A 57,671-nucleotide genomic window follows, 5' to 3' on the forward strand; every position below is an offset into this window, starting at 1 on the left:
GCGCCAAATTAGTATCGATAAGTCCCGCTAACCAATGGGATTTAAGGCCGATTTCATAGTTATAGAGCGTCTCAGTACTAAACTCTTTTTTATCGTTCAATTCGACGGGTAAAGTCATGTTGAAACCGCCCGCCTTGTAACCGCGTGCGACTCGGACATAAGCATTGTGCGAGTCGTTCAGCACTTTACTCACAGCAATATGACCGCCCCACATGGTTTCGCTCGGGTCGAAATTATCGTTATTCGTATCAGAGTAATGGCTGTTGCGGCGCTCTAAACGTAGCCCCACAGATAAAGCATAATTTGAGCCCAAATCCGTATCGAGCTGACCAAACAGTGCATAGTTTGTCGCCTCATACTCTGAGTCTAAGACTTCATCCGGCGAAGCATTGTATTCAGAATACAATTGGTTATCTTCTTTCAGATTCATGGCATACACACCAAGCAACCAATCAGTACTCTCTGCAAAAATACGGCCCTGCTCGGTAGAACTTAGGCGAAACTCTTGCGACGCGGTTTTACGCTGACCCGTTTTATCCCAAAAATAATCGTATTGACACGGCGCCAGATTGCCATTGTCATCATTGCATTGCTTAGAGGCCCAATATTCTGAGTTAGCCCAATCGCCATCGTAACTGTAATGGTGATCGGTATTCGCAAAAGAGGTTAACGAAGTTAATTCGAAGTTTTCTGCACCAGAATAGGTCGCTTTAAAACCCGCGCCTGTGGTGCGTTGGCTATCGACACCCGGTTGATCCGATGTTGTCTGGGTTGGTGAATTGGTTAAACTCCACACATCATAGCCATTATCAAAATCGGCATGCAGCACAGTTAAATCAAACTGCAAATCATCTGTCGCATACCAGCGCAGCTTAGCGCGGCCGCTGAATTCATCGCGACCATTGGTATCATCACGGCCTAAATACAGGTTATCGTAGTAACCATTTTGCTGATGTTGCTGCATTGACACACGATAAAGCAGCTTGCCAGAATCCGTTAATGGGCCTGAACTGAAACCGCTAAAAGTGCGTAAATCATCATCGCCTAACGACACTTCACCGCCATGCTCAAACACATCGGTGGGATCATTACTCTTCAGATAAATCAATCCCGCTAAGGCATTCGCGCCGTAACGCGTCCCCTGCGGTCCACGAAGCACTTCGACCTGCTGTAAATCGTACATGCTCGACACCATACCAATACCGGATAAATCGATATCATCTATGATGTAACCCACGGAAGAATTAGGTGCGCCTTGGTATTGCTCTTGCTCACCTACGCCGCGAATTTGAAAATATTTCGGCCGAGAGCTTCCACCTGACCAGTTAAAATTGGCGATAGAATTAAGCAAATCTTCAAAGTGTTGCGCACTTTCATCTTGAATTTTTTGACTGTCGATAACGGTAATACTGGAGGGCATTTTTTCTAAGCTTGAACTGCGAAAATCCGCCGTCACCACCATGACTTCCATCTCAGTGCTGGGATCGGGTTTATCGATAGCGTCGGTTTGTGCAAAAACAGGGGTGCTCAGCGCTGCGGCGATGGCTAATGCCAGCGGCGCTCGGGCTAAAAATAAGCTTGGCGATACGGTTGAAAATGGGGATTGATGGTTTGACGTTTTACGGTTTGACATAGGACCTCAAATATAATGTTTGAGATCCGGCAACGAATAAGCGATTCAGAAGTGTGCTGTTGATTGGCCCATTCCTACGCCGGTATTAGCCGGATCAGGTTCTAAGGGTTCGTCAGATGACATCTCAGTTTGCAGCCGTTAACGTTAAAATCAGAGTAACATTAATGCACAACAAACACCCCTTGGCGGCGCCTAGTATACATGACGGAAATAAAAAGTGGGCACTCTTATCTCTGCGATTCAATTAAATGTCGCGAAAACCACTGCCCTTCAGTCCGTATGATGAAAATATCTTTAGTAGCCGCCTAAATCCTTTCGTCCATTTGACCGCCTATCATGATAATGCTATAGAAGGTCGCAATTTCGAACACAGTAAGAGGATCATAGTCGATGCAGCTAAAACCTTTATCGAAAGGGCGTTATAGCCAGCGATGGGAGCAAGATTATCCACTTATTGAAGCGGTTGTACTTAGCTGCATCAGCGAAATAAAAATGCTCAAAAAAGGCGCTCACCTCATGACGCAGGGGGAAGCGATGGCATCACTTGTATTGGTGAAGCAAGGTCGCGTATCACTCGGCCATACCGCGAGAAATGGTCGGTGTTTTCAATTAGGTACTATTGATTGTGATTCACAACTGTTTGGCGAAATGGAGTTCTTCACCCAGTACCACTGTCAACTAGACATTATTGCCAGTGAACCCTTAGAAATCATGTTGATTAGCGCTGAAAAACTACAACATTGCCTCGGTCAGCATCCTCAACTCGCGCTATTTTTCGCTAGTGCAATTGCGATTGACTACCAAGACACAGTGGATATTTTTACTCGACGACTGCTCTATCCCATCAGTTATAACGTGGCATTTGATATTTACCATGAATACTTAAATGACTTGCCCGTAGATGGCTTTAGTAAACGCTATTTAGAGGCTGAACGATTTGGTACTACCGACCGAGTCTACCGTCGGGCGCTACAAAATCTTGAGGAACGAGGCTTAATTGAGCGGAAAAAAGATGGCATTCGGATTTGTGATCTCAACGCACTCAAGAAATTTGTTGAAGCAGGTATATAACCGCTTTCAACATAACCCACACTCGACTTAATTTAACAACCGAGTGTGGGATGGATGCACAGGTAAATTAACTTACCGATGGAGAGTGTTGTTCCATAGCCGATTTCATCCGACTTGAAACGATCAATAGCATAAATATCGCTGCGTAAAGCAGAGGTATCACATACATCACTGTTTGTAATCCGATAATACGTTCAAAGAAAGAACTGATGGCTGGGCTAAACATCGCCCCAGCACTTCCGCTAATAAGAATATATGACACATTTTTGCTGCTGGCTTTTTTTACAAAAGACACGCCATAAGCAATAAATGCATTATAAAGCGCGGCACACACAAAACCGTAACCATAGGTTAAATAAGCTATCCAATTAAGATTATTGGTACTGACAATGGCAGCGGTGATCACCATAGCTAAAGCAATAATACCGACTAAGAAATGGTGAATTTTTACACGAGTCACAATCACAGTCGAAATTAACGCCCCAATTAGCGCAGCGGACCAATACTGGGTAATAATATTACCGGCATCTTCAAACGGAATATCAAATTTTTGTTTTACAAATAAAGGTGCCCAAGTTAAAAAAGTATATAAAGCCAACATTCCTAAAAATAAACCAATACCTCCACTAATAATACCGAGATTCCATTCAGACTGTTGTTTCTCTTGTGTTGTAGAAGATTGCTCGCAAATAGAGAAATGAGTGAACAAGGTAATAATGACTGTACCGAACGCCACTAAACCTACGGCTAAATAGCTATAACTCCATGATAATGAATTTGTTAATGCATAAGTCGTTATCAATGGAAAAATAACGCCTGCAATATTAAACGTTGCATCTTGCACCACTAACATTGTGCTTTGTAATTTCTCTTGCCACACAGACACCACAATCGTACCAGCAATACATAGACCGATACCGCCACAAAAACCAATTAAGGTCATTGCTACCATCACAACTTGTAGGGAACTGGTTAGATGTAAAGCCAGAGCAGAAAGAGCAACCAGACTGTAACTTATCAAGGTCATTCTTTTGATACCCATTTTTTCAATAAAGAAAAATGCAGCAATCGTTCCCGCGAGTGCACCGCCATTAAGCAATGAAAAAATTGATGCAACTTCGTTAACATTAGCGGCAAATTTCTCAGCTATGGGTTCAATCAACATCCCAAATTGGGTCGCAAAGCCCGCCATAATAAAATTGGCGAGAAAACTGATGGCTGTTAAAGTAATTTTATTATTCATTATGTCATTCCATAAGTGAAATGCTAAGGGTTCAAAGGATGGCTTTAAACCTAATTGAGGGCGGTTTCTAACGCGAGCTCGATCATATTATTAAAAGAGAGTTGGCGTTCTTCGGCCGTAGTTTCTTCACCGGTTAAACAATGATCCGATACCGTTAAAATGGCTAATGATTCGATACCTTGTTGGTGTGACAATCCATAAAGCCCCGCCACTTCCATATCAATACCTAATACCCCAAAACGTTCAAGTGCGGGGATCATATCTTCATCGGGATCGTAATAAAGATCACCACTAAAGATATTGCCAACTTTTACACTAATGCCTTTCTCATTCGCTGTTGTATAGGCTTTATGCAATAAAGAAAAGGTCGCAGAAGTTGCCATTTGGTAGCCACTACTACGCTTAGCGTTAGTAGGTGAATCCGTGCCTGCGGCTTGGGCTAAAATGACATCTCGCATTTGTACATGTTTTTGTGTTGCACCTAAACTGCCAATACGAATAATGCGTTTCACGCCAAAATAATTAATCAGCTCATGGCCATAGAGCACCATAGATGAAATACCCATACCATGACCCATAACGGAAATGCGCTGTCCTTGGTAAAAGCCCGTGTAACCAAGCATATTGCGAACATTCGTGACTTCTACGGCATCGGTAAGATAGGTTTCAGCGATATATTTAGCACGGAGTGGATCACCCGGCATAATAACAGTTTCAGCAAAATCAGTAGGTTGAGCATTAATATGAGCAGTCATCTTTCTATCCTCATGTGGTAATATGCTGATAGTAGTGCTCAATCACTAAATGTATTTAGGACTAAAGTCCGGATTTCACCTTGCCGTAAACCTTTTTGCTTAAAAATGGGTGATTTATCGCAACTTTCAATGTCAAAAAGACGAAAGCTAATAACATTTGAGTGACCTTAAGGTCATTGAAAGTTGATGTAAAACGAATAAAAAGGCTTACTCCTTAAAAGAAGTAAGCCATTTTAGAACGGGTTTAATATCAAAAAATCAATTAAACACGGAATAAACTAAACAGAAGTAAACTCAAGCTTAGTTTGAAAAGGTTTCACGCACGTATACATCAAATTTAACCACTTGGGCATTAGGTGCAACAGCGCCGACTTGCAATTGCTGTTTACCATGTAATTTCACAGATTTCCAGCTGGTCGCTTCATCTTCGATAGTAAAGCCGCTGGCATCGTACCAAGTGAATTTATATTGCACACGCATATCGGAAGAGGATTTGCTAACAATCAACGCTGAGCCCTGCACGAAATCACCGACTCGGCGTGCATCCACACTCTGTACCGCAATATCTCTGGCAAAGCTGGAGTTATCGACGCGGGTTTCACCCAGTGAGCTCACTGAAATCCCTGCGGTATGTGAGGCACAAGCACCTAAGGTAAGCGCTGCGGCCAGTAATAACCCTGTATAAACTTGTTTCATATATTTCTCCTAGTCACGCCACAAAATACGCAGCTAGCGCATCATTTCCCATTAAACGACAAACTAATCGAACAGTGCTGAACTCATGCTTAATAACATAGGTTAAATAAAGCATTCTCAATCTAAAATAGTGAATCAGTCATGCTTCATCAATCTAAACTTAATCAGATTAATCAATCAAAAAATGTGCCCGTGCCGTAGCAATAAGCTGCTTACGATTGGTTTGCCAACAATCAATATTCACGTTGGCGACTCGTCGACCCTGACGGGTAATACGACACTCAGCAAAACTATCCTTGTGCAGACCTGCACGTAAATAGTCGATTGAAAAATCAACGACTTTAGGCACCTTTGCCGTTTGCATAAATACCATTAACTGCACTATCGCTGACATTTCCATAAAGCCCGCAATCACGCCGCCATGAATAGCGGGCAATACAGGATTACCGATATTGTCGTCTTTAGCGGGCAATTTAAAAATCAGTTCATCACCAAAACGCTCCACCTTCATGCCAATAAATTTGGCATAGGGAACGTGTTCAAGTAAATGGCCAAAATCATTAAGTTCAGTGGCGCGTTTAACTATACCTTGCACATCAATAGGCGCTTTAACCTGTGCGTTTTGAGTTGTACTGGCTGCATCTAGTATCGAATTATTTGCGCTCATCACTCTCTCCTATCGCAGGCACGGCTTCACCCATTAACGCTTGCCTAAAGGCATCACCAACCATTTCAGGGCTTATCCGCATAAAAGAGCCGACGGCATGGGCGATGGGATCGTCGATACTGTCTTGGTAAGCAATTGCACGGGTAAAGGCAATATTAGAAGACAACTTGTAACATTCAGCAAATCCAAACACTGGCTTATGGGGCTGAGCGGGCTTCATGTAATCCACCCGCAAATCGAGCGTGGGTGATATTTCTAATAATTTGAATTTATGGAAAATAGCGCTCACGACTGCACTGCCACACGCGGTATCCATTAAAGTAGTGATCACCCCGCCATGGATAACACCGGTATCGGGATACCCAATTAATTCAGTGCTGTAGGGCAACTCAATCAACACATGGTGCTCACTCGCCTCCAATACGGTTAAACCGAGGCGACGACACTGAGCTAATTGATCCACAAACCGCTGCGCCATTTGGGTCAACGGGAAAAAATCCGAATTGACCTTCATTTGCCTTGGCTCAACATGGGCCCCAGAGGCTCCCCGCCCACAAGGTGGAAATGAATGTGATAGACTTCTTGTCCACCGTGTTGATTGCAGTTCATGATCAGTCGGTAGCCATCTTTAGCGATACCCGCTTCAGCCGCCAATTTAGCCGCAACCGTCATCATACGGCCAAGTACCGGCTCATCAGAGGCTTTCATGTCGTTCGCCGTTGGGATCAAATGATTCGGCACAATCAAAATATGCGTTGGCGCCTTAGGGGAAATGTCTCTAAAGGCAGTCACAAGTTCATCTTGATACAGAATATCCGCGGGAATTTCGCGACGAATAATTTTGCTGAAAATCGTTTCTTCGGCCATGGGGCGTCCTCCTTGGGTTAGTTGGCATAGTATACTAGCAATTCAATACTTTGTGTCTGCAGATATTTTGCTTTTCATTTGCCAGTTGCAGGCATTTTTGGCAGCATGGCCACCATTAAAACACTCAGGTTTTGCAGGATAAATATGATCCATTACCAGATAATCCCCATCGATCCGAAAGCCCATTTATTCGCTATCACTATGACATTATCACAACCCAAGCCAGTGCAGGTATTTAGCCTACCCGCTTGGCTGCCCGGCAGTTATATGGTGCGCGACTTTGCCAAAAATATCATTGAACTCAAGGCACAAGATGCACAAGGCCAAACGCTTAAGCTCACCCAACTAGATAAACAAACTTGGTCGGTTGACAATAATAGCAGCGAAATTATTCTGACTTATCAAGTGTATGCTTGGGATCTGTCGGTGCGCACCGCGCATTTGGACATGACCCACGGCTTCTTTAACGGCAGTAGCGTGTTTTTATCTGCCCATGATTTTGAAGACACTTTACACACCGTCTCTATAGATCCACCAACAGAGTCAACATTAAGTGACTGGCGCCTTGCTACCAGCATGACTCGCACCAGTGGTGACGATTTTGCCTTCGGCCAATTTTCAGCTAAAAGCTATGACGAGCTCATAGATCATCCGGTGGAAATGGGTTTATTCACCTTAGGAAGTTTTGATGCCTGTGGCGTGAGGCATGATATCGTACTCAATGGTCGCCACCGTGCTTGCATGCCAAGGCTCTGCCAAGATTTAAAGACCATTTGTGAGTATCAGATTAACTTCTTTGGTACGCCTGCACCGTTTAAGCGTTATTTGTTTATGACCACAATATTAGACAATGGCTTTGGCGGTTTAGAGCACAGAGCTTCTACTGCATTAATGTGTTCACGCAAAGACTTACCGCTGTCGCTAGATATGCCAATCAATAATGACTATCGCACTTATTTATCCCTGTGCAGCCACGAGTATTTCCACAGCTGGAACGTTAAGCGCATTAAGCCTGAATGCTTTTTACCCTATAAACTTGATGCAGAAACCTATACGCCACAATTATGGGCCTATGAAGGCATCACCTCCTATTACGATGACTTTCTTACCTATCGTGCAGGTCTGGTAGATGAACAAAGCTATTTAGATATGCTGAGTGAAACCTTCACCCGTGTCTATCGCAGCCAGGGACGCTTTAAACAAAGTGTTAAGGACTCAAGCTTTAATGCTTGGACTAAGTTCTACAAGCAGGATGAAAACGCACAAAATGCCATCATCAGTTATTACACTAAAGGGGCTCTGTTTGCGCTGTATTTAGATTTAACCCTGCGCAGCGAAACCCAGGGCAAATACAATCTCGACCATGTTATGCAGATTTTATGGCAGGAATATGCTCTGCAAGATAAAGGCACCACAGATACTTGCCATCAAGCCATCGTTGAACGACTCCTTGGTCGTGATTGCCAAGATCTGTTTGCCTACTTAGATAGTACGGACGATATTCCGTTAGCGGCTTTACTCGCCGAATTTGGGGTCAACTTGAGTCTTCGATCCAGTCAAGGTGCGCAAGATGTGGGCGGCGGGCAAGCGAAAGGTTATGAGATTGCATTCGGCGCGAAAACCCAAGCAGCACCTGTTGGATTAAAAATCGTGACTGTCACCCAAGGCAGCCCTGCACACCTTGCAGGGTTAAGTGCAGGTGATGTGTTAATTGCCGCGGATAACCTACAAGTCACAGGACAATTTGAGGCGCAGCTACAGCAGTATCCGCTGGGTGAATCGTTGGATTTACATTGGTTTAGACGGGATGAATTGATGACGGGTGAATTGATGATAACTGCCGCGCCTAAGGATACTGTCGCCCTATCCATTCGTGACAAAAGCAAAATAGCGGCTTGGCTTGGACGTTAATAGGCTTTCGGCTTAAGACTACTTTTGAGAAATAATAAAAGGGGCTTTAGCCCCTTTTATCTGAGATAAGACTTAACTTAAACGTATATACGTTTGTATATCAATACTGATATCGACTTAAACCACCACATCGTGCAAATAGGTTTGTGCCCACGCAATCGCTTGACCACGGCTAGACACTCCAATTTTACGGAATACTCGGTACAAATGGGTTTTTATCGTGCTTTCACTGACAAACAACTGATTAGCGATATCTAAATTAGTACTTCCCGTCAACAATGCTTGTAATACTTCACGCTCACGGATAGTTAACGGTTCAGTGTCTTCGAACAATCCAAAATCATCATTTACCCCATTAATGAGCTGAATTGGAATGACCCTATGACCTCGTAAAATATTCGAGAGTCCGAGGCTTATCTCAGTTAAACCTGCATCGAGATAAAACACCCCTGCAGTTGTGGCAGCTTGCATTAAGAAACGTGCATCCACTTGTTTAGGGAACTGTAAATAGACAACTCGCACACTCGGTTGCTCACGGGCAAGTAAACGTTGAAATTGATGGGCTTTTTGAAGATCAACAGTCGCTAAATCGATCACGACCATGGAGGCATTATTTTCTTTGATTTTCTCACACATCTCATCAGGGCTGACTTGGGTCAACTTAACGAGAAACTCCTGCGGCCAACGTCCTGCGAGCAATTCCATCAATACTTGCGATCGTGACACTACAATCCAATGTAATATTTTGAACATCCTGCTCACTCCCTGTCTGGTTAACGATTATTCACTTTAAGGATCTAAGATCCTCCAAATACGACTTCAACATCCGTTCAATAGACTTCCAAGTCTACCGTGGTCACGATATTAGCATTAGATAAAACAGATTAAAAAGACTTACGTAAAAAATATTTACCGTACGCAAATCAAAAACTTCTAACACTTTCGTTGACTACACTATCAATCAGAAGTCTTAATTGAAACTGAAAAAAGTTACTGAAATTTTAGGAAAAAAGCGTAAGATCATACCAACACAAAAAATAAGGAAATTCCATGTCCAGCAGTAACCCCACCGCTTTTGAAATAAAATCCTATCCTGTGTGGGACAAACCGACGCGATTATTTCATTGGATTAATGTCATTCTTGTGCTCGCACTCATCTTAGTCGGTGGCATCATGATGTATCGCACTGAGCTAGGCATATCTGAGTTAACAGGTAAAATTGGCTTGAAAACTTTACACGTGTGCATAGGATATGCGTTCGCAATAAACCTCATCGTCCGCCTTGTGTGGGGTTTTATCGGTAACAAATATGCGCGTTTCAGCCACATGTTTCCCAATGCTAATAGCAAAAGCGAATTAATAGCTTATAAGACTGAATTAGCCGCGGGGAAAAATCCGCAGTATTTAGGTCATAACCCTAAAGGTAAATTTGCCGTGCTGGCCATCATGTTGCTATTAGTGACCATAATGATCACTGGACTTTTGCGTGCAGGTACAGATATTTATTATCCGCCGCTAGGTAGTGCTGTACAAAGCTATCTTGCCGATACCAATGTCGAACCTACAAGCTTAAAACCCTATGATGCAACGGGTGTGAACGCAGAAAAAGCGGATGCACTTAAACCAATGAAAGGATTGGCAGGTCAAGTGCACGTCTATGCGGTTTATGTGTTGTTACTGCTGATGTTATTACATGTATTCGCGGTGATTTATACTGAAGTAAAACGTCAACCAGGGATTATTTCAGCCATGTTCTCCGGCAAGAAGATCATCCAAGGTCAGCCAAAAGACGAGTAATCGGTTAGTAAACGGATAAAAATAACGCCAGCATTGGCTGGCGTTATTTATTTAGACATGAAGGTATATACCAACTTTTCTAAACGTATTTTTGAGATTATTTTTTCAGAACAGTTGCAGGGGTACGGCCATCATCATGGCAGCTTTCACAGGTAGGTTTTTGACCGACATTCATATCATGTACCGCATGACAATCTGCACAGACTAAATTACCGTCATGTGGCTTATGCACAGCGTCCATTTCAGCATAGGTACCATGACAACTTTGGCACTGTGCAAATTCAAAGGCACCATCCGCAGAAGGTGTACCATCTTTATGACAGCTTTCGCATCCACCCGACTCAGCATGGAAATCAGACAATTTTTGTTCTGCAGCAAATGCGGTTGGCGACAGCGCTAACGCTGCAAGACTTGCCCCGAAAAGTGCACTTAATAGTTTTTTGCTCACAATAGTATCCTCCAATGGCGATTGTCAGTGGAAATTCTTGTCAGGGTGACTTCCATCTCTCAACCAAAATAAATAGCACGACTCGATATAACTTAGCTAAGGATGAACGAATAAGCAAACCCAAACTAAGCGACACAACTTTATCAACATACTCAAGGGTAAAATGTGCGCTGCATCATGTAACCACATGCTTATATAAGAGTTTTACATCTACCTAACCTAGAGGCTACATAATGTAAATCCCTAAACTGGCAAGCGACAGAATAAATCCCCCCTTAATCTAAAACTAAAAGCTCGATTCATGGTGATACTTAAGACAAAGTGATAATAAAAAGGAATGACAATAAGTGAATGGGTACAGAGTACTAGACGAGGATGCTTTAAATTGTGAAGGCACAACATTCAACCCAAACGCCTCTGGCACTTAATTCAAATGCCAGAAGGAATTAGCGATAACGGTTAACTCGCCCACTATAACCAATAATACAAATGGCGGTTAGACAGGTAAGCATCAACTCGCATCAAGTTTATTGTCAGCCTCAAGCTCTGTTTTAGGCCAAGCGTTAATCACGGCTTTGACCAACGATGCCAATGGAATGGCAAAGAATACTCCCCATACACCCCATAAACCGCCAAAGACTAAAACGGCCGCTATGATGATCACCGGATGCAAATCCACCGCATCGGAGAATAAAATAGGCACGAGTAAATTACCGTCGAGCGCCTGAATAATACCGTAACCCAACATTAAATAGCCAAATTCAGAACTAAAACCCCACTGAAAAAATGCCACTAGGGTGATAGGTAATGTAACTAAGGTTGCACCGACATAAGGGATCAATACCGATAACCCAGTTAACACACCGAGCAACACCGAATATCGCAGTCCCATCAAGGCAAACAAAATATAAGTTGCGACACCAACAACCACGATTTCGATCACTTTGCCACGAATGTAATTAAAAATCTGTTGGTGCATTTCAAACCACACTTTACGCGCTAGCTGGCGATTTGTGGGAAAAAATCGCTTACTGCCGCTAATCAGTTGATCTTTATCTTTTAAAAAGAAAAACACCAGTAAGGGCACTAAAATCGCGTACACCATCAAGACGAGTAAAGAAGCTGAATAACCGATTAATTGCTTAGCAATATCCAACACATGTTGAGTATCGAGCAGTTTTTTAAGCTCACCAACCATCAGATCTAACTGCTCTGGATTGATAAATCGTGGATATTGATTGATCAGTGTTTGTATTGTCAGCAAGCCTTTATCTATCATGCTAGGCAAGTCGGCAATTAAGCTAACACCTTGACGCCACACACTCGGAATTAAGCCAAATGTCAGTAAAACCACGATTCCCAAAAACAACACAATAACCAAGGACGCACCAGCGGTGCGATTAATCCCCAATTTAAGCATTTGCGCCACAGGCCATTCCAATAGAAATGCCAACACAAGAGCGACCAACAGCGGAGCAAGTAGACCTGCCGCAAAATAAATCACTAGCGCAAGCCCGACAAGAATAGCCATTAAGGTCACAGCTTGTGGATCACTAAAGCGCTCTTGATACCAACGAGAAAAAACAGTAAACATGGATCATTCCAATAGTGATGGTTGGCAAGGCTTCCCAAACGCTCAGGAAAGTTTATTTATCATGATGTTATTCGAGACTTTACTCAGTTAGACTTTCGCTTCTACATGTCAGCTAAATCAAAAAAATACTGACAAGAGTAAATAACCTAGCCTGAGCGGCACTCTGGCTCAGAATTAGGCGCTTGATGTTAGTCTAAGAGGATTTAAACATAAAAATCCTCAATTTATCCCTGAGATAGATCAACTTTGGTGACCATCAAGGCTAACAGACTTGCATCATTACGCAACTCTTGCACGACATGCCCTTGTTTTTTTAAATATTGGGGAACATCTCGCCGCGAACCAGAGTCTGAGAGTAAGATATGCAACTGCTCACCCTCTCGCATTGGCTTCAATGCAAGCTTCACTTTCACTAAGGGTACTGGACAACGAAAGAGCGTTAAATCAATAAAAATCATAATGAACTTGCTATAGACGAACTTGGGCCATTATCCTAAGTTGCACCTCAAACTACAAGCTAAGTGCAGTATCTGCCTTTAGTTGAGATAATTAGAAATAAAAGGATCCGCTTGCGTAACTTGACTTTTTTGACTCGATTAAAACCTTTTGTTGCAGGCGCACTCTCCTTGATGCTGCTAACCTTCGCCGCCAAAAGCTTTGCCAACAATGACTTACCGGATTTAGGTACGGCCGCAGTTAACACCTTCAGCCTTGAAAAAGAAATGGTTTACGGTGATGCTTATATGCGCATCATTCGCTCATCGGCACCTATGCTAAATGACCCCGTGTTGAGTCAATATCTTACCGAGCTTGGCAATAAACTGGTCGCCCATGCCACAGGCGTAAAAACGCCGTTTTATTTTTTCCTATTACAAAATGATGAAATCAACGCCTTCGCCTTCTTTGGCGGCCATGTTGCCGTACACACAGGCTTATTTCTCAATGCCGACAATGAAAGCGAACTGGCTTCAGTATTAGGCCACGAAGTGACTCACGTTACTCAACGTCACCTTGCCCGATCCCTTGAAGCACAGCAAAAAAGTAATCCTGCAACAATTGCCGGTTTACTCGGCGCCATTTTGTTAACGATTGCAGTACCACAAGCAGGTATGGCGGCGCTTGCGACAACCCAAGCCATGGCGACACAATCGAAAATCAACTACACCCGTTTGCATGAAAAGGAAGCCGATCGCATCGGAATGCAAATTCTAGTGGATGCAGGCTTTAATCCTAATGCTGCAGCGGATTTCTTTGGTAAATTAGCCAGTCGTTATCGCTTTACCACCACACCACCACAAATGTTATTAACTCACCCATTGCCTGAATCGCGGATCACTGAAGCCCGTAACCGTGCCGAGCAATACCCTAAACGTTATATCCCTGATAATCTTAATTTTCAGCTAGCAAAAGCTCGTATTCAAGTCCGTTTTTCCAGCTATAGCGACGAAGCAGTATTAAGCATGTTTGATCGGCAGCTCAACAAACAGACCTATACCTTCAAAGAGGCAGCACTTTATGGCAAAGCGCTGGCTTTATATAGATTGAAGAAGTTTAATGAATCAGAAAAAATCGTCGATGAGCTGTTAAAAATCGATGATAACAACCTGTTTTATATAGACACTAAATCTGATTTACTGATCGAACGTAAGGACTATGCAAAAGCGATTACTATGCTCGAAGCCCAGCGTAAAATGAAACCAACGTCTCAAGTGATCAATGCCAACTTAGCCAATATATATATCGAAGCCGATCAAGCCCCCAAAGCAATCCCTTTGCTGGAAGATATGATTTTCCTCGATAAACAAAATGAACTGCCTTATCAATTGTTGACTATGGTGTATAAAAAAACCGGCAATCAAGCATTGGAATATTTTTCCACCGCAGAGCTGATGGCCTTAGGTGCTAATTATAAGGGCGCAATCGATCAACTTAACTTTGCCTACCGTGCATCCGAAAATAATCCATTACAGCTTGCACGTATTGAAGCACGTATTCGCCAGTTTAAAATGGCTGATAAAGAGATGGATGCGCTTAAGTAATAAGTTGTTTTACAAATAGATTAAAGACAATTACCCATTTATGCGCCCCGAACACACTGACGGGGCGCGGTTTTTTCTGTTATTATCCGCGCCATTGTTATTTCAGCCCGTATTGAGCCTCTAGTACTATGACCCAAGCGACGATTTACCATAACCCACGTTGTTCAAAAAGCCATGAAACCTTAGCTTTACTCGAGCAACAAGGCTGCGACATTACCTTAGTGGAATACTTAAAAAATCCCCCTACGGCTAAAGATATCGGCGACATTCTGGTTAAATTAGGCATCAGTGCTCGCGAATTAATGCGCACCAAGGAAGCAGAATATCAAGCCTTGGGACTTGCAGACTCATCACTAACAGAATTGCAGTTGATTGAGGCTATGGTCAACACACCTAAACTCATCGAACGGCCAATTGTGCTCGCCAATCAAAGCGCAGCCATCGGCCGTCCTCCTGAGAATGTACTTACTATTCTTTAACCCATAATTTTTAAACCAAAATGGCTTTTATTTTCAACCCTTAGGTAGACTTATGACGTCCAACACCTTATTTATCCTTAGCCGTTTAGGCTACTTTGCGCTAGTGCTGCTGTTAGGCGGTTGGTTTGTTGGCCAAGGGATTAGCGGTGAATACACCCTGCTATTTAGCCTCTTATGGATAGTGCCGTTATTACTACCCGCAAAGGGAGTTTTCCAAGGTAATCCATACACTTACGCTTGGGCAAGTTTTATTCTGTGCTTATATATGTTACATGGGCTCACCCTGCTTTATGTCACCAATGATGCCTTCGCTTTTGCCTTAATCGAAGTATTATTGATTGGCGTACTGCTAATCGCTTTCCCATTTTATGCCCGCATACGTGGTCGTGAACTGGGATTAGGCCTGAAGAAAAAATCTAAAGAATAGTCCGTTCAATGTATTTTCAGTGCCGTCTCACCTTGCTAGGTATGGCGGCATTTTTTATATTAGAAGGCCAAACCTTGGCTCAAATATCCCTTATGATCTCAGTCTGAATACCCATTTTAACCTTAGTTCTAACCTCCGTTCCGACGTCAATTCCCATCACGACAAAATTAACACTTATTATACTTACACTGACTTTTTGCAACTAAGTGCCCGTGTTATAGTCAGTTTCTCACAGTATAAGCGTCCCATGACGCCACAAAAGTCTAAATAGCACAGCAGAGTTAACAAGGGAGAGTGGTGTAATGGGAATGTCGATACCACTGAAATTTTTCGGATTTATGGCCTGCTCGAGCCTACTTGCGGCATGCGGAGGCGATGGTGATAGTCAACCAGATGATAGTGTAGTCACGCCCCCCTCCACTTCACTAGCACGCTGCACAGATAGCATTTCGCCACTCATTACCACCACGTCATCCTCAATTCGCTTTCAAACCGAGCAAAATTATGTGGCGGGTCAATCTAGTATTATCATTGCCAATATCCTAAATCGTGACAGCCAAGACTTAACCTTCCGTTGGCAGCAAATCGATGGCCCTAACATAGCACTCGTCAGTCAAAACAGCCCTGTATTAGCCTTTGATACTCCCACCGCAGGCGGCTACCGTTTTAGCTTGCATGTGACGGGCAGTAATCTAGATGCCACCGGAGAAATTGGCATTAATGTCGATCCCGCATCGACGGGTGTGCTAAACGTCCGTCAAGATCACCAAGTGGTTGAAGGCAATAATGTGAGCTTAAGACTCGGACAACAATCGGAATTAAGCGCAGCAAATATCTCTTGGTGTGTAGCATCTGGCCCAGATTTAATGGTCGATGTGAGCGATCCGTTTAGACCCTTGTTTACCGCGCCAACGGTCACCCAAGATACAATCACTCGGCTCAAAGTGAATGCCAACGTCAATGGCAATCAGCTTAGCGATGATGTCTTTGTGCTAACAACCTCGGTGCCAGCGATAAGCTCACCATACTTCGATACCCCAGTTGCGCGCACCCATGCCTATCGTCCGACTTCACCTTACGCCAATGTGCTAGCAAACTGTGTTTACTCCAATCAGCTTAATGATAGCTGCACTATCAATACCTTACCTTTGATAGGTCAAACCTCAAGCGATCTCAATCACGAGACGATTCTAAATCGAGTACTGGTTTCCCACGATTGGATGGGTGATAACTTTGCCGCCTTCTTAGCCCAGATGGACCCTAATAGCGATTTTGCCCGCCTGTTACAATCCGTCACGGCCGTGGTGATTAGCTATGATGTACGCCCTTCTTTTTATTGGGTAGTCACAGGGGCGATTTATCTCGATCCCAATGATTTATGGCTTACGCCAAGCCAGCGCGACACTATTAATGAGGCGCCGGATTACCGCAGTAATTTCGGAAATGATCTTAACTTTGTGATGCCTTGGCGTTATGTAAAAGATAACCAATATGCCTCCCTTGGCGTGCCTATCACCGTCAGAGCAAACCGCACATTAGCGCAAATCAATCCCGATCTGGCCTCCTTGTTGTATCACGAGCTCGCCCATGCCAATGACTTTTTTCCACGCAGCGTGCATGCCACACTCACAGGGCCAAGACTGTTAGATGACTACAGCCGCCGCAATGCCAGCAAGAGTCTAATTTCAGATCAAGTCAGCAAAACCTACCCATTAACGAGCACTGAAATGATGGGACTTGCCAATGTTAGTTTCCTCGGCGCAGCGGCGAGTAATGTGCAAAAGGCCTATCAAGCATCGGATGTCAGTACTTTCTTTTCTGCCGATATCGCCAGCGACTTCTATGCCTATTCCAGTACCCGTGAAGACACGGCCATGTTATTTGAGGAAGCCATGATGAGTTATCGCTATCAAATATTGCGTGATGTCGCCGTCACCAATAAACCTGCGATTTTGACTGCGGATTCGCTGATTATTGACTGGGGACAAAGGGGACGAATTGCGCAAGACAGTCTAGAAAATCGCGCTGCGTTGGTGATTGATGAAATGCTGCCAGAGCTTAATGGGATCAGTCTGGTCGAAAGCCTACCCGAGCCAATTAATATGGTGCAAGGCCAAAGCTGGCGTCAAACATTGGCAATATCGCCTGCGAATACGCAGCTCAAAGGCCAAAGTAATGCAGCTGCAATTAATGCCGAGTCTCGTTTTGAAGCCGAACTTCGCTTAAGTGGTGACCGTCACCAACATCCACAACAATAGCGTTTTAAATTTTAGATAAACAAAAGCCCGTATGTATTCAACATGACGGGCTTTACTCTTTTTGGCTTTAATGCCAGTAGGTTTTGTATCTTCAGAACGAACACAAACCATGCTGTATCTAAAGGTGTAGCATCTCTTTGGCAAACGGAATCGTGAGTTTACGCTGATGCACTAATGAGGCTTTATCTAACTTATCCAATACATCAAACAAGGTCCGCAAATCCCGCGCCATACGGTTCAGTAAAAAACGCCCGACATCTTCCGGTAATTGCAGGCCACGCATAGCGGCGCGGCGTTGCAGTGCGGCAAGTTTTTCATCATCTGCCATGGGTTGCAGTTGGTAATTCAACCCCCATTGCATACGTGAAACAAGATCTGGCAAGAGGAACCCAGCATCCGCAGGAGACGAGCTGCCGCTGACCACTAAGGCGCAATTCTTATGTTCTGCGACGCGATTGTAGAGGTCAAAAATCGCCTCTTCCCAAACGGGGTGGCCGGCGATGGCATCGACATCATCGATACAAACCAAATCCAACTGTTCTAGGCCTTCAAGCAATGCGGTCGAAATACTCGCATGTATGCCTAAAGGAATATAAAAGCTGCGACGCTCCACTTCATTAGCATGCGCGCAAGCAGCGTGCATTAAATGGGTTCGACCCGATTTAACTGGGCCCCACAAATAGATGGCGGCTTCACCATGCCCTTCGGCATTCGCTCTCAATTTTTGAATAAGTTCATCATTACCCGCGGCGGGGTAATAACTATTAAAGGTTTCGTCGTCTGGCAAATGCACAGGTAACGAGAGTTGCAGAGGTGAGTTTAAGGGCACTCGGTCTTCTCAATATTAAATAAAAACAATGCCGTGCTTAACTAAGCACGGCCGATAACATCTTAATGTAAACGCCATTCATACACAGGTTTGCCAGTTTGATTAGAGACAGGGCTAAATTCACCTGCACTCACAGGTGCGACCACAGAAATACGCGGCTCTAAGCTTAATAAGCGTTGTAAATCCGTCTCTGAGCCAAATAAATCTAACGAAAAAGTCACTGTATTACCTTGAATATGCGTTAACGTGGCATTTTTAATCGCGCTGAGTTGCTTCAAATATTTTTCAACTTCAACTAATTGCGCCATTTTTTGGATATTAACGAAGGTAACACTCGCACCAAGCTGAGTACCAGTATCAGCAATCGCATACTTAGTAAAATAATATTCACCTAACGCTGCCATCATAGCGGTAATCGCTTGGGCCGAATTTTCAGCAGTACCGTTATAACTGAATAACGGTGGCGTCAAAGAGTCAATGGTAGCCTTAGTATAAAGATTTAAACGATAACGAACCTGATTGCCGGCGGCATCAATTGCCACTAGCGCCAAAAAGTCAGCTTGATAGCGGCCAGATACACTCGCCACGATGTCGGCAAACATCCCTTTAATATCGTTAGGATTAATACCCATCAACTCATCAAGATCTAAGATAGGCAGGAGTACAGGTATACCGCGGGCATAGGAAAAATCGCTAAAAATCTTACGTTCGGCTAACGCAGATGAGTCACCCAATATCATAGTGTCGCCATCACCAGGCATAGCGACCCAAAATAAGGTCAGCGGGCGTTGAGTTCCCCAAACAGGCAATTGTGCCTGACGCAGTAACGCCACTATGCGGCGGTGCTCAAAACTCGCGGTCAACAGCAATTGGCCATTTTGCTCGATATAACCATACTGGCTCAGCAAGGTATCAGGATTACTGAGCTGAGATTGGATCAGACTGTTATCGAGGGATCGCGCCGTCCCAGTGTTCTTGATAATGACTTGCTCAAGTGCACTTTTTAAGGCTTTGTCGCGTTCAGCAACTGCGCGCGAAGACACAGGCACATTGGCCTCATCTAATTTACTCACCTCAACAGCATTGACGCTATTAATCGTGAACAGACAATATAGAAATGCAATTAAGCTCGGCTTCAATAGGAATTTCAGCATCTTTGAGTAGTTGAAGTAGCGTCAGATGAGGCAAATTGTACCATAGTTAGCGCCTTAAGCGAGTCTTGCCAAAATTTAGCCCCATTTCCGTGCCTGCCATAGCACAGAAAACCCAAACAGTGATCAACGTCGGCAAAACAGGCGATTTTCTTCTGCTCAAAATCCAACAAACTGTTATCATTTGGCGGTTTACCCTAAATTAACGAGAATAATAAATGAGACGACTCGCTATCCCCCTACAGGGCGCGCAAATGCTATTTGTGGCCTTCGGTGCCCTAGTACTAATGCCGCTACTTACAGGGCTCGACACCAGTGTGGCATTGTTTACCGCAGGTATCGGTACCCTACTCTTCCAATTGATTACTAAACGCCAAGTGCCTATCTTCCTCGCATCTTCCTTCGCCTTTATTGCCCCCATACTTTATGGCGTGCAGACTTGGGGAATTCCATCCACAATGGGCGGCATTATGGCCGCGGGCGTGGTCTACGTCATGCTCGGCGCCTTGGTTAAAGTGCGCGGCACTGACTTTATTCACAGATTATTGCCCCCAGTCGTAGTGGGACCCGTGATCATTATTATCGGCCTTGGCTTAGCCCCCGTGGCGGTGAATATGGCATTAGGCAAGAGTGGTGATGGTAGCTTGACTTTAGTCGCTACAAATACGGCGTTATTTATTTCGCTCGCATCGCTTGGTACCACTATCGCGGTGGCGATTTTCGCAAAGGGCCTACTCAAAGTGATGCCGATTTTAGCAGGTATTATAGTAGGTTACAGTTTAAGCCTAGCCTTTGGTATTGTTGATTTTGCAGTCGTGACCGCTGCAAGCTGGATTGCTATTCCTAAATTTGTCGCGCCAGAATTAAACTGGTATGCCATCGCATTTATGATCCCAGTGGCAATCGCCCCTGCGGTAGAACATATAGGTGATATTCTGGCGATATCCAACGTCACGGGTAAAGATTTTATGAAAAAACCCGGTCTGCATCGCACGCTAACGGGTGACGGGATTGCCACAATTGCAGCCGCAGCCTTTGGTGGTCCACCGAACACAACTTACTCAGAAGTGACAGGTGCAGTAACTTTAACCCGAAATTTTGATCCTAAGATCATGACTTGGACTGCCATTACCGCCATCACTTTAGCCTTCGTTGGCAAACTCGGTGCGCTGATGCAAACTATCCCCGTCCCAGTGATGGGCGGTATCATGTGTTTGCTATTTGGTTCCATTGCCGCAGTTGGCCTCAACACCCTTATTCGTAATCATGTGGATTTATCAGAGCCACGTAATTTAAGTATTGTCGGTGTTACCTTAGTCTTTGGTATCGGCGGCATGGCATTTGGCATAGGTTCATTCAGTCTGACTGGTATTAGCTTGTGCGGTATTGTCGCAATTACCATGAACTTACTATTACCCGCGACTAAGCCACACAATAAACACCACGAGTCTGATGTGACGCCTCATTAATTACGACTTGAAGACACGATCAATTTCGAAGTAGGTCGTTGAAAAATGACCACTTTATAAAATTGATCGTTTCTTAAGAAACCACCATAAAAAAGCCGCCGTGATATCAATCACGGCGGCTTTTTTATGAAGCAATATTTTTATGAAGTAAGAATTAACTCTTACTCCTCAGTCTTGATCTTAGCGGCAGCAGCTTTAATCAAAGGTTGTAATTCGCCTTTTTGGAACATGTCCACGACGATATCACAGCCACCAATCAACTCACCTTCAATCCACAATTGTGGGAAAGTCGGCCAGTTAGCAAACTTAGGTAATTCTGCGCGAATGTCTGGATGCTGAAGAATATCCACGAATGCAAACTGCTCACCGCAGTTAATCATGATCTGAGCGACCTGTGACGAGAAGCCACAGCTAGGCAACTTTGGAGAACCTTTCATATAAACAATGATAGGGTTTTCCGTGATCTGTTGCTTAATTTTCTCTACTGTTTCCATTTTGATTCCTAAGTAGGATGACATTGACTCAATGCGACTATTGTACGTCAGCTAGACGCAGAACAAAATCCCACAGTTTGTAAGGTTATGTCGACATTTGATTTTTCGATGGCGTCTATCTAGTCAATTAGCTAAACAATGATTCACATCACAAATTTTATCGGTACAATAGTCCTAAGTGAGCACGTTTAAGAAACGATAACCTAAGACCATGGAGAGATACTAATGGCTTTCGAATTACCCGCATTACCATATGCAAAGAACGCACTAGAACCACACATTTCTCAAGAAACCATAGAATACCACTACGGCAAGCACCACAACACTTATGTTGTGAAGCTAAACGGCTTAATCGAAGGAACTGATTTCGCTGGTAAATCTTTAGAAGATATCATCAAAACTTCTACGGGTGGCGTGTTTAACAACGCAGCTCAAGTGTGGAACCACACTTTCTACTGGAACTGCTTAGCCCCTAATGCTGGCGGCGAACCAACAGGCCCAGTTGCTGATGCAATCAATGCCGCTTTCGGTTCATTCGACGCATTCAAAGCGCAATTTACTGATTCAGCAGTAAACAACTTCGGTAGCGCTTGGACATGGTTAGTGAAAAAAGCCGATGGCACTCTTGCTATCGTTAACACTAGCAATGCAGCGACGCCACTGACTGACAGCACAGTAACGCCAATCATGACAGTTGACGTGTGGGAACACGCTTACTACATCGATTACCGTAACGTGCGTCCTGACTATCTTGCCCACTTCTGGCAATTAGTTAACTGGGACTTCGTTAACCAAAACTTCGCAGGTTAATTCATTTAACCTAACCTTGTTTACTGCCGAATAAGCAGTGGGTTAATCCCAGTAAAAAGAGCCCTAGTGGCTCTTTTTTTATGCCCCTCGTTAGCCGCCCATCCCTTATCCCACCGATTTATCCTCCGCTAACTACAAGTGCAATAATTGCGTTTGCAACTATTTGTTATTGTTTTTATTTGATATTTTTTTGACACAGATAGTGAGTTTGTGTCTAAGATTAGAGTAGGAGGCTGGCTAGCCAGTTATCCGTTCCATGACATCACTGGCGTTTCAGGGGGTTTATATGGGCATTTTCGAGCATTACCAAAAGCGCTACGAACAAAAACTCGATGAAGAATATTCTTTGCAGGAGTTTCTGGACATCTGCAAGGGAGATCGCAGCGCTTACATGTCAGCATCAGAGCGACTACTGCTTGCAATTGGTGAAGCAGAAGTCATTGATACCGCAAAAAATCCAACACTTAGCCGTATTTTTTCGAATCGACTTATTTCACGCTATCCCGCATTTAAAGATTTCTTCGGCATGGAAGACGCCATAGAGCAAATTGTGGCTTACCTAAAGCACTCGGCTCAAGGATTAGAAGAATCCAAACAAATTCTATACCTACTGGGCCCAGTGGGCGGCGGTAAGTCATCGCTAGCCGAAAAACTCAAAGCCCTAATGCAAAAAGTGCCCATTTACATTCTGAGCGCGAATGGAGTCCGCAGCCCAGTCAACGATCACCCCTTCTGCCTGTTTGATGTGGAAGAAGATGGACAGCTGTTAAAAGAGGAATTCAACATTCCCAACCGTTATCTGAAAACCATCATGTCGCCTTGGGCGGTAAAACGTCTGCATGAGTTTGGTGGCGATATCTCCAAATTTCGCGTGGTAAAAGTCTTTCCATCCATTCTGGACCAAGTGGCAATAGCGAAAACTGAACCCGGTGATGAAAACAACCAAGATATTTCGTCCCTTGTCGGTAAAGTCGATATTCGGCAACTCGAACATTTCTCCCAAGATGATCCCGATGCTTACGCCTATTCAGGCGCATTGTGCCGTGCAAACCAAGGGGTGATGGAATTCGTCGAGATGTTTAAGGCACCAATTAAAGTGCTGCATCCACTACTGACTGCAACGCAAGAAGGTAACTATAACGGCACAGAAGGCTTATCGGCCCTGCCCTATAGCGGGATTATACTGGCTCACTCAAACGAGTCCGAGTGGTCAACCTTCAAAAACAACAAAAACAACGAAGCCTTCCTAGACCGTGTTTACATCGTCAAAGTGCCCTACTGTTTACGGGTCTCAGAAGAGCTGCAAATCTACCAAAAACTGCTAATCAACTCTGAGTTATCGAAAGCGCCCTGCGCTCCCGGCACCTTAGAAACCTTAGCGCAATTTAGTGTGTTGTCACGCATCAAGCCGCCTGAAAACTCCTCCATCTACTCTAAGATGCGGGTATATGACGGTGAAAGCCTGAAAGATACCGATCCTAAGGCTAAGTCTTACCAAGAATACCGTGATTACGCAGGTGTCGATGAAGGCATGAATGGACTATCCACCCGTTTCGCCTTTAAGATTTTGTCGCGGGTATTTAACTTCGACCATTCAGAGATCGCCGCCAACCCAGTACATTTATTCTATGTCCTCGAACGACAAATTGAACAAGAACAGTTCCCCGGCGATACCGCCGAACGTTATCTTGAATTCCTAAAAGGTTATTTGATCCCTAAATATGTGGAGTTTATCGGTAAAGAGATTCAAACCGCTTACTTAGAGTCTTACTCTGAATACGGCCAAAATATCTTCGACCGCTATGTTACCTACGCCGATTTTTGGATCCAAGATCAAGAATACCGCGACCCAGAAACAGGTCAGCTATTCGACCGCGCCGCCCTCAATGCTGAACTTGAAAAGATTGAGAAGCCCGCGGGGATCAGCAATCCTAAAGATTTCCGTAATGAAATCGTTAACTTTGTGCTGCGCGCCCGCGCGAACCATGAGGGTAACAATCCGCTATGGACCAGCTACGAGAAACTTCGCACAGTAATCGAGAAGAAAATGTTCTCCAACACAGAAGATTTACTGCCTGTTATTTCCTTTAACGCCAAAACGTCGAACGACGATCAACGCAAACACGATGATTTCGTCAATCGCATGATGGAGAAAGGCTATACCAAAAAACAAGTCCGACTCTTGTCTGAGTGGTATTTACGAGTTCGTAAATCTTCTTAAACTTGCGCTAACTAAGTACAGGGCTTTGGTGTTGCCAAAGCCTTCGCTGGGTTTTGGGAGGTGCGTATGGCGAACTTTATCGATAGACGGTTGAATGCGAAAGGAAAAAGCACAGTCAACCGCCAACGCTTTATCAATAGATATAAGCAACAAATTAAAAAAGCCGTCAGCGATGCAGTGACTCGTCGCAGCGTAACGGATGTAGATAAAGGCGAAAAAATCAGTATCCCAACACGGGATATCAGTGAACCTATGTTTCACCAAGGCAAAGGCGGTGTCAGGGATAGAGTGCATCCCGGTAATGACCAATTTACCCGTGGCGATAAAATTGACCGACCACCTGGTGGTTCAGGCGGCGGTTCGGGCAAAGGTGAGGCCTCAAACTCGGGTGAAGGCGACGATGACTTTGTGTTCGAAATCTCTAAAGACGAGTATCTAGAGTTATTGTTTGAGGACTTAGAACTCCCCAATCTACAAAAAAACCGCCTTAATAAACTGGTGGAATACCAAATCTACCGTGCGGGATTCACCAATGATGGCGTCCCCGCTAACATCAATATTGTCCGTTCATTACGCTCATCACTGGCACGTCGCATTGCGATGTCGGCAAGTAAAAAGAAACTATTAAAAGAGTTAGAACAAGAACTTGCCGAGCTGGAAAATATTCCAGGCACTAAGGCCGAGTTGATTTTGGATTTAAAAGCCCAAATTGAGGAGTTAAAACAAAAAATTGCCAGAGTGCCGTTTATCGATACCTTCGATCTGCGCTTTAATAACTATGCCAAACGGGAAATCCCTTCTAGCCAAGCTGTGATGTTCTGCTTGATGGATGTGTCTGGTTCTATGGATCAGGCAACTAAAGATATGGCAAAACGCTTCTATATCTTGCTGTATCTGTTCCTCACCCGTACCTATAAAAACTTAGAAGTGGTCTATATTCGTCACCATACCCAAGCTAAAGAAGTCGATGAACATGAGTTCTTCTACTCCCAAGAAACGGGTGGCACTATAGTATCGAGTGCATTGAAATTAATGCATGAAATTCAACAAGCCCGCTACCCCGCCGATGAGTGGAATATTTACGCAGCCCAAGCATCCGACGGTGATAACTGGGCCGACGATTCACCTACCTGTAGGCAATTGTTAGAACAAAAAATCTTGCCACTGGTGCGCTACTACAGCTACATCGAAATCACCAATCGCGCCCATCAAACCCTGTGGCGTGAATATGAATCCCTGCAACAGCATTACGACAACATCGCCGTGCAGCATATACGTCAAGCCGAAGATATTTACCCTGTCTTTAGGGAGCTATTCAAGAAACAAGCGGTTTAAGGGGGCACTATGGGGATAACTAAATCAACATCTTGGACACCACTGAGCGATGGTCCCGACTGGAGCTTCGAGCTACTGCAAGACTACCTCAAGGAAATTGAGCGGGTGGCAGCGCTCTATAAACTCAGCACTTACCCAAATCAAATTGAAGTCATCACTGCTGAACAGATGATGGATGCTTATGCTGGTATAGGCATGCCCATAGGTTACACCCATTGGTCTTTCGGCAAACGTTTTATCGAAACCGAGCAAGGTTACAAACGTGGCCAAATGGGGCTCGCCTATGAAATTGTGATTAACTCTAACCCCTGTATCGCTTACTTAATGGAAGAAAATACCATCACAATGCAGGCGCTGGTGATAGCTCACGCCTGTTTCGGACATAACAGCTTTTTTAAAAACAATTACTTATTTAAGACATGGACAGATGCGAGCTCAATTATTGACTACCTTGTCTTTGCTAAAAACTACATCAGTGACTGCGAGCAAAAATACGGTGTAGAACAAGTCGAAAGCGTCATAGACTCCTGTCATGCGCTAATGAACTATGGTGTCGATCGTTATAAACGTCCCTCTGAAATCTCATTCAGGGAAGAACAAGCAAGACAAAAGGATCGCGAGGCTTACCTTCAAAGCCAAGTAAATGATTTATGGCGCACGATTCCGACCCATCAACATGAGCAGTCTCAATCTAAAAAGCGTCGTTTCCCCGCCGAACCGCAGGAAAATATTTTATATTTCATCGAGAAAAACGCTCCTTTGCTTGAACCATGGCAAAGGGAAATAATCCGTATTGTGCGTAAAATGGCGCAATATTTTTATCCGCAAAAACAAACTCAAGTCATGAATGAAGGTTGGGCAACCTTCTGGCATTACACTATCTTAAATCACTTGTACGATGATGGCGTGGTCACTGACCGCTTCATGATCGAGTTTTTGCAAAGCCATACAGGCGTTGTGGCCCAACCCGATTACAACAGTCGCTATTACAGTGGCATCAACCCATACGCCTTAGGTTTTGCAATGTTCACCGATATTCGGCGTATTTGTGAAAATCCAACCGATGAAGATAAAGCTTGGTTTCCCGACATTGCTGGCAGCGATTGGATAGAAACGTTGCATTTTGCGATGCAGAACTTTAAAGATGAAAGTTTTATTAGCCAATATCTCTCACCTAAAGTTATCCGCCAATTTAAATTGTTTGGTATCCATGATGATGAGAAACGCAATTATCTTTCGGTATCCGCGATCCACGATGAACGGGGCTATCAAGATATTCGCCAGTTACTATCACAACAATATAACCTGTCTAATATTGAGCCAAATATCCAAGTACATAATGTGGAAATCAACGGTGATCGATCCTTAACCTTACATTATGTGCCAAATAACGATATTCCCTTAGCCAACAGCCATAAAGAAGTATTAAAGCATTTACATCGATTATGGGGTTTCACTGTCACCTTAGAGCAAAAAAATGCAGATGCGAGTATTAGCGTCTTAGCATCCTGCCCTGAAGCCAATAAACCAGAATAATAAGCACAATAAAAAGGCCGTTTCCAATTGAAACGGCCTTTTTGTTTATTTAGCGCTATCTTAACGCGATATCACTCACAGAGTTTAATGATCTTGAGCAATAGAAGCCGGCATATCTTCGCGTAATTGTAACCACATCTTACCGCTATTCATGCCATAGGTACGCATTAGCGCAGAGACATCGAGGTAATTTTTCGCCTGAGCCAAAAGTTCTAATTCTTTGTAAAAGTTCAATGCTAATAAACGCGCATCTGAGCTGGTAAAGTAATAACGACCAACTCGACTATACAAACCTTTAAATCCGTTTAATATCAAAACGTAAAGTGGATTTCCTGACGAAAACGCTAAGGTGTGATGCAGTAAGTAGTCAAATTCAGCATAGGATTCAGCCGTATCTTCAAGCTGGTGTATCTTTGCAAGTACCTCCACAGCGGTATCCGGGTTATAACGCAAAGCACCGCGAAAATAGATAGCACTGACGTTCGTTCTAGCTGACAAGAGTTGGTCAACCAATACCGGAAAACCCTCGGGATTCAAATCAGCAATAGTCTCAAGAATGTTTAAGCCTGAGGTTTCCCAAAAGTTGTTAACCCGTGTTGGTTTGCCATGCTGAATTTTCAACCAACCGTCACGCGCCAAGCGCTGTAGCACCTCACGCAAAGTGGTGCGAGTCACACCAATCAATTCTGAAAGCTCACGTTCAGCCGGTAAAATGGACCCTGGAGGAAATTTGTTTTCCCAAATTGATCTCACAATATACTTCTCTGCAAAACTTGCAGGTCCTTTGGCATTGATAATCATCAGCCCACTTATCCAGTTGTTGTGCGTCGTAATGGTCACTGATCATACCAGAGCGGTAAAAAATGGAAACCATTCACTTAAAATCACTGTGTTATCGCCGTGTAAATGTCACAGAATCGTTCAAAAAAACGACCAAGGTCAATACAGGATGGGCCAATTTTGCCGCTTAGCTCCGCTTTTTGAAATGTCGGTATCAGTAACTCATTACATTAGCTTTCTCTTTAGGCTAGACTCATTTAACTAACGCAGGTATTGATAATAATCACGTGCAATTTTTAACATAATTAGAAGAGAGGCTGCCATGCCGGCGACAATGAGTCAGGCGTTTATTGGGAACTTCTTAGGAAATTCTCCTAAGTGGTACAAAACCGCAATACTGTCATTTTTAATTATCAATCCAATACTCTTTTTCTATGTCGACCCCTTTGTGGCTGGTTGGGTATTGGTTCTAGAATTTATTTTTACCTTAGCAATGGCATTAAAATGCTATCCATTACAGCCTGGTGGATTATTGGCAATTGAAGCCGTCGCGATCGGAATGACATCGGCAAGCCAAGTCTTACATGAAATAGAAGCCAACCTCGAAGTATTATTACTCTTGGTGTTTATGGTCGCTGGTATATATTTCATGAAGCAATTGCTGCTATTTGGCTTCACGAAAATCATTACTAAAGTGCGCTCTAAAATTTTAGTGTCATTAATGTTTTGTTTGGCTTCAGCCTTTTTATCAGCCTTCTTAGATGCGTTAACGGTTATTGCCGTCATTATCGCGGTCGCTGTGGGTTTCTATTCTATTTACCACAAGGTCGCTTCTGGAAAAGATTTCGGCGCCGATCACGATCATACCTCTGAAGGTAAAAATGATGATGGTGAAGATCAGTTAAACGAAGAAGAACTCAGTGCATTCCGTGGTTTCCTACGTAATCTGTTAATGCATGCTGGTGTGGGTACTGCGCTGGGCGGCGTGTGTACTATGGTGGGTGAACCACAAAACCTTATTATCGCCGCGCAAGCAAATTGGCAATTTGGTGAATTCGCTGTGCGTATGTCACCCGTTACTGTTCCTGTATTAATCTCGGGTATCTTAACTTGTTACTTAGTTGAAAAATTTGGCATTTTTGGTTATGGCGCTAAGTTGCCAACGGCCGTTCATCGGATCTTATGTGAATATGCCGCCCATGAAGATGCGCGCCGTACCAATAAAGACAACATGAAGTTAATCGTCCAAGCCTTAGTGGGTGTCTGGTTGATCGCAGGACTTGCATTGCACTTGGCCTCAGTGGGCTTAATTGGTCTTTCTGTGATTATTTTAACCACAGCCTTTAACGGCGTTACCGATGAGCATGCCCTCGGTAAAGCTTTCGAAGAAGCACTGCCTTTTACCGCGTTATTAGCTGTCTTCTTTGCGGTTGTTGGCGTGATTATCGACCAGCACTTATTCGCACCAGTGATCCAATGGGCACTGAGTTATCAAGGCAATACTCAGTTGGTGATTTTCTATATCGCCAACGGATTACTGTCTATGGTGAGTGATAACGTGTTCGTCGGCACAGTGTACATTAACGAAGTGAAAGCGGCATTGATTAACGGTCAAATCAGCCGTGATCAATTCGACTTGCTGGCCGTTGCGATTAATACTGGAACTAATTTACCTTCGGTTGCCACGCCCAATGGTCAAGCGGCGTTCTTGTTCCTACTAACCTCAGCCCTAGCACCACTTATCCGCTTATCCTATGGCAGAATGGTATGGATGGCATTGCCTTACACTATCGTGCTCTCTATTGTAGGTGTCATGGCGATTCAAACGGGTTTCTTAGAACAAGCCACCCAATATTTCTATGATTCCCAGATAATCATCCATCACAGTGCTAGTGAAGTTTTAGAGCCGATGACTGGACATTAATCTTCTTTATTGACTGAACTTTATTTAATAAGTAGAGTCCAAAAAACGCCCCATGTCTGAGGGCGTTTTTTGTTGATATGGAGCTCACTTTGACTGTAATGACTCGCTTTGCCCATTCCCGTTCATCTTGGTTTATTCTCGCAGGCACAGCCCTTGGGTTAGAAGCAGCCGCCCTGTATTTTCAATATGTCATGAAACTGGAACCCTGTGTCATGTGTATTTACCAAAGACTCGCTATTTTTGGTTTATTGGCAGCAGGTCTCATTGGCATGACAGCACCCAAATATCGAATCGTCAGGATCTTAGCTGCCGTGCTCTGGGCCATCAGTGCAACTTGGGGATTAAAACTAGCCTTATCGCTCGTAGATATGCAAGCCAACCCATCCCCTTTTTCAACCTGTTCATTCTTACCTGAATTTCCAGCTTGGATGCCATTACACGAATGGTTCCCTGCCGTTATGATGCCTACTGGCATGTGTACTGATGTACCTTGGGTCTTTATGGGTGTAACGATGCCCGAATGGATGGTCGTGGCCTTCAGTGGCTTCTTAGTCGCTTGGTTACTCTTTATTGTGCCTGTCCTAAGTGGTTCAAATAAACCATCTCTTTATAAATAACGAGTTTGAGATAAGGCAGGCATAAAACCTGCCTTTTTATTGACGATTATATTCCACTTATCCTATTCAATCCTCGCAACTTAAACATATGCCAATAGCAAAACAGTGAGAAAGCGCTACACTGGCTCAATGAAAAGTGGTGATTTGGAAACTGGGGATTATGGGAAAAAGTTCGACATCTGAGCCACACACGCCATTAACCCAATGGCAAAACAGTTTGCCATTCAAATTTAGCCTTATTCAGCTCGTCATTGCCGCTATTTTGATTTGTAGTACAGCTTGGGTGATGCTGAGCATTCAACGCCAACAAGTTCTTGATCAGCAAGCCGTGTTAAACCAAAACTATGGCCAGTTGATTATCGCCAAACTGCAAGAAATGATTTCACAGGTTGAAACCGTAGTCGACTCTATTTCCAGTATTGCCAAACTTTACCGCTATGATCATGAGCAACTGGTGAAAACCATTCCCACGTTGCTGAAACTCGATAGTCAACAACGCATCATCTCTGGTGGCGGCGTCTGGCCGGAACCCGGCGCGTTTAATCAGCAAAAATTTCGAGATAGCCTGTTTTGGGCACACAATGTAAACGATGAATTAGTCGCCATTGATTCCTATAACAAAGACACGTTCCCAAGCTACCACACCGAAGAATGGTATCGCCCGACGCGCTATTTTCCTGCTGGTAAAATTTTCTGGTCAAAATCTTATTTCGATCCGACAACCCATGAGTCAATGATCACAGCCTCAGGCGCTATGTGGATGGACCATCAGTTTATTGGTGCAGCCACTGTGGATATCAGTTTAGAAAAGCTCAATGTGCTGTTACGCAATGCTATGATTAATGTCAGAGGCTATGTCATAGCCTTAGATCATCAAAACCAAGTACTCGCCTATCCAGATGCCAATAACGATCTTAAGCATCAAACCAATACCAATCATTCTTTCGTCACCTTCAATCATCTCGCCAGCCAACAGCCAGATTTCAGCCCCGTCGAAGTCGCATTACAGAGTGCAGATAAAGCCTTTATAGAAGCGGCGATTGCCGAGCGCGTTTTTACCCAAGAACAGATGCAGCATCTAACGAGACTAAGTCATCAAAATGAGCGTGACATGTTAGCGGCCATCGTAAATAACAATGCCTTAAATCATTTTACTGCCCCGAAATTACTGACGTCGGTAACTTTGACCCATGATCCAATCCTTAAAACGGCATCTCTCGTTTCGGTATTTCTCATGCCAAATACCTATTGGAAGGTACTTGTCGTCACCCCAATTTCACCGCTGCAGGATACCGCTAAACATTTAATCGAAAAGGTCGGCGTTTATTTAGTCTGTATTCAACTATTAGGCTTAATTCTATTATTCTTACTCCAGCACCGACTATTTATTACCCCCATTATTGAAATCGTCCAAGCCTTAAAACGTAATGATTCCGCCTCTATCGAACTCAAAGCCAATAACAGCCATGACGAAATTGGCTTATTGGCAAAAACATTCCTGTCGCGTACTCGACAGCTTGAAGTGGCAATGGCGAGCTTAGATGCGAGTAATCTGGCACTAGAACAGCAATTGCAGAGCCAAAACCTGTTTCAACTGGAGTTAAAGCGCCATAAAGAACAATTGAGGGCTTTACTTAAATTTTCTCAAAATCTCATCTATATCAAAGATCTTCACGGTAAATATATTCTCGTCAATGACAAATATTGTGAAATCTTAGGTATAGAACGCAGACGCATTATTGGTACCTCTGATTTTGAGATATTTCCCAGCCAATTTGCCCACGAGTATCAACAAAATGATCGACGTGTTCTGCATAATCATGAAGCCATAAACTTCGAAGAAGCTATTCCATCGCCCCTAGGCAATCTTATTTATATCGTGACTAAATTTAAGATCAAAGATGATGACGATACCGTTATTGCAGTCGGTGCTATCGCCTTTGATATCACCTTACAAAAAATTAAAGAGCAAGAACAAGAAAAGTTACTTTTAGGGCAAGTCGAGGCGCTTAATCACCTACAAGAACAAGTTCGCCTCAGTAATCAACATAACCATGAACTCTATCTGCTCCAAGACAAATCAACCCAATTGCTTGAGAAGCATCATCAACTCAATCTCAGTCGTGAACAAAGCCAACAGCTAATGCAAAATTTTCTAGCTGAAATGATGACGCAAATTATGCATGAACAAGATCAGCTACTCGCCAAAGTGTGCCAACTTCAGCCAATAGATAATGCTAACGACCAAAATCAGATCACCGAAATCATGGTGACTCAGGCAGATAAATTGCGACATATTGCCCAGTTATTAACGAATCATCAAAATGACATTCGGCCACTGCATCTCGCACAATTTATGCGCCATCTCTTAGGGTTGCTAAAGGTACAATTAGCTAAAACAAATGTGGAAATAGCGTTAAATTGCGAAGAAAATATCATCATTGATGGCCCTTCTTGGCAATATTTGCAGCTGTTTTATCGTCTAATCACCAACACGTTGAATCATGCATTTAAAGCTCACAATGAACAGCGTGAAATAACCATTAATATCGACAAGTCGAGCGAAGAGTTACACATCAGTATTATCGATAATGGGATAGGTATGACAGTGCCGCAACTCGCACAGTTACGGCAAGAACTAGCGCAAGAACTCTGCCTTGGAACGCTGACCTGTATAAATCTGTGGCTTAAAAATGATCTCAATGGCAGCCTTAGCATCAGTAGCCACTTGAACCAAGGCACACACATTCAATGTCGTTGGCCACTGAGTACAGATTTAGAACCGCAATAAACAAAGGTGCGTTATTGATCTAACCATGCCTTGGCTTGGCTATGTTCATCGGCGGTAAATACCTTTACCGGACATGGCAGCATGCAGGCTAGCGCATTAACCATAGCATTTGTTTGAGTGGCATTAGCAATCATCACGACCCTTGAAAAATCACTTAAATGAAATAAACCTAATACCGCATCATCCCACAAGGCCCCAACGGATATACCTTCAAATTCAGGGGAAAACTCGTACCAAAGGCGAATACTGGCGTGGTCTTGCAGCTTGGCTTCTATGGCGGGAACCAAATAGCCTTCAACATCCCCATGGTTAACACGGCCAGATGCGACCACAGCCAATATATCATCGGCATGACCCGAAGAAATCGTTAGCATTGAACACTCCTTATCAATACATGAAGGGAAAAATAGTTAAAGCTCATACACTAAAGATACACAGACAATGACATAAATGCGGGAAAGATGGGCTTTTTATTTTAAGCTAACACCATTTTATACATACACATTAGCAATGCAAATGACGCCAAAAGGAGCGAATCCACAGCGATAACTCGCATAACCCAGCAACAAAACTTAGTCGCAGAACTCGATGAAAAATGGTGACCATACGAAATAACATGAGGTGAAGCAAAGAGCAGATATTTACCTCACACTCAAGGCTGCTACTGCTCGAGGTTAACAATAAGTGTGAGGAAACACATGGTACTCAAACGATGGTGATTTACGCTGCTAAAAAATAGTATTAGTCATGACTTACCTAAAATCATGCATTAATAAATAATCTAATTGCTATTCTGACTAAGCACTCACTTGAAGTTTAGCGATTTCTTGATCGAACAAATTCTTAATCAAACTAGAAAACTCAGTAATAAATAAAGTCTGTGCGGGAGTCGCTTTATGGTTGGCAACTGAAGCTAAAATCTCTTCTAAATCATACACAATTGCATCCACTTCACGGATAATCACATTACGTTGCGTAAAAGACAACGATGGATTTTGGCCACACACCATAATGATCTGTGCCGACAATTGCTCTTCAAATAACTCCATCACAGTATCGTCTGAAACTACCTCTGAACTTGGTGTTTCAAATAAGCCAAGATGTTCAGTTAAATACTGGACCAAATGCATGTAACCATCTTTATCTGTGACCATTTTTTACCCTTTAAACTCATTAACTTAATATCTATTGTGATGCTATTAATAGCACATCAGAAAATATCAAAGAAGCCAAAGGCTCGGCTTCTTATCAAGATCTCGCATACGCCACTTATTTAACTCTAGCCTATCTTCGATAACAGACGTATTGATCTATACCAATCTTATTGAAGTTACTGAGTTAAGGTTAGTACAAATGACACAGGAACAGCTTGACTAATGCTCGATAAACCCGCAATTTCACGTAATTTATCAATCCCAGCCACAAGATCAAACTCATTGGCATTAACAATTACCGATTGAAAACTGTTCACTAAAAGTTTGTTATCAGAAACTTTAGTGATAATCACCGAAAAAGCCTTAGTTTGCGATTTGCCGTGTAACGCAATTTTTCCATCAATATCAAAAACTTTACTCTCACCGACGCCAAGATTTTTTAGTATCTTAGGGTCTACTTGTGATGACAGTTTCAGCTCTGGATACAAAGACACTTCAAATAACAAATTTTGCATCCGCTCATCGCGGACATCAATACCCGTTGCCACACCGATTAGTGGAATTGTTAATTCAAATTGACCGTTATCTTTTAGCGTACCTTTGAGTTGTTTAAAGTGATGGACTTCACCTATATCACCTTTCTTTACCGAAATAAAACTGACTCGCGAATCTTGTTCCATCACTTGCCATTGCGCGGCACAGCTAAAACTGGCCATAGCAGATAAGGCGACAATTCCCATCCATTTTTTCATCGTATCCGTCCTTAAAGAGTGAGTTTAAAAGCCATGTCGTAAAGAAAATCGACATCCGCAACAGGCTAAAATCCTGCCCAGTTAAACGTGATCAACATCACCTAACTTAAGCTAAAGATACTCTGTTTATCCATTAGCGACCAGTAAACTATGATTCATACGCGCACTAACCATTTATCTAAGCTATTGGCAAAAGCCTGTTTATCCGCTTGAGAAAACGAATCAGGCCCGCCGGTGTGCACGCCAGAACCGCGTAAATCTTCCATAAAGTCACGCATCGTCAGCTTTTGTTTTATGTTATCGACGGTATAAAGCTCGCCACGGGGATTGAGCGCCAAGGCGCCCTTTTCAATGATTAAAGCCGCTAAGGGAATATCCGCGGTGATCACTAAATGCGTCGGTTCAACATGATCGACAATATATTGATCTGCCACATCAAATCCCGCACCGACTCGAATTTGGCTGATATAGGGAGATGGCGGTACGCGGATCATTTGATTAGCCACCAGCACCAGCGGCAGGGCTTTGCGCTCCGCCGCCCGGAACAGGATTTCTTTGATAGGATTAGGGCATGCATCCGCATCAACCCAAATTTTATAATCACTCAATGTCTTTTAACTCTGTTGTTAGGTTCACGAGCTCATTTTTATGCCGAGCTATCGAACTATGCACCGTACTAAGGTGCTAAACGATCGATTTCCCACTCTGCATCATGGCGAGAATAAATAAAACGATCATGCAGCCTGTGTTCTCCACCCTGCCAAAATTCGATACTCGAAGGTCTCACTAAGTAACCGCCCCAAAAACTGGGTAAAGGCACATCGCCCTTGGCGAACTTAGCTTTCATTTCAAAGAATTTGCCTTCAAGTACTTGTCTGGCACTGAGTTTACTCGATTGCTGTGATACCCAAGCCGCAATTTGGCTGTCCTTAGGACGGGTCATAAAATATTTAAGTACTTCAGCGGTGGACAGCGCCTGCGCTTCACCGAGCACCGACACTTGCCGCTCTAGAGGATGCCAAGGGAAATGCAAACTGACTTTATTATTAGCAGCAATTTGCTGTGCTTTACGGCTGCCAAGGTTAGTAAAGAATACGAAACCTGTATCATCGAACCGCTTAAGTAATACTATTCGTTGAAAAGGTTGGCCGTGCTCATCTACAGTCGCCACACACATGGCGGTGGGATCGCTAAGCTCCGCATCCCTCGCCTGCGTCATCCACAATTCAAACAAGTCCATCGGGTTTTGCGGTAAGTCAGCACGTCTTAAGCCGCCTTTGGCATACTCGCGGCGGATGTCACTGAGATCTGTCATGGGGTTTCCTTAAGCAAACGTCAAAAATTCACATGAGTTCAGGGATCAGCACTTCAGCCTGAAGCTGCTGATAGTGGCTAAAACCAATGTCATAACCTTGCTCGGTCGTTAATGAACACCGCCCTAAGCATAAATGGGCAGGAAATCCCTGCGTTGAGTCGTCGATATTAAAGCGGATTGTGTCCCAACTGACAGGAGCAAACAAGGTTAATAGACGCGCTAATAGATCTTGCGGATACTGCGCTAAATCCAGATTCGTTTCAAAGCTCACATAGGAGCTAGCGCACGCATTCTCGCTTTGAGGCGTAATATGCAAGGTAACATAATATTTGCCCCAGAGACCGTTCATCGAAAAGCCTGACGGATCAAATAAATGGGCGTCAATCTCAAATTCAGGGAGTAAATCGTTAAGTTCGAGTGCAGTGCAAATCTCATCTTTACTCTGCGAGCCGCCATTAAGATAGTCGGCAAATTCGCCACGAATGTGGTACATCAACAGTTCACTGGTTTGATCATCCTTTGGTGCTCGATAATCACTGTCAGAGCAAAAAAAATAGTGATGATGGCTGTCGAGATGGCCTACTCGAAAGGCTTTACCGGTGATACGTTGGCGCAGTTTGCCAATATCCTCGGCAAAGCTCGTGGTTTGCAGATGAGCTTGGTATTCGTTTTTACGCTGATAACTCACCAATGCCATGGCAGGCACGCCAAGCGCGCCGATAAAGTAACAAGCGGCGTCCACTAAGGTACTGTTACCACAGGTGAGCATGACAAATCTGTCGTGCCATACAAACAAGCTGGATTCACTCAACAGATAAGCATCACAGTCCGCATTACTTAACTGCGACAGTATCTCGGCGTGGGCACAGTTGACTAAGGCAGACCAAAAACTCACATCGAGTTCTCGTAAATTCGGCGCAGACGCCGTCACGATAATCTCGAGTTTTTTTTCTGAACCTTCAAAAAACATCAACCCTTTGACCTCATGATCGTCACTCATCCTTTACTTGATCCTAGAACAACGCGATTTTACACGACTAAAACGGCAATAAAAGTGAAAAATCTGTCCTTATAAAAACAAAAATCAGCCGAGGTTACCCAAGGCTGATTTATTTTAACACGCTAGAAATTAAGAAAAATCTTCTAAATAGGTATAGCCTTTCAGCCCTAGTTGCAATTCTTCTAAAATTTGTGCGCGTTCACCTTCGGCGATATGCAGATTCACTAACTCTTCATAAGTGCGCATAAAGGCCACCGCATCTAAGTTAACGTAACGCAATACGTCAGCAACCGTGTCACCCGCCAATACAGATTCGATGTTAGTCACACCATTATCTTCGATGCGAACCACTGCTGAGTTTGTATCACCAAACAGGTTATGCATATCACCCAAGATTTCTTGGTATGCACCCACAAGGAAGAAACCAATCAGGTACGGGCTATCCGCACTCCATGCTGGCACTGGCAGCGTGGTTTCAATCCCTTGACCATCAACGTATTGATCGACAATACCGTCAGAGTCGCAGGTGATATCGAGCATGACAGCACGGCGCTCAGGGGCTTTATCTAGGCCTGATAACGGCAATACTGGGAACACTTGGTCAATACCCCAAGCATCCGGTAATGACTGGAATAATGAGAAGTTAACAAAGAACTTATCGGCTAACTTTTCATTGAGTTCATCAATGATAGGTCTGTGATAACGGTTTTTCGCACTCAATAGCCCTTGCACTTCATGACACACGCGCAGGTTAGCTTGCTCAGCCCACGCACGCTCCGCTAAGGTCAATTGACCTAAAGCGAATAGCGAATGCGCTTCTTGTAAGTCACTTTGGCTATCGTGGTAAATCTCAATCAAAGCACGTTGATCGGCGCGGCCGCTGATCTCAGACCATGAATGCCACATGTTATGCAATAACTGTGGTGAATCTTCCGCTGGCGGTTGAATATCTTCAGGCTGATAAGCTTCAGTACCGATAACATCGGTGATAAGCACAGCATGGTGCGCCGTTAAGTAACGACCCGATTCTGAAATAATACGTGGCATAGGTTGCTCGTATTCATTACAGATGTCAGTCAATACGTTAACTATGTTGTTAGCGTATTCAGTCAGGCCATAGTTCATCGAGTTATTACTTTGGCTACGAGTGCCATCGTAATCCACCGCTAAACCACCACCGACGTCGAAGCAGTTAACGCTTGCGCCTAATTCACGTAATTCACAGTAGAAACGACCCGCTTCACTCACACCTTGGCGAATATCACGGATATTAGCGATTTGCGAACCTAAGTGGAAATGCAGCAATTGCAGCGAATCCAGCATATCGTGTTGCTTAAGTTGCTCTACAACCAACAAAATTTGCGCAGCAGATAAACCGAACTTAGATTTCTCACCGCCGCTCGCCTGCCACTTGCCTTTGCCTTGGAACGCTAAACGTGCACGTAGACCTAAACGCGGTGTCACACCCAGACGTTTAGATTCAGCTAACACCATTTTCAGTTCAGACAGTTTTTCTAAAACGATGTAAACCTTGTGGCCTAACTTTTCACCAATCAGTGCTAAACGGATATATTCATTATCTTTATAACCATTACATACAATGACTGAACTGGCTTTTTGCGCCATGGCTAACACAGCCATCAGCTCAGGCTTACTGCCCGCTTCTAAACCCAGTTGTGGTACTTCTTTTGATGCCTGACTCGCCAGGATCTCTTCCACCACAGTTTGCTGTTGGTTTACTTTAATCGGGTAAACCAGCAAATAGTCCGCCTGATACTCGTACTTCTGTATCGCTTGGTCGAATGCTTGGCACAAACTGTTCACTCTGTGGTGCAGGATCTGCGGAAAACGAACTAGTACAGGTAAAGCGACTCCCGCCTTAACCATGTCTTTGGCTAGCTCATTTAAGCCAATCTTGTAATCAGGATTTTTGGGGTCCGGTGACACAGTCACCTCACCTTGATCGCTAATCCCATAAAAACCTTGGCTCCAGTGAGTAACATTGTACCCAGCACGAGCATCATCAATAGACCAATCATTCATTATTATTTAGCCCGTCTATTAAAAAATGGGTTAAACGGTTATGGCTTAATAGCACAACCGCCCGTTCGACAAACCCAGGCAAAGGGACACCTTACCTGACATACACGAAGGTAGATTTTACCTTCTCCTTAATGCCGCAACGTCACGCTAGTGTAAGTGACATTGCTGCGATTTTCATTAATAGCGCAAGAGTCAACTCATCTTAGCGCAATACATCGTATCATATTGAAGGGAAAGCTTATTCCCTTACCTCAGTAAAGCTATCTTTACTTGCCTCGCTTGCATTTATCCTCAGGCTAAAGGGCGCAAATACCGCCAAAAAGCCAAATAACATCCTGAGTCGCATCCTTAAAACATCAAGCTAATAAGTAGCTTAAAGACGTTCAAAAGAGATTAAGACCTTCAGAAACCGATAACACAAGTAGAAAACGAAAACCGATAACACTGAACTAGCGAAAACGCCAAACCAGCTTATCGCTAGGCAAGATTATTTTAACAGGGGACTATTGGCTTCTTCGCGGCCAGAATTGATGCGGATCAACGTGAGATGCTTAAGGCCAGTATCATCGTATGGTACGACAATCGAGCGTTGGCATTGTGACACTTTTAGGCAAAGTGCAAAAAATGGATGCTTGTGCATTAGCTAATAAAAACCCTCTTAACCCCATGTAAATCGATATGTTGTCAATTACACGGTTAATGACTGGTGAACCATAAAACCTTTATTACTCACGTAATATTTGTAATGTCTGCAACGAGCAAAGTCGTTGAACGGCGCAATTAAACCGCGCAATGTCACAGAATGCAAGCAAGAATCTCATTTAATCTTTTGCATTAAAATATAATAAACACTTGCTTAACAACCACCCGCCACCCATTGGTTTTAAATAGAGTAATATTAGTTAGTTAACCCATAAACGTCGTACGAGTCTGTTCAATATTTTTTATATCACCTTTGTCACTTTTATTGACATTTACCCCTGCAAATATCCCTGATTTTTGTGTGTCACTCAAGTGATGCACATTTGCCAACATTAAGCGAAGCCAAACAACCCATATCACGGCGCCAAACCCGCCACAAATCAATGGTTCCTCCGAGACACAATGCGTGGTCAAACCTGCGCTGAGTGACGGCTCACACACGCTAAGATAAAGCTCAAAGACAATAATGCTGCAGTTTCAGCACCGAAGTGTATAATCGCAACCGAATCACATTCCATTATGCACAGAGAGATCCATGGTACAGATAGGTAAAACCTGCAAACTTGAGGTTGTAAAACAAGTCAGCTTTGGCGTGTATTTAAACGCCCACGAATTAGGGCAAGTACTGCTGCCAAACAAAGTCACCCCAAAAGACTGCCAAGTCGGTGATCTGCTTGACGTGTTTCTGTATCTAGATTCTGAAGATATCGTGATTGCTACCACGCGCCGTCCATTGGCACAGGTAGGTGAATTCGCCTACTTAAAAGCCGTCGCAACCGGCCCTTATGGCGCCTTTTTAGACTGGGGCTTAGATAAAGATTTATTACTGCCCTTCGGTGAGCAACATAAGCCTATCGAAGAAGGCCGTTCATATCTGGTTTATGTACACGCCAACCGCGCCGATGAACGCATCATGGCCTCATCAAAAATCGATAAGTTCCTCGATAAGACAGAGCCTGAGTACACAGTCGGTGAGCAGGTCGATTTATACATCGGCGGCACCACAGATTTAGGCTACAAAGCCATTATTAATCATGCCCATTGGGGCGTGATTTACGAAAACGAAGTGTTCCAAAAACTGCGTTTCGGCCAAAGACTCAAAGGTTTCATCAAACAAGTGCGCCGCGACGGCAAAATTGATCTTGTGCTGCAACAAGGCAGCAAACAAGAATTAGATAAGCACGCCCACATCATTCTGATCAAACTCAAACAGGCTGGCGGCTTCTTAGCCCTGACCGATAAAACCGATGCTGAAATCATTTACGATCAGCTTGGCATGAGTAAAAAAGCCTTCAAAAAAGCCATAGGTGGCTTATTTAAGAATGGCCAACTGAGCATAGATAATGATGGTCTGCGTTTAACTGAAACAGCAGAATAATCAACTCTATTCAGGACTTAGCGTTAAAATTGTACAGTTTACCGCCACTAAGGCAGAGTTTGACTGACAACTCCTAGGATATTAAGCATGGCTCTGTTATAAACAAAGCCATGCTTTTTTCTTTGGAGCTTATATGGAACTCACGTTACACGAAGCCAGAGTCATCGGATGCCTGCTTGAGAAAGAAATCACCACCCCCGAGCAATATCCACTCTCGCTAAACTCATTGACCTTAGCCTGCAATCAAAAAACCAGCCGCGAACCCGTACTCGAACTCAGTGAAACCCAAGTGCAAATCGCCGTTGATTCCCTAAATCGGAAACGTTTGATCAGCGAACAGTCGGGATTCGGCAGCCGCGTCGTTAAATACAAACACAGATTCTGCAATACCGAATTCAGCGAACTTCAACTGTCCCCCGCCGCACTCGCCATCGTCTGTTTGTTGCTATTACGTGGCCCACAAACACCGGGAGAACTTCGGACCCGCAGCAATCGCCTACACGAATTTAAAGACGTGATCGACGTGGAAGATTGCATCCGCCAATTAATGGGCCGTGAAAAGCCCTTCTTAAAACAATTACCCAGAGAAGCCGGTCGCCGTGAATCCCGTTATGTGGAATTATTCTCTGCCGCCTCATCGCAACTCGAAACTGCGCAGCCCGAAAGTGCGAGCCATACCGTCGCCCATGTCGCTGTGTCTTTGGATGCTGAGCCGCTTGAATTGACTAAAAGAGTGACCGAGCTTGAGCGACAAGTGGCTGAACTGACGCAAAAACTTGATGAGTTAATTGCCTCTTTGAGCTAATTAGCGATAGATAATGACTGATAAATACCGATGGATAATAAGTGCTATGTGAGCAACATGGCACTTATGGACCAATCCACTGTCTACCCAAGGGTGAGAAACTGAACCGCACCAACATAGTCGCGCCAAGCACCATAGCCCCTGAACCTAGCGCAAAAAAGAATAGAGACAGCACATGACCAATAATCCACCCAGCAGTTTCAACAACATGTTTATTATCGCCATGTTTGAACTGCGCAAATTTTTATTTAATACCCGCGGGATCATCGCCTTGGTCGCCTTTGGTTTAGTTTGGGGTGTACTTCTGCTTTACCCCATTCAAAGTGCATCGGCCATGTTATTGCAGCCCAATGTAAAAGATATCATTGACAGTTTATTTGGTGCCAATACCCTCAATGTGCTCTTTGAGTGGCCCGTGGCCGAAATGGCGGTGTTTTGGTGCTTTGCGCTGTATTTGTTTCCACTGTTCAGTATTCTTATCGCCGCCGATCAGTTCTCATCGGATAAAACCCGCGGCACGCTGCGCTTTTTAACCATACGCACTAGCCGTGACAGCTTATTGTTCGGCCGTTTTCTCGGCCAAATTCTGATCCAAGGTTTACTGATCCTATTAACGATTATCGCCACTGTCGCCCTCGCGCTCAGCCGCGACAGCCAACTGTTTTTATCTGCGTTAACATCTGGCGCCTTGGTGGGTCTTAACCTCATCATAGTGATCTTGCCCTACACGGCTGTGATGACTTTATTGTCCCTGTATGCGCGCACGGCACGCCAAGCTATGGTGTTTGCCACCATTTTATGGACAGTGATTTCCATCACTATCGTGGTGTTAGCGAATCAATCTAGCCTACTAGCACAACTCCAGTGGGTATTACCCGGTGCTCAACTGTCGGACATGCTCAATACCAATGGACTCAATAGCTTAATCTATGCCCCGATTCCACTGTTACAAACCGCTGTGGCCCTCTTGCTCGGCAGAATTTATATGCAAAGGAGCTCGCTATGAGTCTGATCCAATGCCAAGGGCTGTCGAAGCTTTACGGCAGCAAAAAGGCGCTAAATGATGTAAGTTTCAGCCTTGAAGCGGGTGCCCCCATCGCCCTTGTCGGTCCCAATGGCGCGGGTAAAACCACACTTTTTAGCCTGTTATGCGGCTATTTATCACCCAGCTCTGGAACCATAACCCTACTCGGTGAAGCCCCCAATAGCCCTAAGCTCTTAGGCAAGATTGCCGCTTTGCCCCAGGATGCAGTACTCGATCCCAACTTGACGATTGTCAGCCAGTTAATATTTTTCGCTCGCCTGCAGGGCATGAACGTGGAGCAAGCAAAGCAAGAGGCACTGCGCGTGTTGGCCTTGGTCGATCTAATTGATGTTGCAGAGCAAAAACCGCCTAGTCTTAGCCACGGTATGAGTAAACGTGTATCGATTGCGCAGGCGCTGATTGGCTCGCCAGAATTAGTATTATTAGATGAACCGACGGCGGGACTCGACCCTGCCAATGCGAAAAAAGTCCGTGAACTGGTCAAAGCCTTATCACCCACCACAACCTTTATGATCAGCTCCCATAATCTCGATGAGCTCGAAAAGTTGTGCGATCAAGTGTTGTATTTAGATAAAGGCCAACTGAGTCAAGCTGTGTCAATGCATGCGTCGACCGACAGCGATTACCTGACGTTAACCATGCAAAGCTGTGACAGCGATGTACTGCAAGCGGAAGTGGCAAAACTGGCGGGAGTGGTGAACATCAGCTCAAAACAAAGCAATGTGTTTATTATCCAGCTAGATACAAATACAGAAAAAGCGCACAACAGTGATATTGAGATGCGCCTATTCGCCCTCTTCAATCAGCATCAATGGCAATACAAGATGCTGCTGAAAGGTCGCACTCTGGAAGAAACACTCTTTTCATAGGCAAGCGTTAAAAGGGATTTCTCATCACCCAACGGTTGAATAGTGTTCAATCCATAGCCTAAGCGCAATACGCCTTGCGCTTAGGCCTTTTAACTAAGGTTTTAAACTAAGGCTTTCAATAAGCCTTTAAATTAAGTCAGTCACTTCGCCCAGTAAAATCAGCCCACCACTCAATCCGACAAACTTGTACTTACTTTAGCAACACACAATCACCAAAAGCTTCACAAGCCTGTCAATAAAACACCAATCAACTGCGCTGAGCTTGCTATGGCTTTCAATCTCGGGACGAGCTTGTTATAACTCCCCTTCGATTGAACCTAAGCTGACTTCAGAGGTTTCTATGAACAAAGCACAACTTATCCAACGTATTGCCGCCGAGCTCAATGTATCTCAAGCGAGTACTAAACCTGTGGTTGAGCAGATACTGCAACAGATCCACGTCGCCTTGAGCGAAGGCGAGAAAATTTTCCTGCCACAATTTGGCACCTTTGAACTCAGATACCATGTCGCTAAAACGGGCCGTAATCCACAAACGGGCGAAGCCATAGAAATCGACGGTTACAATCAGCCCAGCTTTAAAGCCTCAACGGCATTGAAGCAACAGATCAATCGCTGATAGTGACTCTTAGCTTTAATGTGCAGTCACTCATTTGCGAGCATTAATCAGTAGCCTTGATATAAATAAGCCTCAACGTAATGTGAGGCTTATTTTTTTGTCTAAATACATTAGCGGTAACGCTTAGATGAAAGCATTAAGCCGCTCAGCGGCTAAACATTAGTTAGGCACTGCCTATGCATTAGCCTCAACGCTTTGAAAAAGCGGCGAAGTATCAAGATAATCGGCGGCATTTTCAGCACTGGGATCATCAAGAAAAGGCACACAGCCGAGGAAAGGCGCTGACATCATCTCTTTAAGACTCGCCAAGTTTTCCGCAAACATACTCATATTCGGGTCGACACAATTGGCGACCCAACCTGCAATCTTAAGCCCATCGGCCAATATTGCCTCTTGAGTGAGCAGTGCGTGATTTAAGCAACCGAGCTTCATGCCCACCACGAGTATCACTGGCAGTTCTAATCTCTGTACCACCTCCGATAAATATCGGCCCTCGCCTAAGGGCAAACGCCAGCCACCCGCGCCCTCAATCAAACAAAAATCCGCTTGAGCAAATGCCGCTAAATCCAAACTTTCGATAATAGCCTCAGGCGCTAAGCTCACGCCCACTTGGGCGGCAGCAATATGCGGCGCAATTGCAGGTTCAAAGGTAAAAGGATTAATGACAGGATAAGTAAGTTTCAGCGACGATGAAGTCATCAACTGCAGTGCATCGGCATTACGCAAGCCTTCGGAGGTTTGTGCGCAGCCCGAGGCAATGGGCTTAACACCTAAGGTCGACAGCGTGTTAGACGCTAAAATACTCACAGCCGAGTCAGCACTGGCTATCGCGCCCAAACGGTTCACCGCGGTTAACAGCGCCGATGAGACTAAGGTTTTACCACTGTCGGTATCTGTACCTGTTACAAAAAACATATTAGATCCTTATCTGTCGCTATTGAGTGCACTTTTGTGAAGTGCACTCTCCATAAAGCTAAAACGCAAACCTGTAGACCTTTAAATCCACAAGTCCACAAATCAAAGTCCCTATCGCTAATCAATGCTAAGTATGTGTGCATGAATATTGTTGTAGCTAAAACATAGTGTGAAACTTTTACATCCTGCGCCGAGCACGTATCTGCACTATCTGGTAGGTTAACGGCAAACCTTGGGGTACACGTAAGGATTCGGCTTTGGCCTGCAATGCCTGCCAATCTTGGCGACCACGCAGCCGCGGGGCTAATTCTGCAGCGGCTATTGCGCCAGCAACCTCTCCTGCTGACTGAATCGTTGAATGATCTAAACTGATTGAATTGGCTAAACTGATTGAACTAGCTGAATGGGTTGCACTGGCCGATTGCACCGAGGCGCCCACCCCTTTGATGGAATAGAGTAATGCTTTGAGAGTATCAAAATACACTGTCATAGGAATGAGCTGCACCTCTAAGAACTGCCATGTATCGAGTTTAAATGCAGTTTTTAGCGCCTCCAGTGTCGAAAAGTCATTCACTCTTAAGCCTAATTCGGCTAATTGATTCAAACTCCCCTGCGCCACTAAGCTCAAATGACACTCGCCATCCGGCTTTAGCACCCGTGCCATTTCGGCTACCGCGGCGGGAAAATTCGCACACCACTGCAAAGCCAGATTCGAATAAATCACATCGATGCAACCATCGACAAAGGGTAAACACTCGGCATCGGCACAAACCCCATGATAATCGGGATAAGTTTGTTTTAGCTTGTGTAACATGCCAAGGGCGATATCCACGGCAAACACAGCTGTCGGTGGATTTTGTATCGAACCATGCTCAGAGTGACAACCTGATTGATGTTCAGAGTGATACGCCGCAAAATCGGTCCCAGGGCCTGCGCCAATGTCCAACAGATGACCTTGGGCGATAAACTCACTGAGTAAACTGGCGGCGCTCAAACGCTGTAACTGATTATGGTCTTGATAACTATGGGCCGCTGCAGAGAATCGTTCTGCAATCTGAGCACCGTGAACATTGGATTCTTTGTCAATTGCTCTTTTTCCAACAGCTACTTTTTCAATCGCTTGTTTTTCAAAAGCTTGCATTACAGCAGATTCGCTCACACTCGACTCGTGAGCTGTTGACTCGCAAGATTTGGACTCACTCGACTTGGGCTCACTGGACTGGAGCGCGTTAGAGCTTGGTTCACTCGCGTTGGGCTTGCTGGATTTAATCGGGCTTGGCATTGCAGTTAACACTCAACCATAAAAACTTAAAATTCAATAGAATAACGCGTTCTATAGCGTACATTTATCTGTGATCATCCGCAGCTTGTCGTTCAGTCACAAGCGGCACACCGACGCGACTGAGCACTTGAGCTAATTGCGCAACACACGCCGTAATATCTTCGGCGGCGTGGGCTGCCGTTAAGGTGATGCGTAAACGCGCAGAGCTTACAGGCACGGTCGGCGGGCGAATCGCGCCAACCCAAATTCCTGCAGCCCTTAGCTCCTCGGCTACTTGCAAGGTTTGCAACGCATCCCCAATGATCAGCGGCTGAATCGCGGTATCTGAACCTAAAAGGGGCACATTAGCCTCTCGGCATAACCGTTTGAATAGCTTAATATTCTCAAGCAGTTGTTGCTGTAACTCGGGATGTGCTGTGCTGTACTGAGTCGCGGCTAAGGCTAGCGCCGCATTGGCGGGCGATAAAGCAGTCGAGTAAATATATTCGCGGGCGTTACTGACCAAAAAATCGATCAGCGCCTGACTCCCCAACACGGCCGCGCCTTGGCAACCTAAGGCTTTACCAAAGGTCACCACTTGCACATCGATAAGCTTGGCGGCCTCTGCATTGTGATAACCATCGAGCACCGCAAAACCATGGGCATCATCGACAACCAACCAAGTATGATGTTGGCGACAAAGCGCCGATAACTGGGCAATTGGCGCACAATCTCCGTCCATGCTAAACACGCTTTCAGTGATTAACGCCGATGTTTGATTTCGAGCAAGTAACCGCTCAGCGCTTTCTAAGGAATTGTGTAAAAAACGTTTCAGCTGCGCGCCACTATCTTGCAAACCATCAATAATGGAGGCATGTACGAGTTTGTCGGCAACCACAATATCGTGCTGATCAAACAGGGTTTTCATCAGCGCCGTATTAGCACTAAAGCCCGAGCAAAATAACAATGCCGCTTCATGTCCCGTTAAGGCGCAAAGCTCACGCTCCAGCGCCAAATGTGCGTCACTGTATCCTGTCACTAAGGGCGATGCGCCGCTACCCACACCGTAGGTTTGCGCGCCAAGGTGCAAGGCCTCAGCGAGTTGTGGTACGCGGGATAAACCTAAATAATCATTACTGCTGAAATTGACATAGGCGCGACCTTCGAACACAAAACGTGGGCTCGAAGTGGATGCGTTGGTGTTAAGGGCATGATCGACACTCAGCACTTTACGTTGTCGCAGTAATCCTTGCTCACGCAAAGCATGCTGACGGGCGGCAATTTTAGTCTCAAGCAGAGAACTCATCGATGTAGCCTCAAGCATGACTGACTCAAAAATGACTGTTTCAACAATGGTCTCAACAATGATTACCCTATGAGTGTTCGGTTTAAGACGGTTGCCTTAGAAATAGAGCACATTTAATAAGCCTGTCGGCCGCAGTCAAAACAGACTACGACCAACAGGATTGACATGTTATCCAACAATGTGCGTCAAACAACATGAACTCAGTGTTCTTACAAAGCACCCGCGTCATAGAATTGTGCCGATGACTTATCTTGATAGGCTGCTGCTTTGGCTAATACTGCACTTTCTTCTTCCAATTTTGCCGCTGCGCCCTGCTCTGGACGTAAACCTAAACGTCGGAATAGCCCCATATCATCGCTTTCTTCTGGGTTTGGCGTAGTCAGCAATTTGCAACCGTAGAAAATCGAGTTGGCGCCAGCAAAGAAACACATGGCCTGCAGTTCATCACTCATATTTTCGCGGCCAGCCGATAAACGCACGCGCGAAAGTGGCATTAAAATACGCGCTACAGCAATAGTACGCACAAACTCGAGTGGATCGAGATCGTCAAGTTTCTCAAACGGCGTGCCCGCCACTTTGACTAACATATTGATCGGCACTGAATCAGGGTGCTGCGGTAAATTGGCCAACTGTTGCAGTAAGCCTGCACGATCCGTCGCCTTTTCACCCATGCCGACAATCCCGCCAGAGCAGACTTTCATGCCTGAGGCGCGCACATTTGTCAGTGTATCTAGACGATTTTGATAGGTACGTGTGGTGATCACATCGCCGTAGTATTCAGGCGAAGTATCTAAATTGTGGTTGTAATAATCTAAGCCTGCGCTGGCTAAATCGTTCGCTTGATCTTCAGAAAGCATGCCGAGCGTCATGCAAGTTTCCATGCCTAAGGCTTTGACTTCTTGTACCATTTGCTTAAGGTACGGCATGTCTTTTTCTTTTGGGTTACGCCAAGCGGCCCCCATGCAGAAACGAGAAGCCCCCGCGGCTTTAGCGCTGCGCGCTTCGGTCAGCACAGTTTCCATTGCCAGCAAACGCTCTTTCTCTAGACCTGTGTCATAACGGGCGCTCTGCGGGCAGTATTTACAATCCTCAGGGCAAGCACCGGTTTTAATCGATAACAAGCGGCTAATTTGCACTTCATTGGGATCGTACACTTCACGGTGAATGCTGTGGGCTTTAAATAACAAATCATTCATCGGCAGCGCAAATAAGGCTTCGATTTCTTCCCGCTTCCAATCATGACGAACTTGCAACTGCGACATTGAACACCCTTTTTATTCTGTCTTTTATCTTGGCTAGGATAACCTCAGCCCTTAAACTGTCAACGCCAACCAGTGAATCCAGTTTACTAATGGCTATTTTACCACCAACTTAGTGAGCATTTATGCGCAATTTACTCGATTTTGATTTTGATAGCGCCCATATTTGGCATCCTTACACCTCAATGACCCGTTCTCTTCCTGTTTTTGGTGTACATAGTGCGAAGGGCTGCGAGCTCGAACTCGTCGATGGCCGCAAGCTGGTCGATGGCACTAGCTCATGGTGGGCCTGTGTGCACGGTTATGCGCATCCCGAGATATTAACCGCGATGGAAAAACAGCTGCATCAGCTGAGCCATGTGATGTTTGGCGGCATCACCCATGAACCCGCCATTGAACTGTGTAAAAAACTTATCGCTATGACCTGCGAGCCGCTGACGAAAATCTTTTTATGCGACTCTGGCTCTATCTCAGTCGAAGTGGCGATCAAAATGGCGTTGCAATATTGGCAAGGTCAAAGTTTGCAAGGTAAGAGTTTGCAAAGTAAGAGCTCGCAGGAGCAAGGCGCACATAAAGAGCGGCCGCTAAAACAACGCATTCTTACCGTTAAGAAGGGTTACCACGGCGATACCTTTGCCGCCATGAGCGTGTGCGATCCCGAAGGTGGCATGCACACTATGTTTGGCGATGCGCTGACAAAACAATCCTTTGTGCCTGCACCACAAACCGCCTTTGGCGAAGCCTTACAAGCCGATGATTTAACCGCAATGCGCAGCATTTTAAGTGCAAATCACCATGATATTGCTGCTGTGATTATAGAGCCAATCATGCAAGGCGCTGGCGGGATGCGTTTTTACAGCGCAGATTATTTAGCGGGTATTCGCGCCCTGTGCGATGAGTTTGATGTGCTATTAATCTTAGATGAAATCGCTACTGGCTTTGGCCGCACAGGCAAGCTGTTCGCCTATGAACACGCCAATATCACTCCAGATATCTTATGTTTAGGTAAAGCGCTAACGGGCGGTTACATCAGCCTAGCGGCAACGCTGTGTACCGATAAAGTCGCCCAAGGAATCAGCCAATCTCCCGCTGGCGTGTTTATGCATGGGCCGACCTTTATGGGCAACCCGCTGGCCTGCGCGGCGGCGTGTGCGAGCTTAGACTTAATTAACCGCAATGAATGGCAAACGCAAGTGGCCGCTATCGAGCAGCAAATGCGCTTAGAACTTAAGGATGCGATTGATTTACCGAGTGTTAAGGACGTGCGAGTCCTCGGCGCTGTCGGCGTGTTAGAGATGCATGATCCCGTCAATACCGCTGAGCTACAGCAACAATTTGTTGATTTAGGGGTGTGGGTTCGCCCCTTCGCTAACCTTATCTATATCATGCCGCCCTATGTGATTAGCTCAGCACAATTAAGCCAACTCACCAGTGCGATGAAGCAAGTCGCAGCAGGTATTAGCGCGGTATCAAAAAGTCTTGAGCCGCAGCTTATCAGCCACGGTTGATACTTTAACGCTTGGCCATTTTTTAGCTTAACGCTCTTTCAACTCAATAAGCCTTTAATGTCGAATAAACGAACCCCTGCGCACTGTGCGCTAGGGGTTCGAACTGCCTGGCTTATATCAGTACTCAGCAGCCCCTTCCCTTGTTCGAATCTCGTATCCTCTCGATAGATAAACGCGCTAAGGTTGCAATTGCAATATTGCTCACAATTTCCATTAATACTCTGTAATTTAGTGCATTTATTTAATTCGCCAACTGGAAATTTTACCAAAGCCAGCAATGCTTATATCGCTAACTTTACCCCACACATCTTTCGCCAATATCCGCCAACAAATTGAGCTGAGGAATGGCTTAAATAGCTACACCAAGACATGGAGATCATATGTTCAAACTCGCTGACATAGCCGTCAATCGCAAACTCGCATTACAGCTCATCATCGCCCTCGCAGGCGCCTTAATTTTACTCGTTATTTCTGTTACCGCTTTAAAGCACAATCTGATGGCGGAGCGTGAGGCACGGCTTAATGCCGTATTGTCCCTCGCCAGCAGCCGCATTCAGGCGTTATCCCAATCACTGCCCTTAGAGCAAGCACAGCAAGCCGCCAAGGACATGTTGAACGACATGCGCTTTGATAATGATAACTACTTGTTTGTGATTGATGAATCGAGGCGCGTCATCGTCCACCCCATCAAAAGAGAATTAGTTGGCCAACAAATGGGCAATCAAGGCGAAGAAAACTACTGGTACAAAATGGTCGAACTCGGCCGTGATGGCAAACAAGGCTTAGTCGAATACCGCTGGACGACAGCTAACGGTAAATCGGCGCAAAAAATGTCACTGGTAATGGGATTTAAACCTTGGGGCTGGATCTTGGGCTCAGGCATGTTGCTCCAAGATATCGAAGCCACCATTTGGCATGAGTATTTTGTCATGGGAGGCACGACATTAGTGCTTATCTTGCTCATGGCTTGGCTAGGTTATGCCATTAGTCACTCTATCACTCGGCCACTGGTTGATGTAAATCAAACGATGCTCGCCATCACAAAGGGGGATTTAACCACGCAATTAAAGGTCTATGGTAAAGACGAGCTTGGCACCTTAGCCCGCAACATCAACCAAAGCATTGGCTCGATTCGTAGCACCTTACTGGAAGCGAGTCATAGCGCTGATAATGTTGCCCATGCCTCGGCTCGTATCGCCTCAACCGCAGAGGAAACCAATCAAGCGGTGAATAATCAGCGGGATCAGCTTGCCCAGCTCGCCACCGCCATGAATGAAATGAGCGCCACTATCGCCGATGTGGCGAATAATGCGGAGAGCACAGCCAAAGATACCAAAGAAGCCACATGGGAAGCAGGCCTTGGCGACCAAGATGTTCACGCCAGTGTGGACGGAATTCATGCCCTCGCCAAAGAAGTGGAGCAAGCGACGGATCAAGTGAACATGCTTAAAGAGGAAGTCATGCAGATCAGCGAAGTCACCTCAGTGATCAGCGCAATTTCAGATCAAACTAACTTACTCGCACTGAATGCCGCCATTGAAGCCGCCCGCGCAGGTGAGCAAGGACGAGGGTTTGCAGTGGTCGCCGATGAAGTGAGACAACTCGCCAGTCGCACCAGACAATCAACCGAAGAAATTCAGAACACGATTTCATTATTGCAACAACGGGCCGTGAGCGCCGCTAAGGCAATGGATGCAAGCCGTGCGCTGGCAGAAAACAGTGTGAGTCAATCGGCAAAAGCGGGAAGTGATTTATCGCTTATCGTAGCCCACATCAAACATGTGAGTGACATGGCGACCCATATCGCTACCGCCGCAGAAGAACAAAGTGTGGTCGCTGAAGACATGAACAGAAACGTGTGCGGGATTAATAACTCAGCGCTCGAAGTTTCTGAATCGGCAACCTATCTAGCCCAAGAAAGTGAAAGTTTGGCGGAGTTATCACTGAATTTAAATGGCAAACTCGCCGTTTTCAAACTCTGATCATTCACTTGATTAGGGATGAACTAAAGAACGATGACAAACCTTTAGCCAACCAAACTTTTAGCCCTGTGTTTAGTCCAGATAGTCCGCATAGCAACTGCGCGGGTTATCTGGACTTTCGATTAACGTACCGACTCCACTAAACTCATTTTACCGAGCGCCTATTACTAAACCTATCTTGCCAAGCTAGTTTTGCTAAGTTAATTATGCAAAACACATGCTACTAAACTTATTTCACTAAGCTAGAAATCAAGGCGCGCAGCGCGGCAGGTTTTATCATTTTCGCCATATAGTGATAGCCGCGGCGTTGCACATCTTCCACCAGCTCTTTACGGGTATTGGCGGTGATCAAAATGCCGGGCAAGTCTTTGCCGTACAGGGCACGAATACCGTCCATCGCATCAACGCCATTTTGGCCATCATCTAAGTGGTAATCGGCGAGCACAATATCTGGCGCAACGCCTTTCAGCCCTAGCTTAATGCGTGCATCAGATAAATCTTTTGCGCAAATAACCTCACATTGCCAACGACTTAATAGACTTTCTAACCCCGCAAGAATCGCCTCTTCGTTGTCGATACACAGCACTTTGATACCCGATAACGGCTGCAGCAGCGACGGCAACGCCTTCACTTGCGGCTGACGCACAGTCTCCCCGAGCGGCACGCAAATAGAGAATACCGAGCCGCGGCCTAAATGGGATGAAACCTGAATGCCGTGTTCCAGCACTTTACTGATGCGATCGGCAATCGCTAAACCTAAGCCTAAGCCGCTGACATTGTTGCTCTTAGGATTATTCAGCCGCTTGAATTCTTTAAAAATTTCTTGGGTTTCCTTTTCATCGATACCACAGCCCGTGTCTAATACTTGGATCTCAAGATAATGACCGCGATGGCGACAACCAAACAAGACTCTGCCGCCACGGGCGTAACGGTAGGCATTGGTTAAAAAGTTTTGTAGGACTCGGCGTAACAACGAAGGATCAGAATTAACGGTCGCGCTGCATGGGATCATCTTAAAACGGATTTGGTTGTCCGCTGCCATCGCCTCAAACTCTACGGATAAGCCGTTGATCAGTTCTGAAATCGCAAAGTCACGCCGATTCACCTCCACCATGCCGGAATCGAGTTTAGAAATATCCAGCAGATCGGTAAGCAACTCGCCGGCGATCTTTAGCGAGCTATTCACATGGGATAAGGTGGTTCTGGCCTCGCGATCTAAATTGGGATACTGAGATAAAGATGCGGTAAACAACCGCGCGGCATTTAGTGGCTGCATTAAGTCATGGCCAACGGCGGCCAAGAAGCGACTCTTGGAGGCGTTGGCAATTTCTTCCTGCGCCTTAGCCTCGAGTAACTCACTGTTCAACATGGCTAATTCGTAGGTACGTTCGTTAACGCGGCTTTCTAAGGTTTCATTGGCCTCGAGCAGTGCGCGCTCCTGCTCGCGATACTGAGTAATATCGGTAAAGGTCATCACAAAGCCACCGTCTGGCATGGGATTACCTTGAATTTTAATCACTTTACCGTCCCTGCGATGGCGCTCAGAAGTGTGCGGCGTGCCATTACGCATGTGCTGCACCCGCTGTTCAACCTGCTGTTCGATTTCCCCTTCACCGCAATAACCCCGCGCCGCATTAAAACGGATCACTTCGCTGATGGGCATGCCCTGCTGCAAGAATCCATCGGGATATTGATACAGCTCCACATATTTATAATTCCAAGCTACTAGGTTGAGATCGCTATCTATCACGCTCATGCCTTCATAGGCGTGCTCAATCGCGCCGCGCAGCATGTCTTGGCTGAGCATAATTTTCGATGAAGCTTCATCGACTAGACTGAACACTTCATCCAGCGCCAAATCACGCCCTTGTAGCACAGAATCCATCACCAACGCCGCGCTTGAGGCGCCGAGTACGCCCGCTAATAAACGTTCCGTGTGGAAAATCAGCTCTGGCGGCGCCGCTTTATGCCAACTATCACTTTTTACGGCGTCAATTGAGAAACGGCTAAAACTCTCGTAGGCCCGTGTTGGGCTGACGAATCGACTGGCGAGAATAAGCAAATCCTGCTGTGAAATCGGGCCATTTTTCTTATTGGCGCTGTTTTTCAACTTGCCAGGACTGACAAAGGCACTGGCCTGAATACGCTCGGCCACACCCGCCCTAAACCAAATCGACCCCAAAATATAACAGGCGATATTGGCAAAAAGTGCCGTTAGCGCATCACGCACATTGGGCGTTATCGCATCTAGCAGGCCTTTCTCGCTCGCGACGCCAGACAAGAACACCGATGAACTTTGCACATCTGTCATGCCCTGCAACATGATGTAAAACCACAGCGTAAAGCCCACGCCGAGCCCTAAAAATACCCCAGCACGATTGCCGTGTTTCCAATAGAGTCCGCCCACTAAGGCAGGCGCTAACTGAGCAAAAGCCCCGAAGGACAACATGCCGAGATGGGATAAGGAATCACTGTCCGCTAAGGCCAGATAACTGCCATAACCTAAGCCAAGAATGATCACGATCGCCAAACGGCGGGCATTGAGCAACAACTGCGAGAACTGGCTGAAGTTTTTCTCGCGGATATGGCCCGTGCGCAGCATCACAGGCACCAGCCATTCGTTACTCACCATCACACTAATGGTCACCACCGCCACTATCACCATGCCGGTTGCCGCCGAAAGTGTGCCCAGCAGTGCAATCACCGCCAGCAAAGGTTGATCTAAAGCGAGTGGCAAATTAATCACATAGGTATCGGCCGACACTGAATCGCCGAGGATGATCTTCCCCGCCAAGGCGAGCGGTCCAACAAATAAACCAAAAAGCGCTAAATAGATGGGAAACAGCCAACGTCCTTTCGACAGCACAGACTCATCGGCGCATTCCACCACCATCACATGGAACTGCCTTGGCATACACAAAAACGCCGCCATTCCGACAAGTAACTCAGGCATTAAAGCTTCGATACGGGGATTGGGATAATTAATCAGCGACTGCGCATTCGCCTGCTGCCAAATATCCCCAAAACCATCGAACACCCCAAAACTAATGACGACGCCGACCAATAAAAATGCGGCGAGCTTCACCAGAGACTCAAAGGCAATCGCAAGCATCATGCCGGGATTGTGCTCGGTGGCATCGAGTTTGCGGGTACCAAATAAAATGGCAAATATGGCTAATAAAGACGTGATCAGTAACGGAATTGTCACGCCATCGAGGGGATCGTTTGCGGGTTGAAACAGGTTAAGGCTGAACACCATCGCCTTAAGCTGCAGGGCGATATAGGGCATGATGCCAAACAAGGCTATTAAGGTGACTAAGGCGGCTAAGGTTTGAGATTTGCCGTATCGGGCGGCAATAAAGTCGGCCACTGAGGTGATATTTTGTGCCTTAGACACTAATACCATCTTGCGTAACATGCCAAAACCTAAGGTGAAAATAAGAATGGGGCCGATAAAAATCGGTAAAAAAGACCAGAGATCCTTAGCCGATTGGCCGACTGTGCCTAAAAAACTCCACGAAGAGCAGTAGACCGCTAAGCTCAGGCCATAAATACCGACCTGTAGCTTTTTGGTGATCCGGCTAAACCAACGCTCCGCCCCCCACGCTAATAGGAATAAAAGCGAGACATAACAGACGGCAATAACGGCGACGACTAAGGTTAAATTCATACTTTGCTCTTTTTTATGATTATTGTGCGATAAAACCTGTCTAAAATCTAGCCGGATTTTTAATGCAACAGACTAAATATAAAGGAAAATTTAAAACTAGACCAAGGTCTAATGGAGTTGCCGCCCCCTTGCATACCATACTCAGTCCACGCAATTTTTCAAAAGGGAAGCCCTATGAGCTCGCAGTCTCTCTACAAAGTCTCCGGCAATATCGCTGCCAATGCACTTGTAAACAACGATAAATATAAA

51 protein-coding genes and 1 riboswitch (2 of these 52 only partly in view) are annotated in these 57,671 nt (G+C 45.0%); of the genes, 23 read left to right on the top strand and 28 right to left on the bottom strand.

What is annotated here, in order from left to right:
- A protein-coding gene (locus tag L5M29_RS04805; protein WP_263166516.1) for a TonB-dependent receptor crosses the window boundary here: on the bottom strand, positions 1-1,633 show its 5' portion. It extends 587 nt beyond the left edge of the window; 1,633 of the gene's 2,220 nt are visible here — the first part of the coding sequence; it begins with the start codon at positions 1,631-1,633; its stop codon lies beyond the left edge, outside the window.
- Positions 1,634-1,687: 54 nt separating this feature from the next.
- Positions 1,688-1,826: riboswitch (TPP riboswitch) on the bottom strand.
- A 197-nt stretch (positions 1,827-2,023) separates the two neighbouring features.
- On the opposite strand from L5M29_RS04805, the gene L5M29_RS04810 reads away from it, so the two are divergent.
- On the top strand, positions 2,024-2,704 hold the full coding sequence (locus tag L5M29_RS04810) for a Crp/Fnr family transcriptional regulator (RefSeq protein ID WP_012196926.1): 681 nt from the start codon (positions 2,024-2,026) through the stop codon (positions 2,702-2,704).
- A gap of 67 nt (positions 2,705-2,771) precedes the next feature.
- Here the strand turns inward: L5M29_RS04810 and tsgA are convergent, their stop codons facing one another.
- From tsgA to hinT, 6 genes are all read right to left on the bottom strand, one after another.
- Positions 2,772-3,947: an MFS transporter TsgA gene (gene tsgA, locus L5M29_RS04815; protein WP_219252759.1), complete on the bottom strand. Its 1,176-nt coding sequence runs from the start codon at positions 3,945-3,947 to the stop codon at positions 2,772-2,774.
- 50 nt (positions 3,948-3,997) lie between these two features.
- A complete protein-coding gene (deoD, locus tag L5M29_RS04820; RefSeq protein ID WP_012196924.1) occupies positions 3,998-4,702 on the bottom strand; it encodes a purine-nucleoside phosphorylase in 705 nt (234 codons plus the stop codon).
- Positions 4,703-5,002: 300 nt separating this feature from the next.
- Positions 5,003-5,398, bottom strand: a complete 396-nt coding sequence (locus L5M29_RS04825) for a YcfL family protein (protein WP_263166519.1) — start codon at positions 5,396-5,398, stop codon at positions 5,003-5,005.
- Between the two features lie 169 nt (positions 5,399-5,567).
- Positions 5,568-6,065, bottom strand: coding sequence for a PaaI family thioesterase (locus L5M29_RS04830; RefSeq protein WP_168823948.1), 498 nt, complete (start codon positions 6,063-6,065; stop codon positions 5,568-5,570).
- The gene (locus tag L5M29_RS04835) at positions 6,052-6,579 is read right to left on the bottom strand and encodes a PaaI family thioesterase (RefSeq protein WP_028760303.1); all 528 of its coding nucleotides are present in this window, start codon (positions 6,577-6,579) and stop codon (positions 6,052-6,054) included. Before L5M29_RS04835 ends, L5M29_RS04830 begins: the two co-directional genes overlap by 14 nt.
- A complete protein-coding gene (gene hinT / locus L5M29_RS04840) occupies positions 6,576-6,932 on the bottom strand; it encodes a purine nucleoside phosphoramidase (RefSeq protein WP_006081303.1) in 357 nt (118 codons plus the stop codon). Before hinT ends, L5M29_RS04835 begins: the two co-directional genes overlap by 4 nt.
- 144 nt (positions 6,933-7,076) lie before the next feature.
- On the opposite strand from hinT, the gene L5M29_RS04845 reads away from it, so the two are divergent.
- Positions 7,077-8,843: a M61 family metallopeptidase gene (locus L5M29_RS04845; RefSeq protein ID WP_263166521.1), complete on the top strand. Its 1,767-nt coding sequence runs from the start codon at positions 7,077-7,079 to the stop codon at positions 8,841-8,843.
- Positions 8,844-8,960: 117 nt separating this feature from the next.
- Here L5M29_RS04845 and L5M29_RS04850 read toward each other — a convergent pair whose 3' ends face one another.
- Positions 8,961-9,596 carry a LuxR C-terminal-related transcriptional regulator gene (locus L5M29_RS04850; protein ID WP_219233747.1) on the bottom strand — a complete coding sequence of 212 codons (636 nt, stop codon included), beginning with the start codon at positions 9,594-9,596 and terminating at the stop codon, positions 8,961-8,963.
- Positions 9,597-9,893: 297 nt separating this feature from the next.
- Between L5M29_RS04850 and L5M29_RS04855 the strand changes: the two genes are divergently transcribed.
- The gene (locus tag L5M29_RS04855) at positions 9,894-10,640 is read left to right on the top strand and encodes a cytochrome b/b6 domain-containing protein (protein ID WP_105252822.1); all 747 of its coding nucleotides are present in this window, start codon (positions 9,894-9,896) and stop codon (positions 10,638-10,640) included.
- A 97-nt stretch (positions 10,641-10,737) separates the two neighbouring features.
- Here the strand turns inward: L5M29_RS04855 and cctA are convergent, their stop codons facing one another.
- From cctA to L5M29_RS04870, 3 genes are all read right to left on the bottom strand, one after another.
- Positions 10,738-11,088 (bottom strand): tetraheme c-type cytochrome CctA, encoded by a 351-nt coding sequence (gene cctA / locus L5M29_RS04860; protein WP_263166522.1) that lies wholly within the window; start codon positions 11,086-11,088, stop codon positions 10,738-10,740.
- A 511-nt stretch (positions 11,089-11,599) separates the two neighbouring features.
- Positions 11,600-12,682, bottom strand: coding sequence for an AI-2E family transporter (locus tag L5M29_RS04865; protein ID WP_263144622.1), 1,083 nt, complete (start codon positions 12,680-12,682; stop codon positions 11,600-11,602).
- Between the two features lie 224 nt (positions 12,683-12,906).
- Positions 12,907-13,140 carry a sulfurtransferase TusA family protein gene (locus tag L5M29_RS04870; RefSeq protein WP_028760309.1) on the bottom strand — a complete coding sequence of 78 codons (234 nt, stop codon included), beginning with the start codon at positions 13,138-13,140 and terminating at the stop codon, positions 12,907-12,909.
- Between the two features lie 111 nt (positions 13,141-13,251).
- Between L5M29_RS04870 and L5M29_RS04875 the strand changes: the two genes are divergently transcribed.
- The 4 genes from L5M29_RS04875 (at position 13,252) to L5M29_RS04890 (ending at position 17,885) form a co-directional block, all read left to right on the top strand.
- The gene (locus tag L5M29_RS04875; RefSeq protein WP_263144618.1) at positions 13,252-14,721 is read left to right on the top strand and encodes a M48 family metalloprotease; all 1,470 of its coding nucleotides are present in this window, start codon (positions 13,252-13,254) and stop codon (positions 14,719-14,721) included.
- Positions 14,722-14,849: 128 nt separating this feature from the next.
- Positions 14,850-15,200 (top strand): arsenate reductase (glutaredoxin), encoded by a 351-nt coding sequence (arsC, locus tag L5M29_RS04880; protein ID WP_263166525.1) that lies wholly within the window; start codon positions 14,850-14,852, stop codon positions 15,198-15,200.
- A gap of 52 nt (positions 15,201-15,252) precedes the next feature.
- Positions 15,253-15,627, top strand: a complete 375-nt coding sequence (locus L5M29_RS04885; RefSeq protein WP_028760312.1) for a DUF2069 domain-containing protein — start codon at positions 15,253-15,255, stop codon at positions 15,625-15,627.
- 302 nt (positions 15,628-15,929) lie between these two features.
- Entirely contained in the window at positions 15,930-17,885 is a 1,956-nt protein-coding gene (locus tag L5M29_RS04890) for a hypothetical protein (RefSeq protein WP_263166526.1), read from the top strand.
- A 118-nt stretch (positions 17,886-18,003) separates the two neighbouring features.
- Here L5M29_RS04890 and hda read toward each other — a convergent pair whose 3' ends face one another.
- Together hda and L5M29_RS04900 are read right to left on the bottom strand one after the other, a co-directional pair.
- Positions 18,004-18,714 carry a DnaA inactivator Hda gene (hda, locus tag L5M29_RS04895; protein WP_263166528.1) on the bottom strand — a complete coding sequence of 237 codons (711 nt, stop codon included), beginning with the start codon at positions 18,712-18,714 and terminating at the stop codon, positions 18,004-18,006.
- A 62-nt stretch (positions 18,715-18,776) separates the two neighbouring features.
- Positions 18,777-19,868 carry a DUF2066 domain-containing protein gene (locus L5M29_RS04900; protein ID WP_105252829.1) on the bottom strand — a complete coding sequence of 364 codons (1,092 nt, stop codon included), beginning with the start codon at positions 19,866-19,868 and terminating at the stop codon, positions 18,777-18,779.
- Between the two features lie 215 nt (positions 19,869-20,083).
- Between L5M29_RS04900 and L5M29_RS04905 the strand changes: the two genes are divergently transcribed.
- Positions 20,084-21,334 (top strand): uracil-xanthine permease family protein, encoded by a 1,251-nt coding sequence (locus tag L5M29_RS04905; RefSeq protein WP_028760316.1) that lies wholly within the window; start codon positions 20,084-20,086, stop codon positions 21,332-21,334.
- Positions 21,335-21,495: 161 nt separating this feature from the next.
- Here the strand turns inward: L5M29_RS04905 and grxD are convergent, their stop codons facing one another.
- On the bottom strand, positions 21,496-21,828 hold the full coding sequence (grxD, locus tag L5M29_RS04910) for a Grx4 family monothiol glutaredoxin (RefSeq protein WP_011846572.1): 333 nt from the start codon (positions 21,826-21,828) through the stop codon (positions 21,496-21,498).
- A gap of 225 nt (positions 21,829-22,053) precedes the next feature.
- Here grxD and sodB point away from each other — a divergent pair, with 225 nt between their 5' ends.
- The 4 genes from sodB to L5M29_RS04930 all read left to right on the top strand — a co-directional run bounded on the left by sodB (position 22,054) and on the right by L5M29_RS04930 (position 27,730).
- A complete protein-coding gene (sodB, locus tag L5M29_RS04915; protein ID WP_028760317.1) occupies positions 22,054-22,638 on the top strand; it encodes a superoxide dismutase [Fe] in 585 nt (194 codons plus the stop codon).
- A 286-nt stretch (positions 22,639-22,924) separates the two neighbouring features.
- Positions 22,925-24,859, top strand: a complete 1,935-nt coding sequence (locus tag L5M29_RS04920; protein WP_105253139.1) for a PrkA family serine protein kinase — start codon at positions 22,925-22,927, stop codon at positions 24,857-24,859.
- 66 nt (positions 24,860-24,925) lie between these two features.
- Entirely contained in the window at positions 24,926-26,194 is a 1,269-nt protein-coding gene (locus L5M29_RS04925; RefSeq protein WP_063883574.1) for a YeaH/YhbH family protein, read from the top strand.
- A gap of 9 nt (positions 26,195-26,203) precedes the next feature.
- Positions 26,204-27,730 carry a SpoVR family protein gene (locus L5M29_RS04930; RefSeq protein ID WP_198572694.1) on the top strand — a complete coding sequence of 509 codons (1,527 nt, stop codon included), beginning with the start codon at positions 26,204-26,206 and terminating at the stop codon, positions 27,728-27,730.
- Between the two features lie 84 nt (positions 27,731-27,814).
- Here L5M29_RS04930 and fadR read toward each other — a convergent pair whose 3' ends face one another.
- Entirely contained in the window at positions 27,815-28,531 is a 717-nt protein-coding gene (gene fadR / locus L5M29_RS04935; RefSeq protein WP_028760321.1) for a fatty acid metabolism transcriptional regulator FadR, read from the bottom strand.
- Between the two features lie 301 nt (positions 28,532-28,832).
- Between fadR and nhaB the strand changes: the two genes are divergently transcribed.
- From nhaB to L5M29_RS04950, 3 genes are all read left to right on the top strand, one after another.
- Positions 28,833-30,434 carry a sodium/proton antiporter NhaB gene (gene nhaB, locus L5M29_RS04940; RefSeq protein ID WP_028760322.1) on the top strand — a complete coding sequence of 534 codons (1,602 nt, stop codon included), beginning with the start codon at positions 28,833-28,835 and terminating at the stop codon, positions 30,432-30,434.
- Positions 30,435-30,523: 89 nt separating this feature from the next.
- Positions 30,524-31,051 (top strand): disulfide bond formation protein DsbB, encoded by a 528-nt coding sequence (dsbB, locus tag L5M29_RS04945; RefSeq protein ID WP_028760323.1) that lies wholly within the window; start codon positions 30,524-30,526, stop codon positions 31,049-31,051.
- A gap of 160 nt (positions 31,052-31,211) precedes the next feature.
- Positions 31,212-33,842, top strand: coding sequence for a PAS domain-containing protein (locus L5M29_RS04950; protein WP_263166530.1), 2,631 nt, complete (start codon positions 31,212-31,214; stop codon positions 33,840-33,842).
- A gap of 11 nt (positions 33,843-33,853) precedes the next feature.
- Here the strand turns inward: L5M29_RS04950 and L5M29_RS04955 are convergent, their stop codons facing one another.
- The 8 genes from L5M29_RS04955 to L5M29_RS04990 form a co-directional block, all read right to left on the bottom strand.
- Positions 33,854-34,216, bottom strand: a complete 363-nt coding sequence (locus tag L5M29_RS04955; protein ID WP_028760325.1) for an STAS/SEC14 domain-containing protein — start codon at positions 34,214-34,216, stop codon at positions 33,854-33,856.
- A gap of 423 nt (positions 34,217-34,639) precedes the next feature.
- Positions 34,640-34,996, bottom strand: coding sequence for a DUF3802 family protein (locus tag L5M29_RS04960; RefSeq protein ID WP_113938764.1), 357 nt, complete (start codon positions 34,994-34,996; stop codon positions 34,640-34,642).
- Positions 34,997-35,172: 176 nt separating this feature from the next.
- Entirely contained in the window at positions 35,173-35,748 is a 576-nt protein-coding gene (locus tag L5M29_RS04965) for a YceI family protein (RefSeq protein WP_263166532.1), read from the bottom strand.
- Between the two features lie 155 nt (positions 35,749-35,903).
- Complete coding sequence (locus L5M29_RS04970) at positions 35,904-36,356, bottom strand: YaiI/YqxD family protein (RefSeq protein ID WP_006081277.1); 453 nt, start codon at positions 36,354-36,356, stop codon at positions 35,904-35,906.
- A 68-nt stretch (positions 36,357-36,424) separates the two neighbouring features.
- Positions 36,425-37,063, bottom strand: coding sequence for a pyridoxamine 5'-phosphate oxidase (pdxH, locus tag L5M29_RS04975; RefSeq protein WP_131523902.1), 639 nt, complete (start codon positions 37,061-37,063; stop codon positions 36,425-36,427).
- 28 nt (positions 37,064-37,091) lie between these two features.
- Positions 37,092-38,033: an S-adenosylmethionine decarboxylase proenzyme gene (locus tag L5M29_RS04980; RefSeq protein ID WP_263166577.1), complete on the bottom strand. Its 942-nt coding sequence runs from the start codon at positions 38,031-38,033 to the stop codon at positions 37,092-37,094.
- A gap of 159 nt (positions 38,034-38,192) precedes the next feature.
- On the bottom strand, positions 38,193-40,106 hold the full coding sequence (speA, locus tag L5M29_RS04985; RefSeq protein WP_028760330.1) for a biosynthetic arginine decarboxylase: 1,914 nt from the start codon (positions 40,104-40,106) through the stop codon (positions 38,193-38,195).
- 487 nt (positions 40,107-40,593) lie between these two features.
- Complete coding sequence (locus L5M29_RS04990; protein WP_011846564.1) at positions 40,594-40,746, bottom strand: hypothetical protein; 153 nt, start codon at positions 40,744-40,746, stop codon at positions 40,594-40,596.
- 597 nt (positions 40,747-41,343) lie between these two features.
- On the opposite strand from L5M29_RS04990, the gene L5M29_RS04995 reads away from it, so the two are divergent.
- The 5 genes from L5M29_RS04995 (at position 41,344) to L5M29_RS05015 (ending at position 45,521) form a co-directional block, all read left to right on the top strand.
- Positions 41,344-42,186 (top strand): S1 RNA-binding domain-containing protein, encoded by an 843-nt coding sequence (locus tag L5M29_RS04995; protein WP_006086322.1) that lies wholly within the window; start codon positions 41,344-41,346, stop codon positions 42,184-42,186.
- A 133-nt stretch (positions 42,187-42,319) separates the two neighbouring features.
- On the top strand, positions 42,320-42,991 hold the full coding sequence (locus tag L5M29_RS05000) for a YceH family protein (RefSeq protein ID WP_263166534.1): 672 nt from the start codon (positions 42,320-42,322) through the stop codon (positions 42,989-42,991).
- A gap of 175 nt (positions 42,992-43,166) precedes the next feature.
- Positions 43,167-43,997: an ABC transporter permease subunit gene (locus L5M29_RS05005; RefSeq protein WP_263166536.1), complete on the top strand. Its 831-nt coding sequence runs from the start codon at positions 43,167-43,169 to the stop codon at positions 43,995-43,997.
- Complete coding sequence (locus L5M29_RS05010) at positions 43,994-44,905, top strand: ABC transporter ATP-binding protein (RefSeq protein ID WP_263166538.1); 912 nt, start codon at positions 43,994-43,996, stop codon at positions 44,903-44,905. The genes L5M29_RS05005 and L5M29_RS05010 overlap by 4 nt, the downstream gene beginning before the upstream one ends.
- Before the next feature lie 322 nt (positions 44,906-45,227).
- Complete coding sequence (locus L5M29_RS05015) at positions 45,228-45,521, top strand: HU family DNA-binding protein (protein WP_263166580.1); 294 nt, start codon at positions 45,228-45,230, stop codon at positions 45,519-45,521.
- Between the two features lie 174 nt (positions 45,522-45,695).
- Here L5M29_RS05015 and bioD read toward each other — a convergent pair whose 3' ends face one another.
- The 4 genes from bioD to bioB all read right to left on the bottom strand — a co-directional run bounded on the left by bioD (position 45,696) and on the right by bioB (position 50,265).
- Positions 45,696-46,436, bottom strand: a complete 741-nt coding sequence (bioD, locus tag L5M29_RS05020; RefSeq protein ID WP_006086317.1) for a dethiobiotin synthase — start codon at positions 46,434-46,436, stop codon at positions 45,696-45,698.
- 178 nt (positions 46,437-46,614) lie between these two features.
- Positions 46,615-47,718: a methyltransferase domain-containing protein gene (locus tag L5M29_RS05025; RefSeq protein WP_263166540.1), complete on the bottom strand. Its 1,104-nt coding sequence runs from the start codon at positions 47,716-47,718 to the stop codon at positions 46,615-46,617.
- Positions 47,719-47,782: 64 nt separating this feature from the next.
- Positions 47,783-49,003, bottom strand: coding sequence for an aminotransferase class I/II-fold pyridoxal phosphate-dependent enzyme (locus L5M29_RS05030; RefSeq protein WP_263166541.1), 1,221 nt, complete (start codon positions 49,001-49,003; stop codon positions 47,783-47,785).
- Positions 49,004-49,212: 209 nt separating this feature from the next.
- Positions 49,213-50,265, bottom strand: coding sequence for a biotin synthase BioB (bioB, locus tag L5M29_RS05035; protein WP_006081265.1), 1,053 nt, complete (start codon positions 50,263-50,265; stop codon positions 49,213-49,215).
- A 122-nt stretch (positions 50,266-50,387) separates the two neighbouring features.
- Between bioB and bioA the strand changes: the two genes are divergently transcribed.
- Together bioA and L5M29_RS05045 are read left to right on the top strand one after the other, a co-directional pair.
- Positions 50,388-51,770 (top strand): adenosylmethionine--8-amino-7-oxononanoate transaminase, encoded by a 1,383-nt coding sequence (gene bioA / locus L5M29_RS05040; RefSeq protein ID WP_263166544.1) that lies wholly within the window; start codon positions 50,388-50,390, stop codon positions 51,768-51,770.
- A gap of 380 nt (positions 51,771-52,150) precedes the next feature.
- Positions 52,151-53,752, top strand: a complete 1,602-nt coding sequence (locus tag L5M29_RS05045) for a methyl-accepting chemotaxis protein (protein WP_263166545.1) — start codon at positions 52,151-52,153, stop codon at positions 53,750-53,752.
- 229 nt (positions 53,753-53,981) lie between these two features.
- Here the strand turns inward: L5M29_RS05045 and L5M29_RS05050 are convergent, their stop codons facing one another.
- A complete protein-coding gene (locus L5M29_RS05050) occupies positions 53,982-57,422 on the bottom strand; it encodes a PAS domain-containing hybrid sensor histidine kinase/response regulator (protein ID WP_259215690.1) in 3,441 nt (1,146 codons plus the stop codon).
- Between the two features lie 174 nt (positions 57,423-57,596).
- Between L5M29_RS05050 and acs the strand changes: the two genes are divergently transcribed.
- Positions 57,597-57,671: the start of an acetate--CoA ligase gene (gene acs, locus L5M29_RS05055; protein WP_011846554.1), read on the top strand. Its footprint extends 1,878 nt past the window's final position; 75 of the gene's 1,953 nt are visible here — the first part of the coding sequence; it begins with the start codon at positions 57,597-57,599; its stop codon lies off the right edge, out of view.

The organism is Shewanella sp. SM95 (genome assembly GCF_025653595.1).
In the GTDB taxonomy this organism is placed as follows: domain Bacteria; phylum Pseudomonadota; class Gammaproteobacteria; order Enterobacterales; family Shewanellaceae; genus Shewanella; species Shewanella oncorhynchi.

Bases quoted from the DNA above. Each gene is read 5' to 3' on its own strand.
- L5M29_RS05005 (WP_263166536.1), top strand. From the start codon at position 43,167: ATGACCAATAATCCACCCAGCAGTTTCAACAACATGTTTATTATCGCC.
- L5M29_RS04905 (WP_028760316.1), top strand. From the start codon at position 20,084: ATGAGACGACTCGCTATCCCCCTACAGGGCGCGCAAATGCTATTTGTG.
- speA (WP_028760330.1), bottom strand. From the start codon at position 40,106: ATGAATGATTGGTCTATTGATGATGCTCGTGCTGGGTACAATGTTACT.
- deoD (WP_012196924.1), bottom strand. From the start codon at position 4,702: ATGACTGCTCATATTAATGCTCAACCTACTGATTTTGCTGAAACTGTT.
- L5M29_RS05030 (WP_263166541.1), bottom strand. From the start codon at position 49,003: ATGAGTTCTCTGCTTGAGACTAAAATTGCCGCCCGTCAGCATGCTTTG.
- pdxH (WP_131523902.1), bottom strand. From the start codon at position 37,063: ATGACAGATCTCAGTGACATCCGCCGCGAGTATGCCAAAGGCGGCTTA.
- L5M29_RS04825 (WP_263166519.1), bottom strand. From the start codon at position 5,398: ATGAAACAAGTTTATACAGGGTTATTACTGGCCGCAGCGCTTACCTTA.
- L5M29_RS04885 (WP_028760312.1), top strand. From the start codon at position 15,253: ATGACGTCCAACACCTTATTTATCCTTAGCCGTTTAGGCTACTTTGCG.
- L5M29_RS04995 (WP_006086322.1), top strand. From the start codon at position 41,344: ATGGTACAGATAGGTAAAACCTGCAAACTTGAGGTTGTAAAACAAGTC.
- L5M29_RS04835 (WP_028760303.1), bottom strand. From the start codon at position 6,579: ATGAAGGTCAATTCGGATTTTTTCCCGTTGACCCAAATGGCGCAGCGG.
- L5M29_RS05000 (WP_263166534.1), top strand. From the start codon at position 42,320: ATGGAACTCACGTTACACGAAGCCAGAGTCATCGGATGCCTGCTTGAG.
- grxD (WP_011846572.1), bottom strand. From the start codon at position 21,828: ATGGAAACAGTAGAGAAAATTAAGCAACAGATCACGGAAAACCCTATC.
- L5M29_RS04855 (WP_105252822.1), top strand. From the start codon at position 9,894: ATGTCCAGCAGTAACCCCACCGCTTTTGAAATAAAATCCTATCCTGTG.
- nhaB (WP_028760322.1), top strand. From the start codon at position 28,833: ATGCCGGCGACAATGAGTCAGGCGTTTATTGGGAACTTCTTAGGAAAT.
- L5M29_RS04830 (WP_168823948.1), bottom strand. From the start codon at position 6,065: ATGAGCGCAAATAATTCGATACTAGATGCAGCCAGTACAACTCAAAAC.
- sodB (WP_028760317.1), top strand. From the start codon at position 22,054: ATGGCTTTCGAATTACCCGCATTACCATATGCAAAGAACGCACTAGAA.
- L5M29_RS05045 (WP_263166545.1), top strand. From the start codon at position 52,151: ATGTTCAAACTCGCTGACATAGCCGTCAATCGCAAACTCGCATTACAG.
- L5M29_RS04990 (WP_011846564.1), bottom strand. From the start codon at position 40,746: ATGCACAAGCATCCATTTTTTGCACTTTGCCTAAAAGTGTCACAATGC.
- bioB (WP_006081265.1), bottom strand. From the start codon at position 50,265: ATGTCGCAGTTGCAAGTTCGTCATGATTGGAAGCGGGAAGAAATCGAA.
- L5M29_RS04920 (WP_105253139.1), top strand. From the start codon at position 22,925: ATGGGCATTTTCGAGCATTACCAAAAGCGCTACGAACAAAAACTCGAT.
- L5M29_RS04845 (WP_263166521.1), top strand. From the start codon at position 7,077: ATGATCCATTACCAGATAATCCCCATCGATCCGAAAGCCCATTTATTC.
- bioA (WP_263166544.1), top strand. From the start codon at position 50,388: ATGCGCAATTTACTCGATTTTGATTTTGATAGCGCCCATATTTGGCAT.
- L5M29_RS04930 (WP_198572694.1), top strand. From the start codon at position 26,204: ATGGGGATAACTAAATCAACATCTTGGACACCACTGAGCGATGGTCCC.
- L5M29_RS04950 (WP_263166530.1), top strand. From the start codon at position 31,212: ATGGGAAAAAGTTCGACATCTGAGCCACACACGCCATTAACCCAATGG.
- L5M29_RS04980 (WP_263166577.1), bottom strand. From the start codon at position 38,033: ATGTTTTTTGAAGGTTCAGAAAAAAAACTCGAGATTATCGTGACGGCG.
- arsC (WP_263166525.1), top strand. From the start codon at position 14,850: ATGACCCAAGCGACGATTTACCATAACCCACGTTGTTCAAAAAGCCAT.
- hinT (WP_006081303.1), bottom strand. From the start codon at position 6,932: ATGGCCGAAGAAACGATTTTCAGCAAAATTATTCGTCGCGAAATTCCC.
- L5M29_RS04870 (WP_028760309.1), bottom strand. From the start codon at position 13,140: ATGATTTTTATTGATTTAACGCTCTTTCGTTGTCCAGTACCCTTAGTG.
- L5M29_RS05010 (WP_263166538.1), top strand. From the start codon at position 43,994: ATGAGTCTGATCCAATGCCAAGGGCTGTCGAAGCTTTACGGCAGCAAA.
- L5M29_RS04955 (WP_028760325.1), bottom strand. From the start codon at position 34,216: ATGCTAACGATTTCTTCGGGTCATGCCGATGATATATTGGCTGTGGTC.
- L5M29_RS05050 (WP_259215690.1), bottom strand. From the start codon at position 57,422: ATGAATTTAACCTTAGTCGTCGCCGTTATTGCCGTCTGTTATGTCTCG.
- L5M29_RS04865 (WP_263144622.1), bottom strand. From the start codon at position 12,682: ATGTTTACTGTTTTTTCTCGTTGGTATCAAGAGCGCTTTAGTGATCCA.
- L5M29_RS04900 (WP_105252829.1), bottom strand. From the start codon at position 19,868: ATGCTGAAATTCCTATTGAAGCCGAGCTTAATTGCATTTCTATATTGT.
- L5M29_RS04925 (WP_063883574.1), top strand. From the start codon at position 24,926: ATGGCGAACTTTATCGATAGACGGTTGAATGCGAAAGGAAAAAGCACA.
- bioD (WP_006086317.1), bottom strand. From the start codon at position 46,436: ATGTTTTTTGTAACAGGTACAGATACCGACAGTGGTAAAACCTTAGTC.
- L5M29_RS04810 (WP_012196926.1), top strand. From the start codon at position 2,024: ATGCAGCTAAAACCTTTATCGAAAGGGCGTTATAGCCAGCGATGGGAG.
- L5M29_RS04960 (WP_113938764.1), bottom strand. From the start codon at position 34,996: ATGGTCACAGATAAAGATGGTTACATGCATTTGGTCCAGTATTTAACT.
- fadR (WP_028760321.1), bottom strand. From the start codon at position 28,531: ATGATTATCAATGCCAAAGGACCTGCAAGTTTTGCAGAGAAGTATATT.
- L5M29_RS04850 (WP_219233747.1), bottom strand. From the start codon at position 9,596: ATGTTCAAAATATTACATTGGATTGTAGTGTCACGATCGCAAGTATTG.
- L5M29_RS04965 (WP_263166532.1), bottom strand. From the start codon at position 35,748: ATGAAAAAATGGATGGGAATTGTCGCCTTATCTGCTATGGCCAGTTTT.
- L5M29_RS04890 (WP_263166526.1), top strand. From the start codon at position 15,930: ATGGGAATGTCGATACCACTGAAATTTTTCGGATTTATGGCCTGCTCG.
- tsgA (WP_219252759.1), bottom strand. From the start codon at position 3,947: ATGAATAATAAAATTACTTTAACAGCCATCAGTTTTCTCGCCAATTTT.
- L5M29_RS05025 (WP_263166540.1), bottom strand. From the start codon at position 47,718: ATGCCAAGCCCGATTAAATCCAGCAAGCCCAACGCGAGTGAACCAAGC.